Source organism: Acinetobacter sp. YH12069 (assembly GCF_013419675.1).
In the GTDB taxonomy this organism is placed as follows: Bacteria; Pseudomonadota; Gammaproteobacteria; order Pseudomonadales; family Moraxellaceae; genus Acinetobacter; species Acinetobacter amyesii.
Window position 1 is genome coordinate 115,343 of the sequence record NZ_VOZS01000008.1, and the last position, 54,763, is coordinate 170,105.

A 54,763-nucleotide genomic window follows, 5' to 3' on the forward strand; every position below is an offset into this window, starting at 1 on the left:
AACTGACCTGAACTTTGCTTGCTTGACTGTGCTTTAAAATATTGGTCAGGGTTTCTTCTGCGACACGAGTCAAATTGAGACATTGGGTCGCAGAGGGTGAGTGAATCCATTCGGCAGCAAATTTCCAGCTCGAGCTCATGTCTAATTCTTCAAAGAGCTGTACAAAGCGATGGCGAATCGGCGCCGCCCATTCGATCGGGGTGTCTGGAACTTTCGTCCCTATACTTGAACCCGAATCGATAACTTGTCTTAAATCATTTCGGAACAGTTTAAGCATCGACATGATTTGTGGTTTTTCAATTTTGTCATTTTGTTCTAACAGTAAAATTGAACGGACAATTGATCCGCCTAAACCATCATGTAAGTCATGAGATAAATGAATTCGTTCTTGAAGTCGTGCATTTTCAAGCGCGAGTTGATGTTGTTGACCGAGTGAAGTAGCGAGTTTCAGTTCAGCTCGTTGAACATTTTCAGTTAAGGTCTTATTAAAACGCTCAATTTGACGCGTGTGTCGAGCTAAACGTAGAGCCAGTACGCCGCCAAAGATGAGGGTTGTCACTGGCCCGGTATAGGGCGAGAGCGCATGACCTTCCATGGTCATCATAAAGTGCGCATCATGTACTGCAATCGGTAAATAAATCAGATACAGCGTTGCAAGCAAATAGGTTTCGGCCATTTTGGCTTTATACGCCAAGTACGGGTAGCTAATACATTTGGCCACAAAGACTAAAACAAAGAAGCTAAAACAAATTTGGATGACGGTCTTTAAATAAGCCTCTGGTGCAAAACCAATACAGATCGCTGCGATAGTGGCAAGGCTTAATAACAGCTTTTGAATTTTTGGGAAGGGGTGGTTTGCAAAATACCACGCACCAATACAGCCAAAAACCGTATAAAAACAGAAAATAATATTTTGTAGACGATCGACCTGTACGGTGGTTAGTAATGCAATTGGCCCATTAAAAATAATACACAGGCTATAAAATACCCAAGCCATGCCTGTAATGGTTAACCATAAGTAAGCTCTTTCATTACGATTGGCGAGCCATGCTAAAAAAAAGAACACGGCCACGACGAAATTAATCATCGTATTCAGTTCGACTAATTGTCGTTGTTCGAGTAACCAAATTTTAAAGGTGTCATAGACTTGCTGGTAATCCCCAATTTGAACTGAACTGAGTCCTGATTTTTGGGTCACCGAACCATACACTTGCACCCAAATGGTATTTACACCTTGCTTTAAACTTGAGCTAGGCAAGTTCAATAGTCTAGGTTGATGTTGGCTTCGCGAAAAATGTTCTGCTGAAATGTAATCTTGCCAAAGTAGGGCATCGTTAATGTAAACCCGACCACTTTGGGTGATGCCTTGTATAGCGATAGCAATGGGCTGATTTAACTGATGGAGGTCACAGTTCAATTTAAATTGGATTTTGTACCAAGCGATACCATGATAATCCGGCCAACGTTTATTCCAAGTGTCTGGAAGCTTTTGCAGATTTTGCCAACCTGTACGTGGGCGCTCTTGCTCGACAGCGCTTTTAGCTGTGGCAATATGGGTAATTTCAACAGGACAATGACTGCTTGAGATCTGTGGGGTGGCATTGGCAAAACTGGGTATAGCGATACAACATAGCAGGCAAAATAGACTCGCTAAGACCAGCAGCCGATTTGCTTGAATGCAGTGTCGTGACCAAAACCAAACCATCAAAATTCCCCCAATTTTGTGTATCCACAATTTAAAAAAATATATAGAAAGTCACATCAAATCTTTGTTTTATTTTTAATAGTTATAATTTTATGAGATGAATTATACAGTTAAATCGAATGAATGGTGAATTTTTCTCTTTTTTATAGGCTTAGTATTATATGTAATGTCATTACACATCAGAGCTTCGATCTTTGAAACCCTTTGCTATATACATCCTGCATAGGGTTTCAATAGGTCACACTTTATTGAAAATTGATTTGATTCAAAGTGAATATTCAAAAATCCATTAGTCACTGACACGGTCAAGTAAAGTGCTACTTGCTTCATTTAAGCCAAAAACCTCTACTTGAATCTGTCTTGATTCAAATTTTTGCACGACATTCTTCAAAATATTAACAGAAGTAATATCCCAAATATGTGCATGACTTAGATCAATTCGCACATGACTAACCCTCTCCTGAAAATCAAAAAATTGATAAAAACTCTCAGAGCTACTAAAGAAAATTTGTCCATAGACTGTGTAGCTACGAATATTGTCTTTAAGTTCAGATGTGACTTTTACCGAACTTTCTAATTGATTGATAATAAACAACGCAGAGAGGAGCACACCAACCAATACGCCAAGCGCCAAGTTATGTGTTGCAAGAACCACGATCACCACAGCTATCATCACGACATTAAAAGACATCGGATGCTTTGAAAATTGCTTGACTGAATTCCATTGGAAAGTGGTAAACGACACCATGACCATAATCGCGACTAAGGCCGCCATTGGGACATAGGCCAACCAGTCTTTTAAGAACACCACTAAGCACAACAAAAATACACCTGCAACCAAAGTGGAGAGGCGAGTTCGCGCGCCAGAGCTGACATTAATAATCGACTGACCAATCATGGCACAGCCAGCCATGCCCCCCATAAAACCACTGACAATATTAGCAATCCCTTGACCACAACATTCCTGATGACGATCTCCTTCAGTTCCAGTGACTTCATTGATCACTGTCGTGGTCATCATGGTTTCTAATAGGCCAACTGTTGCTAGGGTGATGGAATAAGGGAAAATAATCGTGAAGGTTTCAAGATTGAAAGGAATTTCAGGAATCAAGAAAATAGGTAAAGTCTCTGGAAACTTACCCAAATCACTCACAGTACGCAGGTCTGCACCTAAAAATAATGCCAAGCCACTGAGGACAATAATGCAAATCAGCGGTGATGGAATAGCTTTGCCAATTTTTGGTAGATATGGAAACAGATAAATAATCGTAAGCCCTAAAAGCATAAACACATAGCCCAAACTATCCATCTTTGACATTTCAGGTAGCTGTGCGACAAAAATTAAAATCGCGAGAGCATTTAAAAAACCATACACCACTGACTGCGAGACGAAGCGCATAAGTTTTGCGACTTTAAAATAGCCAGCAATAATTTGAATCACACCCGTCAAAACCGTGGCAGCCAAAAGGTATTGCAAACCATGATCTTTGACCAATGTGATCATAAGTAAGGCCATAGCACCCGTAGCAGCAGAAATCATTGCTGTACGACCACCAAAAAAGGCAATGGTGACGGCAATACAAAACGAAGCGTACAAACCAACCTGAGGGTCAACCCCAGCAATAGCTGAAAAGGCGATCGATTCTGGAATTAGCGCCAGTCCAACCACCAAGCCTGCGAGCACATCGGTACGAATATTGGAAAACCATTGTTTTTTTTTAAGTTGTAACACGGTAACTTTTCATCAAATCTTAAACGCGGCTATGTTAAAACAACTGAGTATAAAAATGCATAACAGATTGACTTGAAATCTTCTTGATAATGGACAATAGTCAATGAGTATATGTGTTTCAGCATTTACGCTTTTTTGCAATTTACAGGTTTGATCACTTGAAAGTTTGACAGAAGAGATTTAAAACATTGAATAGTACATAACAAGGATCAGATATGAAGCTTTATTATTCTCCAGGTGCATGTTCATTAGCATCACATATAATTTTAAATGAAATTAATGTCGATTTTGATTTGGTCCGTGTTGACCTAAAAAACCATAAAACAGAAAAAGGGGTGGATTATTACGAGATCAACCCAAAAGGTTATGTACCTGCATTAGAAATTAACCCAGGTTTGATCCTGACCGAGAACGTGGCCATTTTACCGTTCCTTGCACAGCATGATCCAAAACAAGACTTAATTCCGCCATCAGGTTTAGGTCGTGCCAAAGTTTTAGAATGGCTTGGCTATTTGAACTCAGAATTACATGATGCTTATGCCGTATTCTTTGGTGCTCCACTAGATGCAGACGCTAAAGAAAAAGCCTATGCAGAAATTGATCGTTTATTGACATATATCGATAAAGCGATTGGTGAATCGGATAACGATTATTTAGTCGATGATAACTTCGGCCCAGCGGATGCCTATCTCTTTGTACTGACAAATTGGTCAAATGGCATCGGACATGATTTAACGCCATATAAAAATATCATTGCATTACGAAACAAAGTTGCAGAGCGCCAATCAGTTCAAATTGCGATGCGTGATGAAGGATTGATTCCTTAAGTTGTGTATTCAAATTGAATTAAAAAAACCGCCGAAATTGGCGGTTTTTTATTGCTCAGGTTTAGCTTAATACTCGAACTGTGTATAGAAATCATCAAAGTTAATATTTTTAAGCGTCAGTTGCTGTGGTGCTTTGAAGGTTGACCATTTGGTCTGAGTTTTGGCATCTTCAAACATATTGCCGCCTACAATTTCCTTACGTTTTAAGGTCGAAAAATTATAGCTTTTCGATGTTTCTTCACCAGAAGCTCGGTGAAAGCTATTGTAGTCAAAACCAATCAGGTCAAAGCGTTGATTTTGCCAACGGAAGGTATAACTATGTCGGGGCCATTCCCAGCCACCACAAGCCATAAAATAACTAAAATGAACGAGTAAATTGCCTTTACTGATTTGGATGTCTTCTGCTTCAGCAAGTGGATCAAGTAAGCATGAATTGGGCTGCTGAGCGACTGGGATACTGTTGTTTTCAACGATACGTTGATATCCCTTTGCGGTTTTAAAAAATACGATGAGTTGTCGTGGATGGTTATGAACGACTTTGCCATCGTCATCATAGGTCACCACATCGACTTTTTGTTTTTCCACGATCATCGCAATATCTGGCATTTGATCTTTGTTTAGGTCGCCAGTCGTAGCCATCAAAATCTCCCAACCTTGAGGCGCGAGTGATTTGGCTGTGCTGGGCACTTGGGCAGACAGCCAACTAGATGCGACACAAAGACTCAAAGTACAAAATATATGGGATATTTTCATTGTTATCAGGTTTTCAAAATCAAAAAAAGGACTCAATAGAGTCCTCTTTTATACCGTGAATGAGTTCTTATTTAAAGAAGTATCCAGTTTCAGGTGAACTGGCATTTGCCATGCGTTTACGCGGCATACGTCCTGCTAGGAATGCTTCACGACCTGCTTCAACTGCTTTTTTCATCGCTGAAGCCATCAGAACAGGGTTTTGTGCAGCTGCAATTGCTGTATTCATTAATACGCCATCACAGCCCAATTCCATCGCTATCGCTGCATCACTTGCTGTACCTACACCCGCATCGACCAAGACAGGCACTTTGGCATTGTCTTTAATGATCGAAATAGTATGTGGGTTGAGAATGCCTAAACCTGAGCCAATGAGACTACCTAAAGGCATAATCGCTACACAGCCCATGCTTTCCAGTTCTTGTGCCACAATTGGGTCGTCTGAGGTATAAACCATGATTTCAAAGCCATCGTCAATCAATGTACGTGCAGCTTTTAAAGTCTCGGTAATATTTGGATATAAGGTTTTCTCATCGCCTAAAACCTCAAGTTTAACCAAATTGTGACCATCTAATAGTTCACGCGCCAACATGCAAGTACGGACCGCACTGTTCGCATCGAAACAACCTGCTGTATTTGGCAAAATCGTATATTTTTCAGGTGGAATTACAGAAAGCAAGTTCGGCTGGTCTGGATGCTGACCAATATTCACACGGCGAATGGCAACGGTCACAATTTCAGCACCACTGGCTTGAATGGCCTGGTCAGTTTCCGTTAAGTCCTTGTACTTACCTGTACCAACTAAAAGTCGTGAATTAAATGTACGTGAACCAATGATAAGGGGTGTATCTTCCATGGGAGCTCCATTTTAGCCGCCACCTACGGCATGAATAATTTCAATATGATCTTGCTCTGCAATTGGGGTTTGTTCCAATTTACTTTTCGAGATGATCATTTCATTTTTTTCAACAGCGAAGCGTTTGCCTTCCAGTTGTAATTGTTGAACCAATTGCAAGAGGTTGACACATTCGGTTTGTGTAGCTTCGCCGTTTAAATAGATTTGCATTTGTGGATTCCGTTCTTGCTGCCTTACCTATTGAATAAGGCCAAAATCTGTTGTTAATTATTTTGCGTATTTAAATGCATTCCAGGCCAATATGAGCCATCCAGCAATCATCAACGCTCCACCAATTGGGGTAATGGCACCGAGACCGCGTGGTAAGCCTAGAGCCATCACATATAAAGAACCACAGAAGAAGAAAATACCAACTTGTATAAGGAGGAAACTAGCTTTTATTGGAAGTTGGGGAATGACTTTGGATAAGATCGCGAGGGCAAGTAAGCCTAGTGCATGGTAAAAGAAATAGTCCGTTGCAGTTTGCCACCAAGCCAATTGGGCTTCAGTCGCGCGCGCTTTTAATCCGTGTGCACCAAAGGCACCAAGCATCACAGCAAAAGCTAAGTTAAGTGCGGAAATGGCAATCCACATGTGCATTCACCTTAACAAAATTTGCGCATAACCATAGCATATTTAGCGCGCAGGGTTAAAGCAAAAATGCCCAAAGTTTTTGTGTTGTAGTTTGTCATTCAATACTATTCAGACATAAAAAAGAGCATCGAAATGCTCTTTTTTAGAATGACTGGGAAAAGTCTTCAACTTAGTTTGAAGACATTGCGACTTTAATTTTTTCCATCGCATTTTTTTCCAACTGACGAATACGTTCAGCAGATACATTATATTCCGCCGCTAATTCATGCAGTGTCGACTTTTCGTCATCTAACCAGCGACGTTGTAAGATGTTACGTGAACGATCATCCAGCTGATCCATGGCTTCATGTAAAGCTGAAGTACTTTGTTCTTCGTAGTCTTCATCTTCCGCTAAACGCGCAGGGTCGTAACGGTTATCTTCGAGATAAAGGGCAGGAGCAACATGAGTCGAACCTTCATCGTCATCATCACCTTGAGCTTCAAACGCAGCATCATAAGCGGTTAAACGGCCTTCCATTTCCAAGACTTGTTCGGGTGTCACATTTAAGTCATTGGCAATTGACTGTGCTTCAGCCAAAGTTAATTTTTTAGACGACTTTTTTAAGCTACGTAAATTAAAGAATAATTTACGCTGTGCTTTAGTGGTCGCAATTTTGACAATACGCCAGTTACGAATCACATATTCATGAATTTCTGCTTTAATCCAATGCACAGCAAAAGATACGAGACGTACGCCCATATTTGGGTCAAAACGTTTTACCGCTTTCATTAAGCCCAAGTTACCTTCTTGAATCAGGTCACCTTGTGGCAAGCCGTAGCCTGCATAGCTACGTGCGATATGCACAACAAAACGAAGATGCGACATCACCAGCATTTTAGCTGCGTCTAAATCTTGGTCATAATAATAACGTTCGGCCAGCTCTTTTTCTTGTTCGGCCGATAAAATTGGAATCTGATTAACAGTACTAATATAAGCACCAAGATTCACCCCAGGTGCCGATAATGACAGGGGCATCAATTGATTGCTGCTGTCACTCATGTTTTCTCCTTGAGAACTAAAAATGGGTAAGCCCAATAACTAAGATTCATCTTAATCCAATATTTCCGTAAATTATGGAAAATTGGGTATAGAAATGTAAACTTTTATTCAATTATGAAGCAATTTAGTTTAACTGAATCTTTTTAAGATTCAATTAAGTAATGAAACTCAGAATCGGAAATTTTGCGCATTTCACAGTTTAACTGATGTATTTGACAGTATCGTGATACATCTTGTTGGCTGTGCGGATCGGATGACTTTAACAATAAAGATTGGTCTGGACTTTTCTTTAAAGCTTTTTTGAGCATCAATAGTGGCATCGGGCAGGGTTTACCCATTGCATCTACAGTTAAAAGCGAATTTTGGCTGTCACTCACGAAGCAGATCCAACATGTTTACATTTCAATGGAAATATTAGCAAATACAGTGCCAAATCCCAACCTAAAATAGGTAAAAATCCTTTGTAATTTATAACTCAAACGATGTGAAAAAATAAGAATATTCAAAAGGAAAATAGATCAAAAAAATCTATTAATTGCGGTAAACCCGTGTTAAGCTCGTTGCGTTGTTAAGATTTTTGTTGGCTGTGAAGCCTCTTAACTCTTGATATATTTGGATGTAACCGGGATTTTGTTGATAGTTTTACAGAATGATTACAAGCTTAGAAATAAAAATATTTTTTAACCTTGTTTGGTCTGCTGTTTGCAACACCGGGTGGTCCTTCTTTTTTAAATACGATAAGGATTAACTTATGACAGCTCGTGAACAAGGCGTTGTTAAATGGTTCAACGACACTAAAGGCTTTGGCTTTATTCAACGTAACGGCGGCGACGACGTATTCGTTCATTTTCGCGCAATTATGGGCGAAGGCCACCGTTCACTTCGTGACGGCCAACGAGTAGAATTCAGCGTTGTTAAAGGTCAAAAAGGCTTCCAAGCTGAAGAAGTACAACCTTTAGACTAATCGTCTAAATGTACTCAGAAACGCTCCAATGTAAATTGGGGCGTTTTTTGTTTATAATGCTTCGATAATTTTGTGATTATTCATTTAGGGCACATCTATATGTCATCAGGTTTTGAAACCTTAAATTTACATCCGAACCTTAAAAAAGCCATTGATGCTTTGGGTTTTAAGGATATGACGCCTATTCAGCAAAAGGTTTTAAAATTTACATTGGCTGGACATGACGCTATTGGCCGTGCTCAAACTGGTACAGGGAAGACAGCTGCTTTCTTGGTCAGCGTGATAAATGATCTGTTGAATAATCCAATTAAAGAACAACGCTTCCGCGGTGAGCCGCGTGCATTGATTCTTGCACCAACCCGTGAGCTTGCATTGCAAATTGAAAGTGATGCCAAAGAATTAGTGAAATACACTGATCTCAATGTCATGACTTTATTGGGTGGAGTAGATTTCGATAAACAAAAAAATCTATTAAACCGTAATTTTGTCGACATTATGGTTGCAACTCCAGGTCGCTTAATTGACTTTGTGGAACAAAAAGAAGTTTGGCTCGATCAAATTGAATTTTTAGTGATTGATGAAGCTGACCGTCTTTTAGATATGGGCTTTATTCCTTCAGTTAAACGTATTGTGCGTTTCTCACCACGTAAAGAACAACGCCAAACACTAATGTTCTCTGCGACGTTTAGTTATGACGTGCTCAATCTTGCACAGCAGTGGTTGTTTGAACCCGTTACAGTTGAAATTGAGCCTGAAAAGAAAACCAATGCAGACGTTGAGCAACGTGTCTACATGGTGGCGAAGTCTGATAAATATAAATTATTGGAAGACATCTTACGAGATGAACCAATTGAAAAGGTCATGATCTTTGCCAACCGTCGTGATCAAGTGCGTAAACTTTATGATCATCTCAAAAAAGACGGTTATAAAGTGGTGATGTTGTCAGGTGAAATCGCTCAAGATAAGCGTTTGAAAATGCTTGATCAGTTTAAAAATGGTCAACATAACATCATGATTGCAACAGACGTTGCAGGTCGTGGTATCCATGTCGATGGCGTTTCTCATGTCGTGAACTTTACACTTCCTGAACAGTCTGATGATTATGTACACCGTATCGGTCGTACAGGTCGTGCAGGAACACGTGGTGTCAGTATTAGTTTCTTGTCTGAAGATGATGCTTTTTCACTACCTGAAATTGAAAAAGCCATTGGTCAAAAATTACCTTTAACCCGTTTAGACGGTTATTGCTAATTTTTGCTTCAAAAAAAGCCTGCAGATTTGCAGGCTTTTTTTATTTCATCTCGACTATTTCATAACAATTATTTCATGACGATAATTTCATTTTGAGTTAATGACAAAACGACATCACAGACTAACGTTTTAGTTGGCACGGCAACTAAAGGTCAGTACAGTTTGGTAATCATCATCTTTGCTGATACTGCCGCTATTTCCTGTAATGGTGCCAAGTACGCCAGCCGCAGCCTGAATCATTTGACCTGTCTTTTCATCGACCACGCCTTTTAAAACACCGTTGTATTCTTGCTTTTCATCCACGACAACAGGGGTCGCATTTTTACCACAGGTACTATTTGCTGCTGCAATTGCATTATTTTTTGCCGCTAAACTGGTTTTACCTACGGCAGTCACTTCATATTGATTATTCGGTTTTTGAATCGCTAAAGATTTTGTTGGCGTAGATGTACATGCAGCTAAAAGCACAGTTGCGCTTAGCGTGCTAACAATGGCAACAGTTTTGTTGAATTTTTTCATGCGGTGCCCCGAGTTAGAAACAATTTGATTTATTTGAACATAAAATTTCTTATAGAACAGGGAACTGCTGTACAAGTTATGCGGTTTTTTTATAGTAAATCTGTGAATAAAGCTGACTTAACAAATAAGCACCGAGTCTGATGTAAACATTCTAGAGTAAGTTATTGAGAATATGCTAATCTTGAGCAAACGTTTTAAAGTACAGTGTATAGATGTCAATTCTAAAATCAGCAGTTGATACAGTTCATCAAAATATTCATCAGCGTCAGTCGATTGGTCATTTAATTGAACCTGCGCCGAATGCTGAGCAATTGGAAAATGCGTTTCAAGCCGCTTTAACGGCGCCAGATCATCATCGTCTTAAGCCTACGCGTTTCGTGATTATTCCTGAAACTGAACGTGAAGCATTTGGTGAATTACTTTCACATGCCTTAGCTGATACTGGACAAACAGAAGAAGCGCAGTTGGAACGTGTGAAACACCATCCATTTCGTGCGCCACTATTGGTTTTGGCTTTAACTCAATTACAAGATCATCCCAAAGTTCCGCATTTCGAACAAATTTTAAGTTCAGGCGCAGCAGTACAAAACTTTTTGCTCTCTTTACAAGCACAGGGCTTTTCAACCATGTGGCGTAGTGGGGCGGTGGTTGAATCTAAATTGTTTAAACAAGCCTTGGGTTTAACGGAAAATGATTTGATTTCAGGCATTATTTATATCGGTACAGCTGTGAAAGCAATTCCACCTCGTGCTGAAATACAGTCTGCTGACTTTGTAAGCCATTGGCATAAAGCAAACCAATAAAAGTGAAAAATAGATCGATTGATGAAGTTCGATCAGTAAAGAAATTAGGATAAAAGAACAATGTCAGAACTTGATTTTGCAAGTCTTGTTAGCCCTGTGTCAGTTGACCAAAAAACTGCACTACGTGTTACGGTGTTGGGTGGTGGGAGTTTTGGTACTGCGATGGCCAATACCGCAGTACGTAATGGCTGTGACACCATGATATGGATTCGTGATGAGGCGGTAGCTGCGGACATTAATGCAACACATATTAATAAACGTTACTTGCCAGATTTTCAATTAGAAGCTGGGTTGCTCGCTGTTTCAGATTTAGAAAAAGCAGTATGTAATCGTGACATTATTTTAGTGGCTATTCCGAGCCATTCTTTCCGTAGTGTTTTACAGCAGATCAAACCTTTTATCACGTCACAAGCAGTGGTGTCTTTGACCAAAGGTATTGAAGCCAATACCTTTAGTTTTATGAGCGATATTATTCGTGAAGAACTTCCTGAAGTCCCTTATGGTGTGCTTTCAGGGCCAAACTTGGCGAAGGAAATTGTTGCGGGACAACCTGCGGGGACTGTGATTGCAAGCCAATCTGAACTGGTTCGTTATGCAGTTCAACAAGCGCTACACAGTGCTTTGTTCCGTGTGTTTGCCAGTGATGATGTGCATGGTGTGGAATTGGGCGGTGCTCTGAAAAATATCTATGCAGTCGCGATGGGTCTAGCTGCGGCTTATGGTGTCGGTGAAAATACCAAGAGTATGATTTTGACACGTGCTTTGGCAGAAATGAGCCGTTTTGCAGTGAAATTAGGCGCAAACCCATTAACATTCCTAGGTTTATCTGGTGTCGGTGACTTATTTGCAACTTGTAGTAGTCCACTCAGCCGCAATTACCAAGTCGGCTTTGCACTCGGTAGTGGTAAAAGCTTAGAACAAGCTACCAAAGAACTCGGACAAACTGCGGAAGGGATTAATACGATTGTGCAAGTACGCGCACGCTCTGAAGAGCTCGGTGTGTATATGCCAATTACCAGTGCCTTGTACGAAGTGATTTTTGAAGGTGCGCCGGCACTGAATATTGCATTGTCACTGATGAAAAATGGCCATCGCAGTGATGTTGAATTTGTCTTGCCACATCAGCAAGTTTAAGTTTGCTGATTAATATGCAATACACATAGCTTTGTCATACTGGCTGTATATAATGTGCGGAATAGAATAAGGAAATTTTATGCAACTGACATTGGTTAGGCATGGCGAAGCTGCTCCGCCAGTAATGGGGAATGATGAAAAGCGTCCTTTAACAGCGCGCGGACAAACTCAAGCGGCAGAAACTGCAGCATATTTGAAAGATATAATTCAACCAGACGTTTTTGTGGTGAGTCCGCTACTGCGTGCGCAGCAAACACTTTCATCTTTGCAAAAACATTTTCCACATGTGCCTGTGGTTATTTGTAATGCCATCAAACCGGAAGATGATGCCAAAGTTGCAGTGGAATGGTTGTCACATTTACCGTATGAGTCTATTGTGGTGGTGTGCCATATGAACGTTGTGGCACATATGGCCAGTGTTTTGGTCTCAGAATATTTTAATCCCTATGCTTTGGCAGAAGCGCGCATTTATGAACAAGCGGTCATTGCTCCAGGGTTATCAACACAAATTAAAACGTTTATACCATCAACATAAAAACCAATTAAAACGGCAGAAAAATTAATGTTGTATTTATGGATGCCCGAAGCCAATGGGGTTTGGCAATGGTCAGAAGGGGATTTCTGGAAGCAGTCATCGACACTTGAACAGTTGATTCAGGAAATTCAGCCACATGCGGGAAAGGAAGCGGTTGTTTTCTTTCCGAGTCGTGATGTACAAATCATTCAGCAAAATTTTCCAAAAAACCAATATAAAAAACTTGGCCCAGACGGCGTAAAATATTTACTTGAGGAATATGTCATTTTGCCTTTGGATGCAATGAAAGTATTGCATCATTTTCAAAGTCCAGATGAATTAACGGTCATGGGGATTGCACATAGTGCAGTCGAAACGATGCAGCATGCTTTGACGCTAATTCCTGTAAAAGTCATTTCGTTATTACCTGACTTTTTGGTCTTACCAAGTCCAGAATCAGGGCAACATGTTTTGGCAAATGTCAGCGGTCATTTATTGGTCCGAAATGGTGAATATGTCGGGCAATCCGTTGATGATTTGGCTTTGTACTTAGATTATCAAATTGGTCAGCCGAACTATAAGATTTCAAATCTAAGTTCAGATCAGACGCATAGTCTTGAAGCCGCTGTAACGCATGATCACATTGAATCTTTTCATTATGAATTACCCAATATAAAAAAACCGAAACAACACCCACTCAATGTTTTGCCGAAAGCCAAAGCCAATACGGGTGTGAGTGGCTATTGGAAAGCATGTGCAGCTGTTTTGGTTGCGGCTCTAATTACTCAGTTTAGTTATGATGCAGTTCGCTGGTATCAATACAAAAAAGTGGCCAATATCACTGCGGCACAAGCGATTGATCAGTTTAAATATTGGTTTGGTCAAAGCTATCCTGTCACTGAACAAACGCTGAAAAGCCAGTTCGAATCACAATTGCGTCAGAGTCAAACGGGCAATGCACAGGCTTTGTCTTTACTGAGCCGTGTTGGTCCTGTTCTAATGCAAAACCAAATTTCTGCAAATCGTGTGAGCTATGAAGCCTCGATGCTGAATATGGAGTTAAAAGCTAATTCGGCAGAAGTACTACAAACCCTAACTGATCAATTAAAACAACAAGGTTTTAAAGTCGAATTAGGGAATATTCAACCAAGTGCCAACGGCGCGATTGGATTGGTGAAAATACAATAATGATAAAAATGGAAAACCTACAGCAACGTATAGATGGGCAAATTGAGCGCATCACTGATTATTTAGACCAACTTTCTACTCGTGAACGAGTCATGGTGATCTTTACCACAATTTTTGTTGTAGTGGCAGCGATTGGTTCGGCACTGTTTTATATGAACAAAGCTGCAAATTTTCAACAAAAGCGCGTGAATGAACTCAAAGATACTGTTGTTTGGATGCAAAGTAATGCCGTCACGATGAAACCAGCAGGTGATACACAACTGAGCGCGTTGGAAAAAGTTCAGCGTGTATCGCAACAACAGGGCTTGTCAGTAGCATCTCAACAAGTCGGCGAGCAAATACAGATTGCTGTGATGCATGAAAATTATGCAATTCTGGCCAATTTTTTGACGCAATTGGTTCAAATGGGTTTAAGTATTGAAAAGATGGAATTAAGTTCTGAAGCGGGACAGATCAAATTAACAGCGAGTGTACAATAATCGGTAAAAATAAAGATCTGCTAAGCATGGTGTTTTATTTGTGCTGTGCCTATAATATGCCGACTTAAAAAGCAGTAGACTTTTATAGATATGTTGTATTCTCTAGCCCGCCCTTTGTTGTTTACTTTAGCACCAGAGCGTGCACATGAGCTGACATTATCGCTGTTGAAATCTTCTCACAAGATGGGAATGATGCGTCAAAACGTGGCGTCTAAACCAGTAACATGTATGGGAATCGAATTTCCGAATCCTGTTGGTTTAGCAGCCGGTCTTGATAAAAACGGTGCTTATATCGATGCGCTGGCGAGCCAGGGCTTCGGCTTTATTGAAATTGGTACAATTACACCACTTCCACAATCAGGGAACCCTGAACCTCGTTTATTTCGTTTACCGAAAGCAAAAGCCATTATTAACCGTATGGGTTTTAACAACGATGGCGTGGATCAGCTGATCGAAAATGTCAAAGCTGCAAAATTTAAGGGTGTACTTGGGATCAATATCGGTAAAAATGCAGTCACACCTGTTGAAAAAGCAGTTGACGATTATCTGATTTGTCTAGAAAAAGTTTATAACTACGCTTCTTATATTACCGTTAATATTTCATCTCCTAACACAAAAAATCTTCGCAGCTTACAAAGCGGTGATGCTTTGACTGAACTGTTAGAGACGCTCAAGAAACGTCAACTCGAGTTGGCGGATGAAAATCAACATTATGTACCCTTAGTACTTAAAGTTGCACCAGATCTAGAACCTGAAGACATTAATTTTATTGCACAACAATTGTTAAAATTTAAAATTGATGGTCTGATTGTCACCAATACGACTTTGTCACGTGAAGGTGTTGAAGGACTTCCGTTTGGTGATGAAGCTGGTGGTCTATCCGGTGCGCCAGTCTTTGAAAAAAGTACGGCATGTTTGGCGGCTTTTGCTAAAGTATTAAACGGTCAAATTCCATTGATCGGTGTAGGTGGTATTTTGTCGGGCGCAGATGCTGTTGCGAAACAAAAAGCAGGAGCAAGCCTTGTACAAGTGTATAGTGGCCTCATATATACAGGTCCGACACTTGTAAAAGACTGCGTAGACGCATTGTAAATATCATGAATGCCATTGATATCTTTATACTGATTATTTTGCTCATTGGAGGGCTTAACGGTTTGCGTCAAGGATTTGTAAAAGCCTTTGCGAACTTCATTGGATGGATTCTTGCACTTGTCATTGCGGCAAAGTATGCAACCGTCCTTGCACCTTCGATGACATCTTTAAGTACAGATCCAGTGGTACAGAAGATTGCCGCGTTCGCATTTATTGTATTGTTGATTGTAGTCATGACTTGGGTCGCTACATGGTTATTGAACAGTATTTTGAAAACATTAAAACTCGGTCCGTTAAATCGACTGGCAGGTGGTGTTTTTGGAAGCTTAAAAGGATTGTTGGTGGTGCTGATCACTATGCAGGGGCTAGGTCCTTGGGTAGAAAGTTCACCACATTGGAAACAATCGAAAATGGTTCAGTCATTATTGCCATATGCGCCTTGGGCAACCGAATTGTCCAAAGATGCTGCAAATCAAGCACTTCATCATATTCAGTCTGAAGATGCTCAGAAATCTTCAGACCTACCATCTGAGTCGCAGAACAAGCACGGACGTTCTGGATCGGGTGAGTCAACAAATAATCCTTTTTATTAACCCTAGCTTGTCTGCGAGGTTGCTATGTGTGGAGTAGTTGGTATAGCTGGTAAATCACCTGTTAACCAAATGTTGTTTGATGCGTTAACGATGTTACAACATCGTGGACAGGATGCAGCCGGGATCGTAACTTGTCAGGATGGTCGTTTATTCCTGCGTAAAGATACGGGTATGGTGCGTGATGTGTTCCACACACGTCATATGCGTGCATTACAGGGTAATTATGGTATTGGCCATGTTCGTTACCCAACTGCTGGTTCTTCAAGCAGTGCTGAAGCTCAGCCATTCTATGTAAACTCACCTTATGGCATCACGCTTGCACATAATGGTAACTTAACTAATGCTGCTGAAATTCATGATGACTTGTTCAAGACTGACTTACGTCATATGAACACCGATTCAGACTCAGAAGTATTATTAAACGTATTTGCTCACGAATTGCAAAAACGCGCAAAACTTACACCAAGCGCTGAAGATGTATTCCACGTGGTTTCACGTGTGCATGAACGTTGCAAAGGTGGTTATGCGGTTGTTGCTATGATCACCGGTCAGGGCCTTGTGGGTTTTCGTGATCCAAATGGTATTCGTCCATTGATCTACGGTTCGCGTGAGACTGAAAATGGTATGGAATATATCATTGCGTCTGAATCTGTCGCAATTACAGCGCTCGGCTTTAAGGTTGAACGTGATATTGCACCGGGTGAAGCAATTTATATTACTGCTGATGGTGTGATGTCGACTAAGCAGTGTGCAGTAGCCCCTGAATATCGTCCTTGTATCTTTGAATACGTATATTTTGCGCGTCCAGATGCGACTATTGATGGTATTTCAGTTTACAAAGCACGTTTGAAAATGGGCGAAAAACTTGCTCAGAAAATTCTACGTGAATGGGGCGATGAGCACGATATCGATGTCGTGATCCCAATTCCTGATACTTCACGTACTTCGGCGCTAGAGCTTGCAAATACTTTAGGTGTGAAATTCCGTGAAGGCTTCATGAAGAACCGTTATATCGGTCGTACCTTCATTATGCCGGGTCAGCAACTTCGTAAGAAATCTGTGCGTCAAAAGCTTAACCCTGTAGAGCTAGAGTTCCAAGGCAAAAACGTACTATTGGTTGATGACTCGATTGTTCGTGGTACAACTTGTAACGAAATCATTCAAATGGCGCGTGATGCGGGTGCGAAAAAAGTATTCTTTGCGTCTGCTGCACCGATGGTGAAATATCCAAACGTGTACGGGATTGATATGCCAGCCAAATCTGAACTGATTGCGTCTGAACGTAGCGTTGAAGAAATTCGTGAAATTATTGGTGCTGATCGCCTAATTTTCCAAGACTTGGAAGATCTAAAATCTGCTGTTCGCACCAAGAAAGTCCCTGAGTTACAAGACTTTGATTGCTCGGTATTTGATGGTAAATATGTGGCAGGTGGTATTGATGCTGAATATTTGGCAGCATTAGAGCGTAAGCGTAATGACTCTGCAAAAAATGAAAAGCCAGCTTATATCGATGTCAACATTGATGCGGCTTCTGTGGATTTAACAGGTGTTCGCGAAGAATAATCTGCTGAAAACACACTGAAAAAGCGGGAATTTCCCGCTTTTTTCATTTATGATGAGCAAACAAAAGACAATGTAGCTTAAGGGTATTACATTGAGACGTGTGGGTTATGATTTTATAAAAAACAAAAATATGTTTTGGCCTGTCACCATGTGTATGGCGGCAGTGTTTTTGACCGTCGCAATTATTAATGTAATTGTCGGTTTAATTGTGGATTATTATGATTCCACTCAGTCTATCTATTGGCATGTCCTTAGCCCATTTTTAGTGGCGGCTGTGCTGCTGATTATGTTGGTTTCAGTTCTCTATGATTTTTACACCTTTCGCTTAGGTGGTTATTCACTTGCCAAACAGTTAGGTGCGCGTCGTCTGAGTCTGATAGAAAGTATTCCAGAAGAAAGTGTTGCACTGCGTATGACTGAGCAGCTGGCAGATACCTTTCTAATCGATACTCCCGCACTTTATGTCCTACCTGATGAAGTGGGCGTGAATGCGCTCACCGCTGGTTTTAGCCCTCGAGATACATCGATCATTTTAACTTGGGGTGCCTTACAAACCTTAGATGAGATGGAAATGTATGGTTTGCTGAGCCATGAATTTAATAAAATCTTGTCGGGCGAAGCTGCAGAAAATACCCGTTTGAAAATCTTATATAGCGGGTTGACGACCTTTAGTCAGTGGGGCAGTAAAATTGCAAAACGTGGCTTCTATAAAAATGGACAAGCACGGGACAATAAGTTTGAAACCCTCTTTGTAGCGATTGGCGCGGTCATTTGGTTGATCGGAAGCTTGGGTGTTTTGATTTCCCGCTTTATTAAATATATCTCTTTGGGTTCTCGAACCTATCGCAATGATCAGAAAACCAAACGTCTGATTCAAAATGATGCCAATATTCAAACCTTATTAAGGATTTATGTGCATCATTCAGGTTCGCAAATTCATAGTGAATATGCGGAATCGATTTCTCATATGTGTTTTGCAAACTCACTCAGTCCGCAAAACTGGATGAATATTCATCCGAGTATTGAACAGCGCATTTTTGAATTAAATCCAGCGCTCATTCATGATTTACAACTAGAAAATTTAAAAAAACTGCGAAACCAACCGCTATTTTATTTATTCCGTTCACTAGAAGAAGCTAATCCAGATGTTGCAACACCATGGAATTCGCCACAACCATTGCCTTTACTGCGCTTATCACCGATTAGTTTTGCGATAAGAGATGCAATTAAACCGTTGAACCCCGAGATTCGTGAAAATTGGCAAAGACCTGAATTAATCCAACGTGCCTTACAAACAGCAACGGGTTCGCGTGAGGTCATGGTTGCGATTTTAATGATTCGTCAGTACCGAGAGTTTATTCCGACTGAAGCTGAGGTGAGTCGTGCGATTGTAGATGCCTTATTGAATCTTGATGGTCGTGTGCATATCTCAATTTTTCATGAAGCATGTAAAAATATTGGCACCATGCCTGCGACGATTTCTCGGCAGTTCTTAACCAAGCTTGCTAAGATTATTCAAGAAGATGGTGAAATTGGTCTACTCGATGCCTTGCTACTTGAAACAGTGAAATATGAGTTAAATCTTTTGCCTGCACATACACCTACATCATTAGAAGATGTAAAACCGAGTATTGTGCGTTTGATTGATGCCTTGTTGCATGTGCAACAAATTAACAGTGATAACCAGCTCGAAGTACGTGAAAAAATCCTCAATCGAATCTTAACGAAAGAAGAACTAGAGTTTTATCGTGATATTTCTGATGAGCCAATAGACTTGGCTGAAATCCTAAATGATATTTCAGGATTGTTGCTGCGTGAGCGTTTAAGCATCCTTGGGGTTGCAGAAGTATGTCTATGGAATGATCGAATTATCACGCAAGATGAGTTGGATGTTTTGCAGTTGCTATATTGGCGTATTGGATTTGAATCGGCTGAAATGGTTGAATTAATGCAAAAGAAGAATAGTTTAATGATCGTATAATTGTTTATAGCTGCTTGATTTATGAATAGATTGTGGGGGGAATCAAAAGTAGCTTGAGCGATTCTACTAAATCATTAAAGAAATAGAGTGGTCTAATTGCTTTATAAAAGTTCAGCAAAAAAGTGTGAATCCCGTTAGAATATCAAGCCTTGAATAGGTGAAAATGAAAGCATGATTGGGCATCAGCGAAGCATAATGGCGGCAATGGGAATTGATGTATGGATTCCTCAGGCGGCACCGTGTCAGCAATTTAGCTCAAATATTTGGCGAGATCAGGCGGCTCCTGAAATAGTCTCTGAAATTCTACTCAAAAATGCGCCTCAGCCAACGCCTGTTCCATCACAGACTGAGCTTAAAAAGAACGTTGATGTTGTTATAAATCAACCTGTAGAAGCACCTAAAGATGAACCTAAGGGTGTTGAGCCTGTTGAAGTTCGTCCGATTGTTCAAATCCCTTCGTTTAACTTAGAAGCCATCTGTTTAATGCACTGTGTCATTGTCATTGATGCCACAGAATTAACGGCAGAGCAGCAAGTTTTGTGGAGCAATATTCAGCGCGCAGTCAGTGCCGATTTCTTTGCTTTACAGTGGCCATTTGGTTGGGTGAATTTGCAAGATGGTCGTGGTGCAGCATCTTATGTACAAGGTTTTATCGATGCGATGAGCTTGGATAAAAATGTCATTTGCCTAGGCGATATTCCGCATTTAGAGCATGCGAAGGTGTATCCATTGGCATCTTTGCAGCAAATGATTGAACAGCCTTTATTGAAAAAACGCCTATGGCAATTTATGCAAAAAAAAAGTAGTGGTTTTTAGTCAAATAGATCAAGAAATAATTCAACGTTTAGAACAGCAATTTAAAGTTTTCCAAATTAGCCCTAAATTGGGCGATGTGAATCAGCAAATTCTTGAGCATTCAAAAGATGCTGACGCCATGATTGGTGCGGGACGTTTGTTGAATGCTTCAAATTTAGCCCATGCATCACAATTAAAAGTCATCTCAAGTGTAAGTGTAGGTTATGACAACTATGATCTAGCATTTTTAAATCAAAAAAATATCTGGTTGAGTCATACACCACATGTGTTGACAGAAACTACAGCAGATTTAGCATTTACCTTATTGATGAGTGCGGCACGTAAAGTGCCTGTATTGGATCAATGGACCAAACAAGGGCAGTGGAAGCGTACAGTGGGCCCTGAGCAATTTGGCATGGATGTCTTTGCAAAACTATTGGTATTATTGGCTTAGGACATATTGGCGCAGCCATTGGGCGTCGTGCTCGCTACGGCTTTAATATGAATGTACTCTATCATAATTGCCGAGAAAAAATTGAATTGGCTGAATCGTTATCAGCGCAATATTGCCATTTGGATGATTTGTTGCAACGTGCTGACTTTGTGGTCGTTGCAGTGGATTTAAATGCAGAATCGAAAGCTTTAATTGGTGAACGTGAGTTGGCCTTGATGCAATCGTATGCGGTATTGGTCAATATTTCACGCGGTTCAGTGATTGATGAAGCCGCATTAATCGATGCATTAAGTCGTGGTCAAATTTTTGCAGCAGGCTTAGATGTTTATGAGCAAGAGCCGCTTCAAGAATCGCCATTATTTACATTAGCCAATGTCGTGACATTACCCCATGTGGGTTCAGCAACAGCGGCAACCCGTAAACGTATGGCAGAGTTGGCTTATCAAAATCTAGTGGATGTTTTGGTACATGAGCGCGCGCCACGCTATGTGGTCAATCCAAAATTTGAATAAACAATCACAACAGTTTTCTCCATAATTCACCAAAATTCAATGCTATATTCGATGAAGTACGAATATGAAATTTAGAGAATAGACTTTGAAAAAGATTTTACTGGCATGTGGTCTCGGGCTTTGTTCGACATTGGCGCAGACGCAGTCCGTAGATTTTAGTTCATCCCCACAATTTTCTGTGCCTGAAATAGGTAGTGGCGTCGGCTTGTTGGATCAACAAAAAGAACGTGTCATTGGTGAGAAAGTGTATCGTGAGGTGCATCGTCAACTTCCTGTGACTGAAAATCCGTGGATGGAAGATCGTCTTTTATCTGTCTTTACGCATATTTTGAGCCAAACCCAACTCAACCAACCGGTCGGTTTGTTATTAATTAATGATCCACAAATTAACGCTTTTGCTGTGCCGGGAGGTTTATTTGCATTAAATGCTGGATTAATTAATTCAGCTCGCAACATGGATGAAGTGGCAGGGGTGATGGCGCATGAAATTGCACATGTCTCACAACGTCATTACAGTCGTTCACAAGAAGCTTTTAAAGGGCAAGGTTTATTGTCACTAGCCGGTATTTTGGTCGGAGCCTTGGTGGCCTCACAGGCAGATGGTGATGTAGGTGCGGCTGTAATGATGGGTTCACAAGCCGCTTTGATGGATAAACAGCTAACCTATAGCCGCAATCAAGAACGTGAAGCAGACCGCATCGGGATGCAGTATATGTACCGTGCAGGATACAATCCGCAAAGCATGGCTGACTTTTTTGAAGTGATGCATCGCTCTACGAGTCGAGTGAGCTTTCTGCCTGATTTTTGGTTGACACATCCTTTAACCACGGAACGTATGAGCGAGGCGCGCTTACGTGCCAATCAGTTGCCTCAAGTTAAAACTAGTTTGGTTGATCAAGATTTTGAAATTCTGCGCTGGTATAGTCGAGTATTGTCAGGTCAGGCGACTGAATTGCAATTAAATGCGATGGTGGCGCAAAAGAATTATGCAGCTGAGTTGGCTTTGGTGAGCTTGCATATTAAACAAGGCGACTTTAGTGCTGCTCAAAAGTTATTGAATGAAGCGGCAAAACAAAATGCATCGCATGCACTTTTTACTATTTTGCAGACCGATGTGCTGTTGGGACAAAACAAAGCGGCTGAAGCCGTGAACGCTGTGAAAAGTTCGGCAATCATCATGCCTGAAAATCGTGCATTAAATTATAAATATGCAGAGGCTTTGATTCGAAACAAAGAATATGCACAAGCACAACTGATTCTACAGCGATTTTTACAAGCAAATCCGCGTGACTTGAGTGGTTGGCGACTGATGTTGCAAATGGCTGATGCAGACAAAGATGCAAGCTTCCGTTCGGTCAATGTGCTGCGCTATCGAGCTGAAGTAGAGTATTGGGGTGGGGATGAAGAACGCGCGATTAAATCTTTGCTACAGGCGCAGCGCATCGCCAAAGACTCGAAAAGTCTTTCTGCGAAAATCAAGCAACGTGTAGACGAAATGCAAAATGAACGGAAATTAAAAATATAAAGATTTCAAATGTGATGCACTTATCTATGTCGATTATAAAGTGCAAATTGTAGTTTTAGTGGCTTGGATTAATCAGTGTAAACTAGCTGGATGTAAAATGTTTATGATTAAGAACTTACAAATGAAAAATATGATTTTGGCGGCCTGTCTGTTGGGCTTAGCAACGAATATTGCAGCAGCGAGCGCAGAGCAATATGTGATCGCTGTGAATGATATTAACGAAAAATATAAAACCGATGTACGACAATTTTTTAGTCAGTTAGACCCACAGCAACAGGGATTTAAAGCAGACCAGCAAGTGAAATACTGCGGTATTGTTCAGACTTATGTAAATGATCTATATCGTGCTGCAGACGAAAATCGTGCATTTTTAGATCGTGAGTACCGTAATATGAATAAGCAGGATGTGATTCAGCAGGTGATCGCATCAAAAGAGATGCAATTATTAAAAAAATATAATGTGCAATGTACCCTAAATTAAAAATAAATTTATAAGCATTTTAAATCATCACGAGAAACTGAATAAAAATGAAACTCAATGATTTTGATATGCGTCATGGCAGAATTACGCTTCAGTTGATTCAGCGTCACGATGCAAAAGCACTTTATGAGGCGATCTGTCAAAGTATAGAAACCTTACGAATGTTTCCTGCAAGTTTGGCTTGGTCTTTACAAGAACCTAATTTAGATGCTTCATTGGCATTTTGTGATTCGAGAGTGTTGGCTGCGTTAAATCAGGAAAATTTTGTTTATGTGATTCGTGAGCAACAGTCGCATAACTTTTTAGGTGTCATGGATATTCATCAAATCAATTGGTTGGAAAACCAAGCTGCTGTTGGATTTTGGGGAAATGTTGAATTTAAAGGGCAGGGTTTGATGACTGAAGCCTTGCAGTTATTTGTGGATCAATTATTGAATGATCTGGGATTTCAGCAATTAAATGCTTTTGTAGATGCAGAAAACAAGCAAGCACGACGTCTATGTGAACGAGCAAATTTTAGATTGATTGAAATCGAACAAGCTGCAATTCAAAATCCAGTAGATGGAAGTTGGCGAGATATTTGTAAGTATGAAATCGTTAGATGATAAAGAAAAATAAATGATGTATGGATTTGAATTTTTTTTGAATTTGGATAATTTGGCTATTTAAGTCATCAGCGTACTTAAATAGACCAAATCAAACAATATAGATGAAAGATTAAGAGAGTTTCGCTTTAATTTTAGCTGAAACTTGTGCAGGATCGGCACGTCCGGCTATGAGCGGACGTAGAGAGTTCATCACCTTACCCATATCTTTCATGCTAGTAGCTTCTTGCGCAGTAATCGTTTGCGCAATGATGGAATCAAGTTCTTCCTCAGTCATAGCTTCTGGTAGAAATTGAGATAACACCTCAATCTCGGCTTGTTCCTTACTAGCTAAATCATCTCGGTTTGCACCTAAAAAGGCTTTAACCGATTCTTTGCGTTGTTTGATTTGCTTTTCAATGACCGCAAGAACTTGCTTATCGTCAAGCTCTATGCGCTCATCGACTTCGATTTGCTTGATTGCTGCCTGTAGACTACGTATTACCGTTAACTTATCCATTTCTTTAGCACGCATAGCGGCTTTTAAAACTTCAGTTATTTGGTTTTTTAAAGTAGTCATTTATCTTGTCCAGGTTAGTCAATCAATCACAAATTAATCTTAGTAAAGGCGAGTAGTACGTACTGATTCGCGAGCCAATTTCTTTTGGTAGCGTTTAACAGCAGCAGCTTTTTTACGTTTACGTTCTTGAGTTGGTTTTTCGTAGAATTCACGTTTACGAACGTCAGCAAGAACACCTGCTTTTTCGCATGAACGTTTGAAACGACGGATAGCTACGTCTACTGGTTCGCCTTCTTTCAATTTAACTTGTGGCATGAAGAATCCTCATTAAGTTATGGATAAGATCTCGGGTCGAATTACCCTTGATCACAAGTGAAGGTCAGTATTTTACTCATTTACATCTCATATCACAAGTCTATAATAGGTTTCGCAATATTTTGAAATGGGCAAAAGGCAGTTTAATGATCGTTTTAGGCTTGGAAACTTCGTGTGATGAAACAGGACTCGCACTCTACGATAGTGAGCAAGGATTACGCGGACAAGTATTGTATAGCCAAATCAAACTGCATGCAGAATATGGTGGTGTGGTACCTGAATTAGCTTCACGTGACCATGTGCGTAAGTTAATTCCGTTATTAAAACAATTGCTTGAAGAAAGTCAGATGGATAAATCTGAAATTGATGCCATTGCATATACTCGCGGGCCGGGCTTGATGGGTGCATTAATGACAGGCGCATTGTTTGGTCGTACATTGGCATTTGCACTGAATAAACCTGCAATTGGTGTACATCATATGGAAGGTCATATGTTGGCGCCGCTGTTGTCTAAAACTCCACCAGAATTTCCATTTGTGGCACTTTTAGTCTCTGGCGGACATACTCAATTGATGGCTGCTTATGGAATTGGTCAATATGAATTATTGGGTGAGTCGATTGATGATGCAGCAGGTGAGGCATTCGATAAAGTCGCTAAAATGATGGGTCTACCATACCCAGGTGGTCCAAATATTTCGAAATTGGCGATCAATGGCGACATCAATGCCTTTGAATTTCCACGTCCAATGCTACACCAAGGCTTAGATTTTTCATTTAGTGGTTTAAAAACTGCCGTTTCAGTTCAATTGAAAAAAGTTGAAGGCGAAGGTCGTGAGGCGGATATCGCTGCATCTTTCCAAGAAGCGTTGGTTGATACATTGGTGAAAAAATCAGTCAAAGCCTTAAAACAAACTGGTTTAAAACGTTTAGTTATTGCCGGCGGTGTAAGTGCAAACAAGCGTTTACGTGAGCGCTTAGAAGCTGACGTGGCAAAAATCCGTGCAAATGTGTTTTATGCAGAACCTGCACTGTGTACAGATAATGGCGCAATGATTGCGTTTGCAGGTTATCAGCGTCTTAAAGCGGGTCAGTATGATGGTTTGTCTGTTACAACTACACCGCGTTGGCCGATGACGGAATTAAGTAATCCAAACGAAGCGTAAAAATCGTTAAAAAAAGAACCGCATTTGCGGTTCTTTTTTTAATCTAAATTTGAAAATAACTGCGCGCTGCTGATTTTTCGCATAAATCCTGCACGTTTTAATGCCAATGTCACCATGTTGGTATTGCAAGATTGAATGCCTTCAAAATTACCAAGATCTTCTGTAATGAGTTTCCATAAATCACTTGAATCATTACATAGGACATGCCAGAAAAATTGTGAATCTCCACTAATGCCAAATAGGCAGCGTGTGTTTTTAAGTTCAGACAAGGTCTTGGCAATTTGATTTGCTGCATCTGGACGAGCTTTAATCAAAATAATCGCTTCGGACTTATAGCCCATCAAACTGGGTTCTACATCGACACGAATGTTGAAAATGCCTTCTTCCAATAAATCATTCAATAATTTCTGAGTTTTATGTTCACTGAGTTCGATTTGCTCTGCCAAACTTTTAATAGATGAACGCCCATCAATAGACAGAGCATGAATCAGTTTTAACTCTATTTCAGTCAAACTTCTAAAATTGACGTTTTTATCGCTTGTACCTTCTAAAGCTTTGGGTTTGCTGGCCCAAGTAAATGGTTTTAATACGGCTTGGGTTTCTACGGTTTTAATATCCGGAATATGCGTAACAAAATCATGCATCCAAACAGAGAGATCGGCGGCCTTTTCTAATCCAATTTCAAGGAAAATATCGGCAAGTCCTGTGGTTAGAAAAACAATGCGTACTTCTGGACGGTTTGCAAAAAATTGCGCAACTTCTTTTTCCTTCCCAAATTTCACACTGATCCAGACATGAACGGTGTAACCCTTATTAACAACCACAGGATTTAATTCAATTGCAGTTCGTATAACTTGGTCATCTAGCAACTTACCTAGACGTCGAGACAACTTTTTTTCAGGGACATCACTAATCTGGCTCAGTTCTCGCCATGATCCTCTCGGATTGGAGATAAGAGCTTTGATGCATGCAGTATCGATTTCGTCGAAACTAAAAGATTCACTCATGATGATTGACTTGTCTAAAAACTAATTATAATCTAAATTTAAGTCTAGAAAATAAAATAAAACCTGTATTTATGTCTAAATATTAAATGAGACGCTTATGGATGAGTCAAAAATGCAAAACTCAATTTCCACACAAGGAAATGTATCACAAAAGAAAGTTATTCTTGCAGGAACTGTAGGAAATGCTATTGAATGGTTCGATTGGACGATTTATGCAACTTTTGCAGTATTTTTCGCGAAACAATTTTTCCCTTCAGATGATCCAACTGCATCCTTGCTTGCGACCTTCGCAATTTTTGCTGTAGGTTTCTTCATGCGCCCATTAGGTGGAATCGTATTGGGTATCTTTTCTGACCGCTATGGTCGAAAAGCAGCTTTGGCCGCAACCATCATAATGATGGCAGGTGGTTCTTTGATGATAGGTCTTTCACCAACCTATGAATCAATTGGTATTTTTGCGCCGATTATTTTGGTATTAGCGCGATTACTTCAGGGTTTATCTTTGGGTGGTGAGTTCGCTTCAGCGGCAACTTATCTTTCAGAGATGGCACCGAAAAATAAACGCGGATTCTATTCAAGCTTTATGTTTTTCAGTTCAGCGATTGGTATTTTGATGGCCTCAGGTCTTGCTTGGGCTTTAACAAGTACTTTAACTGAAACGCAAATGAGCGAATATGGATGGCGTATTCCGTTTATTTTGGGTGCGATTGGCGGCTTGGTGGGTATGTGGATTCGTAAATCAGTACCTGATAGCGAAATAACCCATAAAAAAGAATCAGTAAAAAATCCTTTGGTTGTACTGGTTAAACGTCATCCGAAAGAAACGCTTCGTATTGTGGGTATTTCTATCTTAACAACATTTGCATTCTATATTTTTGTGGTCTATGTCCCGACCTATGCCATTAAAGTTTTAGGCGCAGAGCCACAAACAGCCTTTGCTGCAAATACTGTTGGCTTAATTATCTTTATGTTGTGTCAGCCTGTGTTTGGCTGGCTATCAGACAAAATTGGGCGTAAACCACAGTTGATCGTATTTGCCGTGGGATATTTAGTGTTCTTTTATCCAATCATTAAATGGATGGATGGTACTTTTGTATCTATTTTATTGGTCGAGCTTTTTGGCTTGGTTTTATATGCTTTATATACAGCCATTGGCCCAGCAGTCATGTCTGAACAGTTTCCGACAGAAGTTCGTGCAGTTGGCATTGGCGCACCCTACAACTTGATGGTGGCTTTACTCGGCGGCACAACACCGTATGTGCTAACTTGGCTACAAAGTATTGGTAAACAAGATTATTTCTACTTTATGGTATTGGTTGGCGCATTATTAACATTAATCACATTTATGAAAATGCCTGAAACGGCAGGAAAAGGTTTGGAAGATATAAAATGAATATTGTGAATTTATCTGCACTTGAGCTTGGTCGCCAGATTGCCTGCAAAAAGATAACTTCAGTAGAGACAGTTCAATTTTATATTGATCGAAACCAAACATTTAAACATCTAGATTGTATTTCGGAATTATTCGAAATCGAGGCTTTGCAACAGGCACAACATTTAGATGAGTTGCTTCAGCAAGGCACACGATTGAGTCCATTTCATGGTGTGCCAATTTTACTAAAGGATAATCTGGATGTAGCGGGTCATATCACCTATGCAGGTACGATTTATTTAGATCAAAAAGCGCAAGCGAACTGTAAACTGGTTGATCAATTGCAAGATTTAGGTTTTGTGATTTTAGGTAAAACTAAAATGACCGAGTTGGCTTTTGGTTTGTCTGGTCAAAATCCAATGCAAGGCACACCTAAAAACCCGTGGGCAGAGCAGCAATTTGCACCGGGTGGATCATCTTCAGGTTCAGCGGTTGCTGTGGCTAGTGGTCTTAGTCCTATGGCCTTTGGTGGTGATACAGGTGGTTCGATTCGTACACCAGCAGCATTAAATGGCATATTTGGTTTTAAACCTTCAGCCCATAAAATTGCCGACACGGGTGCAGTACCTTTATCCAAAACTTTAGATACTCTAGGGCCTTTTGCACGATTTGCAGATGATATTAGCGCTTTAGTCAATGTATTGATGGATGTAGATGTTGGAGCGGCATCAAGTCAAAATGTAATTTATGCTTTAGATGAATCTGCATTTCCATATCCGCTTGAGCCTGAGGTATTAACCCTTTGGCGCGAAGGGCTAAAACGCATTGAATCATTGGGAATCGAAATTAAAAACTGGCAACCACCTGCACATTTCGATTTTCATGATTTATCGGACCGGACGTCTGACATTATTGCTTATGAAAGTTATTTATATCATGGCGATACAGCTGAAAATGCTGAAACACAGATGTGGGAATTAGTTCGTCAGCGTGTGCTGCGCGGTAAGAGTGTTACACAGGAAAAATACGAGTCATTGATTGCACAGCGAACTGAGTTTCAGCAAACATTTAAAGCTTCTTTAAATGGTCAATGTTTGCTGTTTCCAGTGAGCCCATTCCTTGCAGCTGTGTCTAGCTCAATGGATATCGAGTTTAGTCATGTGGGTGAATACACGCGTCCATTTAACTATTTAGATGCACCAAGTTATGCTTTTCCAATGGCTCAAAGTGAAAGCGGACTGCCGATGGGTATTCAGTTGGTTTCATATCAAGCTAATGATATTAATGTGGTAAACACAGTGCAGAAAATTGTCAATGGTTTAGGTATTCGTTCTGTGCTTCCACCTATTTGTCAGAATTAAAGAATCATTTGTCATATTCAATTATAAAGAACCGCTATTGCGGTTCTTTTTTTATTTAGTTTTTTGGCTCTAGGCTTGTTTAAGTTGTTCTGACCCAATCCAATGCTTTGAAAACTGATAAGCAGCACGCCCCGAACGTTGCCCACGACCTTGACACCAACGTAGTGCCTCAGCACGCGCTTCATCTGTCCATGGCATTGCAGCTTTAGCCAAATAATGTTCAACAATTTCTAAATATAAATTTTGATCCATTGGGTAAAACGACAGCCACATCCCAAAGCGGTCAGAAAGAGATATTTTTTCTTCAATCGCTTCCTGTGGGTGGAGCTCGGTATATTGAGGAACATCTACCTTAGTTACAGGTGTATTTTCATGCATGAATTCAGGCAATAAATGACGACGGTTACTGGTAGCATAAATAATAAAATTACTTGAACCTGATTGTAATGAACCGTCCAAAACACTTTTTAAACTGCGATAGTTTTCATCTTCAGCATTGAATGCCAAATCATCACAATACACGATAAATTTTTCAGGGCGCTTTTCAATTAACTTTTGGATTTCTGGCAAATCAGATAAATCATCACGCTCAATTTCAATTAAACGTAAACCTTGATCTGCATAATGGGTCAGTAGGGCACGGACGATGGATGATTTACCTGTACCACGAGAGCCAGTGAGTAAAACATCATTGGCAGGTAAGCCTTTTATAAACTGTAAAGTGTTTTGAATCACTTTTTCTTTTTGACGCTCAATTCCTTTTAAGTCTTCTAAATACATGACTTTGGGCTGTTGAATGGCTTTAAGCTGTTTATCTTGCCATTTGAACGCGATACTCGAAAAATCGGGTGCTTGTTTAAGCTCAGGCAAACTGTGCTGTAGTTGTAACAGTACAGTAGATAGCGATTGAAGGATGTTGTCAGGTAAATCAATTGTAGCCATGATAAGTCAGCTTGTCGTGTCTTGTTGTTGGTTAGTATATGACAGCAGTGTACATCAATAATGCAGTTATAATCGCCTAAATATGTCAAAGTTTAATGATTGTTCTGGGAGATCAGCGCTATTCGAACAACCAAAAAGTTGTTATAAATCTAGCTGAGTGAACAGTTTAAAGTGTGCTGAGGGATAGTCATGTTGTTTACAGGGTTTTCAAAAAGTATTAATCCACATCAGGCATATCGGATAAAAAAATTAAAGCGTCAGCTCGACCGTGCTGAATGTTATGAAGAATGGAAAGATATCGCACTTAAAATAGACGAAGAATCGGGTGCGCAAGAATGGAAATTCGATAATAGTTCACCGTATTTTGATGCAGAAATTATTACTCATCGTTTAGGGTTGCTGAGACGATATCGAGCTCAGAAACGTACTCGAGATTTGATGTATATTTTAAGTGAAGGTTTAACTTATGATGTGGGCAATATTGCCCATCCCTTGCTGTTTACAGTAGCCTACGTCGGCACCAAAAAAATTATTGAAGACTATGTTGATGAGGTGAGTCAAAGTTTGGCTTTTATCGCATCCGAAGAATGCGTTTGTCTCAATGCCGCACAAAAAATTGAATTTTTTGAACAAAGCCAAAAAGCGTATGGTCAACCTGTTTTGATGTTTTCAGGCGGTTCAACTTTAGGTTTGTTTCATACCGGTGTGTGTAAAGCACTGATGGAACAAGATTTAATGCCAAAAGTTCTGTCTGGTTCCAGTGCTGGCGCCATTATGACCGGGATGTTGGGTGTATCTAAACCGTCAGAATTTACCAATTTATTAAACGGACAAAACTTCTTTAGTGAGGCATTTCACTTCCGTAAATTGACTGAATTAGTGCAGGGTAATGGCGGTTTGGCAGATGTAAAATATCTGAAAAAGTTTTTGGTTGAAAACTTAGGTGACTTAACTTTTGCCGAAGCATATAAGCAATCAGGTTTACATATCAATGTGGCAGTTGCACCTTATGATGCATCACAAGATGCAAGAATTATGAATGCCTATACATCACCAGATTTGTTGGTATGGAGTGCGGTGCTGGCATCATGTGCAGTGCCTATTCTATTTCCACCGGTACGACTGACCAGTAAGCGTTATGACGGGCAATTTACGCCATATATGTCGGCAACGCGTTGGGTAGATGGGAGTGTGCGCAGTGATTTCCCACAGGAGAAAATGGCGCGTTTATATAATATTAATTACAGTATCGCCAGTCAGGTCAATCCGCATATTGTGCCGTTTATGCAGGATGATGTTTCACGCTTTCGTAAAAGTATGTTGAGTTGGCCTGAGCGGATCGTTCGTCGTCAAGGTAAGGTGATTAGTAAAGGGGTGATGGATTTTGCCCGTGAGCGTGCAGGAAGTATTCCACCTGTTAGACGTTTGCTTGATCACGGTTATGGCGTGGTGGATCAGCGTTACTATGGCGATGTCAATATTGTTGGTAAATATGGCTTAAGACACTATAGTTATATGTTGCAAAATCCTCGACCTTATCTGTTTAAGGTCTTGCAGCGTGAAGGTGAAAGAGCGACATGGCCGAAGATTTCATTAATCGAAACGCAAGCTCGCATCGGTAAGACCATTCAGCATTGTTTGGAATTATTAAATTATCAAAATGAACCCAGTCAACGACATGCAGAGTTTATTGCAGTTTAAATCCACGGATTTAACGCAAATCATTTATGAGCCAAAAACCAAATCCAAAAGTTTGGTTTTTGGCCGTCGTCTATATCAATTTCAATTCAATCAACAACTTTATTGGCTCAAGGCGCAAGTCAGTGACAGCAGCCTTGAACATGTAGCTAGTTTTGGTCATGAAATTGAGCTGTACCAGCTATTCAATCAAGCGTCTACACAAAACAGTATCACGCTACCTTTTCAAGTGATAAAACAGTCGTATCTCAGTATTCAGCAAGAGCCTATTGATCGCTTATTAATACTGCCGAATGCTGAGCCTTGGTTCTTACAGCCTGCATCGAGTTTGAGCATCGAACAGGTGAGGCAGGTGCTATGGCAAGCTCTCGATGTGGTTGAACGATTAAGCTTGCACGGTTGGATACATGCAGATTTAAAACAAGAGCATTTTGTGGATTGGCAAGGGCGGTGCAGACTCATCGACTTTGAGCAAGCGCTACCATTAGATTTTGATCAGCAAAATGCCTTAACTGCGACACCACGTTATATGGCTCCAGAACTTTTCCATGGACAAGCGAAATCTTTGCACAGTGATATCTATGCGCTGGGGATTATTTTCTTGGAATGGCTGACATCACAGCGTTTAGAGGCGAAAAACTATCAAGATTGGGCCTATTTACATTGCCAACGCTTAAAGCTTGATCTGCCAATGCAATATCAAGGGTTTAGTCAGCTATTGCAACACATGTTGATGAAGCAAAAAAATGACAGATTGGTGGATTTTTATCGCTTAAAAAGCGACTTAGTTGCTGAATTTGCTTAAGAAAAATACAAAAAAAGCACTATTGTTTTTTATTTAAACAAACAAGATGCTTTTTTATAAAAAAGGCTTGTCATGTAGGGGTGATCTCTATAATATACACAGCCATCGGGGACGTGGCGAAATTGGTAGACGCACTGGATTTAGGTTCCAGCGCCGCGAGGTGTGAGAGTTCGAGTCTCTCCGTCCCCACCACTGAATTACTAAACATGAGTTTGGTAATGAAGGTTACAGAGGATTGGTGTAATGGTAGCATGACGGTCTCCAAAACCGTTCGTCAAGGTTCGAATCCTTGATCCTCTGCCAAGTTTTAAAAAGTCTGACATTGTCAGCAACCCTGTTGGGGACGTGGCGAAATTGGTAGACGCACTGGATTTAGGTTCCAGCGCCGCGAGGTGTGAGAGTTCGAGTCTCTCCGTCCCCACCACTTAATTTATTAAGTTGCCAAATAAACAGGTTTTTAAAACAAATTAAAGTCTGACATTGTCAGCAATCCTGTTGGGGACGTGGCGAAATTGGTAGACGCACTGGATTTAGGTTCCAGCGCCGCGAGGTGTGAGAGTTCGAGTCTCTCCGTCCCCACCATTAGATTAAGCAAGGTTTTATACCTTGCTTTTTTGTTTTTGAAATTCGAAAAAAATCAGTGTCTCAAACGTGGTTTTTTTGAAGACATAATCTAATGAAATAAATCTAATGAAAGATGATGAACCAGGAGATACAGCAAGATGTCTAATCTTGCTTTTTTATTGTCTGAAATTTAAATCAATAAAAATGTGTCAGCAACATCAAAGGTAAAAAAAAGCCCGCATATACGGGCAAGTTTTTTAAATGCGGATTCGAATCAATCGAATTAAATCATTTATTTCAAATCGTTCGAATAAATTATAGAGAAGATTATGCCTTTAAATGATCTTCAAACTCTTCACCGAGCTGCATGGCCAAAGCATTACCAGACAAATCTACAGTCACTAAACCATATTCTTTTTTAAAACTGAATGTAAATCCACGATTATCTGCCAGTGTACGAACAGAATATCCTAACTTTTCTAACCAAAGACGGAAGGCAACTAAATTTTTTGCTTTAACCACTTTTTTCACGAGCGAACTCCTTATCAATCATTAAAATATTAAATAGGGGTGTCAAAATATTTTTTAAAGGGGAAATGGAAAACTTTTTTTAAAATATGAAATTTTGATGGATAAATAAACAGATTATCGGCTTGTAAACTGTATAAATTCATTTAACTCGCTGTTTTATAACAAGCTAAACTTAATGTAAGTAAATATAACGTATTTTAGAAATTTGGGTTTTAACTGCTGGCTTAAAATCTATCCTATGCGTATAGAGAAGCTGTGTGCAAAATAAGCGATGACTTAACTTAGAAAGTATAGTGGATTAGGTGTGCAGTATTGATTGCAAATAAAGACTTGTTCACAGCCAAATTAACTGGATAGGTGAGCATGCAAAGCTATTTCTCATCAAGATTTGTCGAAATGCTTTTATACTATGTCCCATTGATATAAATAGATTGAATGCATGCAAAACATTGAGCACGATGTCAAAGCAAAAATTGAACAGATGCAACAAGCGGGGCAGACGCCTATTGCGGTGATGCTTGGACATGAAGATTGGTTGGTCTTTTCGGAGCAATCCAAAGTGGCATATACGCCTTTTGGCAGTGCGCGACTTTATCAGCCTGCATTAGGTGGCTTATTGATGGTGCGTATCGATGAAATGCAAGCGGTTCGAGTTGTGACTCAAGCTGAATTGGACGAATTTGCTGCAAGCAATCAAATTTTATAAATATAAAATGATAAATCGACCCGAAACATTCATCACAAATAAAACAGTATATTTGTGATGAAATTTAAAATGCTTATACCTCTCAATCCAATTAAAAATTGTCTTTAAGTTCTCTTAAGCGCTGAAACGCTTCAACACTTTCTGCACGTAAAAATGGATTGGTTTCTAGTTCTAATTCAATGCTGCTTGGCAAAGTACATTTCCCGAGCATGCGTAGGGATTCAACCTCATCAAACCGCTGTTGTATGGCAAGGTTGTCAGGTTCAACATGCCGCGCAAACTGCGCATTCGATAGGGTGTATTCGTGAGTACAATACACTTGAGTTTCAGCAGGGAATGCGGCTATACGGTTCAAGGAATCGTACATTTGTTGAAAGGTGCCTTCAAATACACGTCCACAGCCCATAGCAAATAATACATCGCCACAGAAAAGTGTATGAATGTCATCGATAAAATATACGATATGACCGAGGGTGTGGCCGGGCGTTGCTGTTATTTCAACTTCAAGACCATGAAATTCAAAACGGTCATTATGATCGAGAGGAAAATTCACCCATGGAATACGGCTTAATTCTGCACGGGGGCCGTAAACGGCAATGTTTTTATTTTGAATAAGTTCAGGTACACCACCGACGTGATCTTTATGCCAATGCGTTAGCCAAATTTGCGTAAGATTGAGCTGATATACCTGACAATAGCGCTCGACCAAAGCGGCTTCAGTAGGATCTACTGCAATGACATCATGGCTTTCGGTGTGCTCAAGCAGCCAAATATAATTTTGCAGTGAATTTTTGACATCCAATGTATGTATTTTAAACGTCATATCCATTCATTCAATATTTTAAATTAAGTTAAAGTTAGCATGAAAATGCTCAAAAGGTATGATTATCGATTTTCAACCCTAAATAAACGACAGAGTTCATAGCGCTATTTTAGTCTGGTGTCTCGTCTACAGATACAGGATTACCAATGGTATAAAAGTGCCCGCCAGCAATATGGTGTAGGCTTTTCCATTCATCTGCTACTTCATGATAATACCAATGTCCGTTACGGAAGACGCGGTCGTCTGCATAGGCAGCAATGACTTCGCCAATAAACAGATCGTGCGCTCGTTGATTGTGCGGCTCAGGAATAAGTTTGCACAGTAGCCAAGCAGCATAACCTTCAACCACAGGAATATCTGAGGCATTAAATTGAAATAATTCCACGCCACATTGGCGTAATTTTTCTGGCGCATCACGTTGGCTCATCATGCCAAGTGCATAGACCAGTTTGAGTTGTTTCAGTGTTGGTACTTGTAAGGCGAAATAACCTGAATTTTCAATAATCTCACGTGTTTTAGTTGATTTATCCAGTACTACCGTCACTTTTGCAGGATTGAACTCTAAGGCGCATGCCCATGCCGCAGTCATCACACCGGTATGGGTTTGATCCTGAGCAGAGACGAGCACAGTCGGCCCATGATTTAAAAGTCGGTATGATTTTTCTAAAGGAACGGGGTGAATATGCGTTTTCAAAATTGTGCCTATATTTAAGTTCATCTAAAACTTAGATGTTTTATTAAAAAGTGTTGCTACATAGCATATAACGCATGAAATATTTTCAAAAGCCTTTAATATAAATCACTAAATCAGGAGTTCTATCAATGAAAATGTATCAAGTAGACGCATTTACCCAAGTGTTATTTAATGGCAACCCAGCGGCGGTTTTGGTGTTAGATGAATGGTTAGATGAACACTTGATGCAACAGATTGCTTTGGAAAATAATCTGTCTGAAACTGCATTTGTGAAAAAAATCGACAGCAGCAATTTTGAAATTCGTTGGTTTACACCGACCACTGAAGTGGATTTTTGTGGACATGCGACATTGGCCAGTAGTTATGTGCTTTTTGAGTTTTATACGGCTGAAAAAAATATCCAATTTCATGTCAAAAATCTCGGTATTTTTAGCGTAAATAAAGCTGAAGATGGAAAAATTCTGATGAATTTCCCTGTGCGTCGGGCACAGGTCGTGAGCGAATATCCTGAAGAGCTACGTCTAGGGTTGAGTCAACCTTTTAAGCAGGTTTATCTGAATGCGCAGGCGTATATCGTGGAATACGAAACGGCTCAACAGGTTTTGGATGAACAACCGAATTTTGAAATTTTAAAACGACTCGGCAAAATCCGCACCGCAATTACAGCGCCGGGTACGATTACTGATGTTGCAATCACTGCGGCAGCCCAGCAATATGACTGCATTTCACGCTATTTTGCACCGGGTAATGGCATCAATGAAGATCCTGTTACAGGTTCTATTCATACTGGAATCGTGCCTATTTGGGCAGAACGTCTAGAAAAACGTCAGATCTTAGCGTATCAAGCATCGAGTCGTGGTGGTGAGTTACACTGTCAAATGCTCGAAAATGACCGTATAGAAATCTCAGGCTATGCGTGTTTGTATATGCAGTCTGACATTTATATCTGAACATAAATCAAATACATGCTGTCTCATTCTGCAGCATGTATTTAATAAAAAGTAACTATTAATCCAGAAAAGCTCAGCATAAAATCAAAACCAATCTGATCGACAGCACTGCGCTGATCGATGCTAAATATAGAGGACACTTGAATTACATGCGTATTAAACATTTAACGCTTTCACTTTTTTTTGCAGGTTTAAGTACAAGCCTCTTTGCTCAACCTGTATTGGTTAAAACTGAACAAGCCATTGAAGAATATAAATTAGACAACGGTTTTCGTGTGGTTTTGGCGCAAAACGATAAAGAAAGCAAAGTGTTTATGAATACGGTGTATTTCACGGGTTCATTAAATGACCCTGAGGGCAAAGGTGGTTTAGCGCATTTGCTTGAACATTTGGCCTTTAAAGGCACTGAAAATGTCAAAGGTGATGAATTTCAGCGTCGCCTAGACCAATTCACGCTGATGACCAATGCCAGTACGGATTATTATTCAACGAAATACACCAATGTGATTCGTCCTGAACAAAGTTCAATCGATCAAGTTTTGCATTTAGAAGCAGAACGGATGGACAAATTGGTACTTCAGGAAAAATTTGTACCGACAGAAATTGATATCGTTAAGCGTGAACGTGAAATTCGTTTAGATCAGCCATTTTCAGTGTTAATCGACCAAGTTTTAAAAGAAGCCTATGGCAATCAATCTTTAGGCCGCTTACCGATAGGTGATTTGAAAGAACTTCAATCCATCAATATGAACGAATTAAACCAGTTCTATCGCCGTTGGTATGCGCCAAATAATGCAGTGATGGTGATTTCTGGTAAGTTTGATAAAGCTGCTGTATTAAAACAAATTGATCAACAATTTAGCCCAATTGCCGCACGCCAAATTCCTGAACAGGCCAAAGTCCCTAAATTAGATGGAACGAAATTAAAGCAACGCGAATTTACAGTTCATAAGGGCAGTGACTTTGGTAAATTTAATATTTATTTAAATGGTGCAGTCGAACCGATTAAAACCGCTTTGGCGGTATCTCCAACTTTGTATACCTTACAGCCAAGTGGGCATTTGTATCAAAGCATGGTGGAAACAGGGACAGCAACCGCAGTTCAATCCACCACATGGTTAGATAAAGATTTTAATTTGGTGTTTATGGGGGCGATATATGGCCCAAGTCATGATGCTAACAAAGTGGCAACCAGTCTGGCACAAGGTGTAGAGCAGAATAAAGCCTTTAATGACGTCGAGCTAAACCGTGTTAAAAGCTTGACTCGAAATATGGCTGACAATGTTAAGAATAGCGCTACGGCTCTTGGCGAACGTCTCAGTTCTTATACTGTGGCTTATAACGGGGACTGGTCTCAATATTTCCGAGACTTAGATAAAGTACAAAAGCTGAATGTAAGCGACGTGAATCAGGTGTATAAGGACTTTCTAAAGCCCGAATACCGTGTCACAGGAAATATTCTGCCTACACCTGAAGATCAAAAGAAAGCACAGCAACAGGCTGCGTCAAAACCTGCTGAAACTTTAGATCAGCAAGCGCCTGCAGAAGAGCCATTGAAAGATGCGAGTGTTTATCGTGCTGAAGTGAAGCAATATGTTGCAGAGTCTAAGCAATATTTAAATCAGAAAGAAAAACAGATTCTACGAGCTAAATTTAAAAACGGCATTCAGTATGCATTGTTTCCAACTAAAACACGTGACGACAAGACCTATGCTACGATTGCATTGGATTTTGGTACAGCGAAAAGCTTAATGAATAAAGGTGAGTTGCTAGATTTGACAGCTTATCTCATGTTCCGTGCATCTAAAGATCAAAGTTTGCAGCAAATTGCCGATAAAATTATTGATGTCGGTGGTGGTGCAACGGTTAGTGCAAATGATAATGGTCTCATGATTCAGGTGGTTGCACGTAAAGAAAAATTTGCTGATTTTTTGCAATATGTTATTGATGTTATTAAAAATCCAGCATTTGAACAGTCACAATTTGATTTAATTAAAGCGCAAAGTTTATCGAGTTTGGATCGACCTTATACAGAGCCGGATACCGTTGCTGCAATGACACTGTCGCGTATTGTCGAGATCTATCAGCCGGGGGATATTCGTTATCACTTCGAACCTGAACTTGCGAAAAAACAAATTGAGTCGGCTACACGTGATCAAGTGCAGCAGTTACATCAAAAATTCTTTAAAACACAGCATGCACAAATTGCGGTAACAGGTGATTTTGATACCAAGCAAATAGAAAAAATTCTGAAAAAAGAATTTGCAGATTGGAAAACCAGCGAGCCATATCAACGCTTAGAGTCTACATTTACAGCGTATCCTGCACAGAAAGTGCATGCATTGTCTGAACAGCGTGAGTTTGGTAGTTACCAAGCCATTATGACTCTACCTGTAGGTGTAGAGCATACCGATTCTCCTGCGTTACAAGTATTACGCCACATACTTGGTGATTCACAGTTGTCTTCACGTTTAGCTCAAGAGTTACGTGAAAAGAATGCACTGGTTTATGGTTTTAGTGCAGACATTAATTTTGATGAATGGGTGAATTCAGGTGTACTGAGTATTGATGCAAACTACACTGCGGGTAAATCAGCACAAGTTTCTCAGTCTGTTCATAAAGTTTTGCAAAACTTATTGAAAAATGGCGTGACGGAACAGGAAGTAGAAGCAGCCAAAGCCAGTATTTTGAAAAAGCGTTTAACTGCACTTGAAGATGACCGTCGCATTCATAGTATGTTGATTCCACAGTTAGAAAAAGGTCGTGATTTAAACTATCGTGAAAAGCGTGATCAACGCATTGCTAGTTTGACCAAAGCGGATGTTAATGCTGTCATCAAAAAATATATTCAACCTGAGCGTTTGGTTGAGGTGATGGCTGACCAATATGGTCAAGCTGTAAAATCTACTCAAAAATAAACTTAATAAAAAAATCCTCCATCTGGAGGATTTTTTTTGAGCTGCAATGGATAACTTGATAGCAAGATTTTCTTAACGAACTTATAGGCGGTAGAACTGACGGGCATTTTGTTGGAAGACTAAAGTCAGCGCATCATGATCATAACTCGCGACCGCATCTGAAAAGGCGTCAATAATATTCACCAAGGATGCACTCACACTATCCATCGGGAAGTTAGAGCCAAACATCACACGGTATTTCCCAAAGCATTGTAGAGCATGAGAAATAAGCGGAAAGGCGCAATCGAAAATCTCTTGTTTGGATGCAAGGCGTTGTTCTTTATGAAACTGATGACCCAGTACAGGCATGAATAATCCAGACATTTTGGTATAAACATTTGGGCAACTTGCCAGTTCAGCTAAATCATCTTTCCAACGAAACAAGATATTGTCACGTGAAGTTTGGGTTAAGCCTGTATGTGAGCCGACAGGTCCAAAGGCACCGACAGGTGTCCCAAAATGATCCAGAACGATAGATGTTTCAGGGAAAGCACGTGCTAAAGCGGTTAAATCACGAATCTGGTCTGAATAAACCCATGCATCAAAACTTAAATTCATTTGAGCAAGAGCTTCAAAACCTTTCATAAATTTTTTATTGGTATAGAGATGGGGCTCATTGGTCCATGCATGAACTTTTGGGTCTTCATGTACAGCTGCCATTTTTCGTATGCCACGAAAATGTGGGGAGGCTTGTTTATGCATTTTAAGAATTTTCTTAAAACTACTGTCACATGGGTCTGCAGTGCCGACTATGGCGCCAAGTTTAATTTTTTGAGCGTTAAAGTCTAAAGATTCAATAAACTTGGTTTCACCAACCACCCCTTTGCCTTTATGGTCATGCCAGCTCGCTTCTACATGTACGATTTGATCAACCAAATAATGTCCTGCATCTTGCTTATAATTTTCAGGCAAATACGGTGTCGTCACATGTTTGGTCAAACCAACTGTGTCAATTAACTCTTGCGGCTTAACTAAGCGCATCATTTTGTCGAGCAAGTAGGGATGTTTACCCAATAATTTCACGGCAAGTGAAGCGGCATGTGGGGTATTGTACGGATCCCATTGATGTATATGTGAATCCACGATGGCAAAATCGAGCGTCTGCATTGCTATCCTTGTCCTTAAAACCATGTCCATTTCTTGCGTATTTCATTGTATTTCCGAATACGCAAGGTACTGAAAATAGTTTGAATGATGAAAATACAACGTTATGACTGAATATTAAATCAAAGCTTTGTGAAAGAGAAGTTGTATAAAAAAAGCCCCGAAGGGCTTTTGATTAATGCTGATGATCGTTGTCGTGATCATGCTTATTTGCATGGAATTCTTCGTTATGACGGAAGCGAAGATAGTTTTCAAACTGTTCGCAATATTCATCATAATTATCTTCAAGCATCATTTGAAATTGTTGAAGAATATAAGACATCACTTGATCTTTGGCATCACGCATTTCTTTGCCATCTTTGAAGCCATTTGCAGCAACCCAAGTATTAAAGCGAGCAGTACCAAATAACATGGCAGCACTCACTTGGCCGCGCATTTCTGCAGGTTTAACTTGAGAACCTTTTTCAACACGACAAAATTCATTGGCTTGTTTAATAAATTCATCCGCACGTTCAAAGAAAGCTGCATTCAACGCTTCTTCTTCGGTTACATCAGTAGCTTCAATCTTTTGAACCATGAATGTGTCCTAGCATAAAAATCTAATGCAGTATTATAGGCAAAGCCTTGCAGAAACTAAACCTTTGACTTAATCTAAAAAATAGCCTAAGTAAAATGGAATGCTTCATGCAAGACGCAATCGCAGTGCAAAGTCTGAAAAGTGATATTGCATTACTTCGACAAAATATTTGGCCGCCCTCAACCTTAGCCAATGTAGAAGGGCTGCCCATTTATTATGGTACACAGTCTGAAGTAGCCGAATATTATGCACAGTGGACAGGCTTAATTGAACGTGCTCAAGACTTATTTCAACCCTTTGTGGAAGATGAAGTCCTTGATGCAATCCATTTGCCGAGTCATTTGAATCTGCCGCTTTTTTATTTTCATGTGGATCGTATTCGAATCAACAAAACACGTGCGAAAGAATCTAAAACCTTTCGTGGTATTGCAAGTTTGGTTGAAAAATGTGGGCAGTTTGAAGCAGATCAAATTCAAGCGATGCGGCTATGGCTAGACAGCGATGATACGGCTGCTTTGGTCGCACACCGTGAATTTATTGACCTCAGAACCTATGTATTTCAACATGGACAAAGTGATTATACCCGTACTCGTTTTTATGTGAATGGCATTGTACTTAGTGTCGAAAACGAGTTTAAATTGGTGGATGCCCGTGACAAACCACGTAAAGCCCGTAGCGATAGCTATAGTGACCCTTTAGCAGATAACAATACGTGGAAAATCTTTGGGAAATATCGTTAATTACTGATGTTACGCAGTAACATCAGAAGCGCCATTTGATTCAAATAAAAGAGCGATACGCGGCAACGTCATCCGCAAGTGTTTGAGACAGAACTACATCTATTTAAAGATGTTTTTGCGATACTTTGAATAAGTAGACGCTAGTGAACGAGTTTTGCGGTGAGGAGCATTGCTCCGCAAGATGGTTTCCTTGCGAAGCTTCGCTTCTCATTTTGCCGAAACAAAAGTACTTCCAGCCGAAGGCTAATCCCTTTATTTAAACCCTAGATGTAAGACTCCGTCGAATAGACTTAAAAATCATTTTAAAAATGCGTAATTACTTTTACGTGCGTAACATCAGTTAATTAAATATGTTGACGATATTACTTAGAACGTGAATTTAGTTCGCTGCACAAGGATGCTTTGGATTATGTAATCCACGCCCTAATGTGAAAATAGCCACTATGGCAAATGCCGAAATTGAAAGTTTGGCCCATGCAGAGCAATTGACTGATTTTTATATGCCATTATTACAAGGGATGACCATGCAAGCACGTGATGGTATGGCCTTGACGCAATTACAACGCATGGTGAGTAATGCGATGAAATCATGGGGGTTATTAGCACAAGGTCCAATCAGTATGGATCATGAATTAAACCCCCAATAGCATCGAGGTCTAAACGCAATTTTCTTAGTTTTTTTGAATGACTGATATGCAAATACTATTTTGAAGTTGATTTGCAGGGATGAATTTTGATGTCGCCTAATTCCATTACACTGATATAACCATCAACCGCAATTAAATTATCGCTTTGACTCGATAGAGTTAGACATTCTCCGGACTTGACGCTAGATAGTAACAGACCTTGTTGCGGATTCAAGTTCATGCTGTAAATACTCAGTGTGCCAGCATCGGTTTTGATTTGGTAAGACTCATCACCATAGTCCTCATTATTATTGCGCAGGACTTTAAAGGTTCGTCGTGTCTGATCAAAGTTTTGAGTTGGAGAAAGCGGCTTTTCGACTTGTAAGGATGCCGTGCGCCTTAATTCGGTGCTTTGCACAGGCTTATGTTGTTCACTACAAGCACTTAGTAATGGGAAAATGATAAAAATAAGTGAAAATGAAAATAGGGGATGAATTACAGGTATGTGACTTTTCAACATAAAACCACCCTGAATCTAAGTTTTCAGATAGCTTATTTTAAAAGTTTTTATCCAGAAAATAAAAATAATAGCTTCTCAAAATATTTCAATGTAACTGAGTCAAACTAAAAAAATGATGAATTGAAATTAGCCGACTTTGAATCTGAATGTTTAACAAATGAATATCTCTATGACAATGTAGGATAGAAATAAAAAGGGAGACACATTGAATCTCCCTTTTTGATTTTACTTAATGAGTTTTCGACTGACAAGGAATTGCTCGGTCGCTTCTAATAGCTTATCTGCATAAACCTCTTGTTTTGCAGTCAACCAGCCGAGAACAAACCAATCACTAGCTTCCAGCTCTGTTTGCTGAATATATTGTGCAGAAGAGGAAAGGACTTGATATTCCTGAGCCGCGACTTGTGCATCATTGAGCGCTTTACTATATTTCTGCAAGTTTTTTACATCATAAATAGACGTCAAAATTGGGAAGCTAAATTTAAGCTCTTGTATGCGCTGAGAAAGCACATCTAAGCTTTCAAAATTGTTAATGTCGGCATCATTTAAAGCCTCTTGCAGGGCTTTATATTGGTTTTGAAGGGTAGTTTGAGCATACCATTTAAAATCATGTTGTTGCGGTGCTTCATCGACTTTCAAACTAAACATTAAAAGCTCAAGATAATGATGCACATTTTGAGTCGATTTAACCAAATTGCCTAACTTCTCTTTGGCATACAAAATATCTTTGGTTAAATTTTCTGAGGTCGTTGGGTTTTGTAAAAAGCCACCCAAGGTATTTTGCATGTGCTCAAAATGGTGTAATTGTTCAAACTGCTGTTTAAATGCGCCCAATTGCACAGCCCATTTTTCAACGATATCGCTGTTCCAATCTTTAAACAGCGAAATGGTTAATTGTAAATGATGGAGTGCTTTTTGAGCTTGTGTAATGTGCTCGGCCTGAGCAACACCTGCAGAAATTGCGGCAATATTAGGCAGAAGGTGCTGCATTTCCTGTGCAATTAAAAGTCGTAAGTTTTTTGCGGCAGTGTCTTTTTTACTGAGTTGAAATTCTTTAGCCTCAACTGCTGGACTCACAGTTTGATTCAATGCCAGCAAATTTCCAATTTCAGCTTTACTACGAACATCTAACCACAAATGGTACTTTTTAACCCATTCAAAACTAAAGGCAAGGAGTGATTGAATAGAGCCACTTTTAAGTTCAAATTCAACTTCGTGAACCTCTGTTTCTGTATTGTTGCTACGGATACAGCCGATATCTAAGCTAACTTCGATCTTGGCATCTTCAAACTCTATGACGCGATAAGTTCTCAGAATCTCAGTTTCAAATTGAAGTTGTAGCGAATCTTGCTGATCACCTAAAGTGGTTTTTAAAACCGACTGAACTTCAGCTTCATTGCTATAAACAGATAAATCTAGGGCAGGGGCTTGTTCAAGTTCACCCAAATCTAAATTATGTTCAAACCGTTCAATGTGACTTTTACCAGCAGCTTTCAAGGTTTGAATCCAGCGCGTTCCTTCTAAACGTTGACGCAAGGCTGCATGCTGCTGGGCCATTTGTCGATCTGGGGTATCAAAATATTTAGCTTTAAGTTGAATTTGTTCCGATTTTTTTGGATCGAGTGCTTTTAATAATGCAGTTCGACGTGCTTCTGGAATCTGGAACTTTAATTCAACTTCAACCATGGTTTTCTGTCCTGATGTCACAACTTCATGATCTGGCATGAAGCGATCTTTAAATTTTTATAAAAATGAAAAACTAAAATGTGCGTAAATTTTCTATGAGTTAAACGCGTATCGATTGTAGCGAAAAACAGTTGAGAAGTAAGACTTGACGGATTTGAAAACTCTGCTTTTGGACTAAGAAAAGTTTTAAAAGATGGATATTCCATCAATTGTATAATTCACAATGGTTCGACTTTCATGGGATCAAAATAAAATTTTACGCCTTTAAAGTGGGCGAGTTTTGAGCTATGTTGGTTAAAATAAGTTCAGGATGAGCACAAAATGAATTCACAAGTACAACCCGAGTTTAATCGAGATTTAAAGCCCGAATTTCAGTTGCCTATTCGTGACTACTCGCAATTTTATCGATTTTATTTGACTGAACATCGAAATATCATGAGCCGACGTTTACATGCCACAGGCAGCAGTATAGGACTCTATTTCTTCACGAAAGCAATTTTAAAAAAACAACCAAAGTATTTTGCTTATGGTCTGGTTTCAGGCTATGCCTGTGCATGGGTCGGACATTTTTTCTTTGAAAAAAATAAGCCAGCAAGTTTCAAGCAACCTTTGTACAGTTTTATTTCCGATTGGCGTATGCTGTCTGATATTGTGAAGGGAAACTTAAGCTTAAAAGACCGTAATTTAGATAAGATTGATAGTTAATTATTTATTAATCAAACGTTTAATTTTTATGGATCTAGGCGTGATTTTTTTGAGTAAATGACTTGCAAAATTAGAGTGATTAGTCTAATAATGTTCATATTGTTTATTTACTACTTATCTATAAGATGAAAAGTCGATAAACCCCAGTTTTCCGAGCCTAGAGTGACCTTCTCTAGGCTTTTTTTATGGCCTTAGAAAAGGTCTATTGTTTGAAAGATATAACAATAAAAATTTTCATAAAATAGGCTAGACTTTTTGATGCTCTGAACGCTCCCCAAAACGTTTCTTACCAAGCACCAAAAAGTCTAATAGGTTACACATTTTTATTTTTATAAAGTGTTGTGTTTTTATGCGCTGCGTTTTGTGTTCTTCTGTTTCAGTATTAAATAATTTGTATCAGTTTTGTTCTATACCTGAAAATAGGTATTTTTTGCCATTTTCTACAGAAAATTCAATTAAACATTTATATAAGCAGTCCTGTGAAAAGGAATATAACTTTCTCAGCGGCAAAGCATTAAAATTTTATGCCCCAAGCAACATTTCATAGACCTAATCGTTATAATATTCAAAAGTTTTAAGTTGTGATTGAATTATGCGTGGTTTATACCTCATTACCAATGATGATCCTATCGAATTGCTTTTAGCCAAACTCGAAGGCGCGATGGCAACTTATGAAGTTGCTGTTTTGCAATATCGCCGTAAAAAAGTGGCAAAGGAAGATCAGGCTTATGAAATTGAATACATGAAAAATATGTGTAATCAGTACAAAGTGCCTTTTGTTATTAATGACGATCTAGAAACTGCAGTTCAATATGGTGTGGGTGTCCATTTAGGGCAAGATGACGGTTCAATTGCTGAAGCTGTAGCACGCTTACCTAAAAATGTTTTGATCGGTCGAAGCTGTAATAACTCTTTAGAACTGGCTGAGCAGGCGATTGCAGACGGCGCAAACTACGTGGCTTTTGGCGCAATTTTTGCGACTGAAACCAAGCCTGAAGCAGGCAATATTGGCTTAGAAACGCTAAAACAAGCCAAAGCGAAACTAAATGTACCTATTTGTGCAATTGGTGGATTAACTGTAGAAAATTCTGCTGAAGTGATTGAAGCGGGTGCTGATCTTTGTGCTGTGATTAGTGATGTATTAGGTCGTTCAATGTCTGCTGTAAGCAGTCGTGTTTATGAATGGTCTGAGCTTTTTGCTGAACAAGCTTAATTTTATTTTTTAGATTGAATAAGTAGAGAATTTTTATGAGCTTATCTGCTAAGCAAGAACAATTATTTAAACAAGCCAGCAAGCATATTCCTGGTGGCGTAAACTCTCCTGTACGCGCATTTAATGGTGTAGGCGGTACACCGGTATTTATCGAAAAAGCGCAAGGCGCATATCTCTATGACGTAGACGGAAAACGCTATGTCGACTATGTCGGCTCTTGGGGCCCAATGATTTTAGGTCATGCGCAGCCCGACATTATTAAAGCGGTTCAAGAAGCGGCCGTTGATGGTTTGAGTTTTGGTGCGCCAACGGTTCATGAAACGACTTTGGCGGATATTATTTGCGAAATTATGCCGTCTATTGAATTGGTTCGTATGACCAACTCAGGGACTGAAGCAACCATGACCGCCATTCGTCTTGCTCGTGGCTACACCGGCCGTGACAAGATTGTAAAATTCGAAGGCTGCTACCATGGTCACTCAGACTCGCTTTTAGTAAAAGCAGGTTCTGGCTTATTGACCAAGGGTGAAGGTGAAGCGACTTCTGCAGGTGTTCCGGCTGATTTCGCTAAACACACCTTAACACTGCCGTACAATGACATTGCCATGCTGAAAGAATGCTTTGCAAAATTCGGTTCAGAAATTGCAGGTGTAATTGTCGAGCCAGTTGCAGGCAACATGAACTTGGTTAAACCGATAGATGGTTTCTTGCAAGCAATTCGCGATGTGTGTGATGAGCATGGTTCAGTCTTTATCATTGATGAAGTAATGACAGGTTTCCGTGTAGGTCTTGGCGGTGCGCAAGCGCATTATGGTGTAACGCCTGATTTGACCACTTTAGGCAAAATCATTGGTGCAGGCTTACCCGTGGGTGCTTTTGGTGGTAAACGTGAAGTGATGGAGTGCATCGCGCCACTGGGTAAGGTGTATCAAGCGGGTACATTGTCTGGTAACCCATTGGCTATGCGTGCTGGTATTGAGATGTTTAAACATTTGCGTAAACCAGGCTTTTATGAAACCTTAACTGAAAAATTGGCAGGCTTACTTGCTGGTTTACAAGCTGCTGCAGACGAGGCGGGCATTCCGTTCTTTACCCAGCAAGTGGGCGGTATGTTTGGTATTTACTTTACAGATCAAACTGAAATCACTGGTTTTGATTCAATTTTGAAATGTGATGTAGATGCGTTCCGCACTTTCTTCCATGGCATGCTGAAACGTGGTGTTAACCTTGCACCGTCTGCATTTGAAGCAGGGTTCTTCTCAAGTGCGCATAGCGATGAAGATATTACATTTACCATTGAAATGGCGAAAGAAGTTTTTGCTGAAATGAAGTAATTTTCATTTAAATCGGTAAATTCTGCTTTAGAATAAAGCCCGCAGCCTGCTGTGGGCTTTTTTGTTGTTATAAGTTCAGTTTTTTAAGAAAAGGATTTTTAAATGAAAACCAAGCATTATTTAACTTTAGCAGATGCAGAATTTTTACTAAACACAGCACATACTTATGCAGTAGAAAATGGTTTTAATGTCAGCATTGCGGTAATGGATGATACAGGCAATTTATTGGCGATGAAACGTATGGATGGTGCATCGCCAATGACAGCAAATCTATGCTTAGAAAAAGCCAAATGTTCAGCCATTAGCCGTCGTCCTTCAAAGTTATTTGAAGACATCATCAAAAGTGGTCAGATGGGTTTTCTGACCATGGATACCTTTTCAGGCATGCTGGAAGGCGGTGAGCCGATTATGTACGAAGGGCAATTGGTGGGTGCAATGGGCGTGTCTGGGGTAAAGTCATTTCAGGATGCAGAAATTGCACAGCAGGCGATTGAGAAGTTTTTGGCACAGGTATAAAACTTCCTTAGAGATTTTTAAGTTTAGCTATATTTAAAAATTCATAGTTTCATAGCCAATGATGCGTCGAACGTGAATAATCACAAAAAAGCTGTTTCATTGTGCTGGACTCTGAAATGGATGATTTTAATAAGATATTGATGCTTATAGGTAAATTTCAAGAATTTCGTAAAAGGTTTATTATGTTAATTGTAAAAATAATTAAAAGTTTAGGAATACTAGTAGAATGCAGCTAATAGAAATAGAACCTTATTTTTGGGAATTATATGAGGATAGCGAAAATATATATCTCAATGTTTTTATAAATATAAGTGGAATTTCTTGGGAGAAAACTATCTGCCTAGATGAACAAGCGATTCAGCAGTATCAGACTCAAGGAAAAAGTTTTATTGATGGCTTAGCGAAAAGAATTGAAAGTAGCCAATTTGGAACAGATTATGAAAGATTTTACTCATATGTAGATGCCTCTAAAGAACAGAAAAAGGAAATGCTTCAAGCATTTAAAGAATATAAGGCTTAGCAAAATTAAATCCATTTAATATAATGAAGATTGTACGAAATGTTTATGTTTACATAGGTAAATAGCAAAGAACTTATTACTTTTGTGTATCTACGCTAGCATAAGTTTAATTTATGAATAATTAGTTGACTCATCTCCCATGCTTTACCCAATGCCTAAAAAAATCCAATTTTCACCATCTCAAGCAAAATGGCAGCTGTCATCAACACAGTCAGTATTGGTATTAGTAGGACTGCAAAACTTACGCATGCAGCAGGGTATACAAGATACGCAGTTGATGGAAAATATTATCCAGTTGACCAATAAAGCCAAAGCCTTAGAGATTCCTATTGTAGATTTATATGGTGATGATTTACTTCAAGGCATGCAGCAGCTCGGTGAATATGCAACAACACACCCGCAGCTCATCTTTGCAGGGCAAATCACACCTATGCTGAAACAGATCTTGCCGCATCTATACAGCGTGACAGAGCAAATCTGTATTGTTGATGACGCAATTGTGCTGAATAATCAGGAACAGCATATTCTGTGGGTGGACTCCATATCAGGCCAAGGTATCCATCATATGAGTAGTTATAATTTGATGCGGCTTTGGAATCTGTCAGCGCCAACGGAATTCGTCTTGTCGGCCAAAGGCATATTATTGGCTATCGCAGAACAGTTAGATATGGACGCATTGGAAATAGATCCCTTAATCGATTTACGCAGTTATGGGCTCGATTCCATTGCCATGGTCAGCTTAATTGGGTTGTGGCGTGCCAATGGTGCAAACATCCGTTATGAAGACTTTTTAGATGGTGCAAGTTTAAAAGCATTGCTAGAAAAATTGCTCAATACAGATTAAACAAAGCCAATTGGAATTATTTTTGTTCTAAATCGGAAAATACGTCGGGAAATATAGCTTTGTGCATTGTAATTGTTGGCTAAGCTTTTTATTATTGCCGCCTTGTTTTTCGAGATCAGAACTGGATTGAACTTTGAGTAATTTTCTAACCGAACACCTGATACATCGTGACACTGACTTTATGGTGATCCATAAACCAGCAGGTTTACTCACAGTTCCGGGAAAAACAGCAGATTTACAAGACTGTGTTATCAATCGATTATTAAAAATTGAACCGAATACCTTGCTCATCCATCGTTTGGATCGTGATACCTCAGGTATTTTGGTTTTTGCATTAACCCGTCAAGGGCAAAATCGAATTTCACGCCAGTTCCAAGAACGTCAAACTTCAAAAACATATCAGGCATTGGTTGCGGGTACGCTCGAAGGTGAAGGTACTGTTGATGTACCCGTCGTGTATGACCCAGAACATCCGCCACTGCATATTGCCGATCCTGCACATAATAAGCCTGCACTTACGCATTGGAAAGCCACTGAACATTTTGAGATTCAGGGTCAAGCCGTAACACGTGTAGTGTTAACTCCTATTACCGGTCGATCCCATCAGCTTCGTGTTCATATGCAATATTTAGGTCATCCTATTGTTGGTGATACTTTGTATGCAACACCTGAGCAACAGCAGCTGATGCCACGCTTATGTTTACATGCTGAGCGCTTGAGTTTTAACCATCCTGAAACAGAGCAAACAGTGGAATTTCACTGTCCTGTACCATTTTAGGAAAATCATTTAAATCCCTAAGAATTCTGCTCACTATTTAGTGGGCTTTATGTCAAAATATATTGCTTTATGGTCTAGATTTTTGCTCAAATAACGTTCACAGTTTGAGCATAATATTTTCAGACCGAACTTGAGAAAAAGGTGGAAAAATTGCAGCAGTTTGCTATTGGTCAACGTTGGTTATCAGATACAGAAACGGAACTGGGTTTAGGTGTTCTTATTGATGTTGATGAGCGATCGGTCAGCATTTTATTCCCGAAAAGTGATGAAACTCGTGTCTATGCCCGTCACAATGCACCTTTATCTCGTATTGTTTTCAATGTAAATGACGAAGTCCAAGACCAAGAAGGTCAAATTTGGACTGTTGAATCTCTTGAAGACCGTGGTGGTGTGGTTCGTTATAACGCGGTACGTAAACTTGCCGATGGCACAGAAGAGCGTAAAGCACTGAATGAAACACGTATTGGTGCAAGTATTCAGTTAGCAAAACCATTAGATCGTTTGCTTGCAAGCCAAGTGGACTATAAAGAATGGTATGACCTGCGTATCGAAGCACTGCTTCTTCAAGCCAATATGAAGTCTAGCCCTCTACGTGGCTTGGTAGGTTCACGTGTGGGTCTCATTCCACACCAACTGTATATTGCGCATGAAGTGGGTAAACGTTTTGCTCCACGTGTATTACTTGCTGACGAAGTTGGTCTGGGTAAAACCATCGAAGCTGGTCTGATTATTCATCAGCAACTCAAAACGGGTCGTTCAGAACGTATCTTGGTCTTAGTACCTGATTCATTGCAATATCAATGGATGATTGAAATGCGTCGTCGTTTCAATCTTGAGTTCTCATTATTTGACTTGACGCGTACAGCTTCGATTAAAGAACACGATCCAGACCTCAACCCATTCTTAACTGAACAATGCATTATTGCTAGTGTTGATTTGATGATCGACCATGATGACTTGCGTGAACAAGCGCTTGAAGCTGGTTTTGATTTGCTCGTGGTCGATGAAGCCCATCATTTAATGTGGTCAGAAGAAGAAGGCGGCAATGACCGTTATGACCTTGTTGAAGAACTTGCTGAAAAAACGCCGGGTGTCTTGTTACTAACCGCAACGCCTGAACAATTAGGTGTGGAAAGTCACTTTGCACGTTTACGTTTACTTGATCCACAACGTTTTAGTTCACTTGATCGTTTCTTGGATGAAGAGGAGCAGTATCACCAAACAGCTAAAATTGCTGAAGTGCTGATGTCTGATCTGCCACTCGAAGAAGGGCATTTGGCAGCGATTGAAAGTCTATTAGGTCATCGAATTACTGACGAGCCAGAACAACGATTCCGTGCTATTCATGAGTTATTAGACCGTCATGGTACAGGTCGTATTTTATTCCGTAATACCCGTGAAGCGATTCAAGGCTTCCCAGGTCGTGACTGTCAGCCTGCGCCATTACCTGCACCAGAAAACTGGTCTAAAGATGGCAAGCTACGTGAACAAATGTGGCCTGAAGAAGCGCAGCTTGATGGCTCGTGGATGGAAACTGACCCACGTGTGATGTGGTTGATGGAACGTCTGCGTACAGACCTGAAACACAAAAAAGTGTTATTGATTGCACGCAGTGGTCCAGTGGTTGAGTCTTTAGAAAATGTACTTCGTTTGCATGCAGGTATTCGCACAGCGATGTTCCATGAAGGCATGAGCCTATTAGAGCGTGACCAAGCAGCGGCTTACTTTGCGGAAGAGTCATACGGTGCGCAAATTTTACTATGTTCAGAAATTGGTTCTGAAGGTCGTAACTTCCAATTTGCATCGGACCTTGTGTTATTTGACTTACCTGCTAACCCAGACGTACTTGAACAACGTATTGGTCGTTTAGACCGTATTGGTCAAGAAAATCGTATTCAAATTCATGTGCCTTATTTGGTTGGTACTGCTCAAGAGCGTATGTTCCGTTGGTATAACGAAGCATTAAATATTTTCTGTAATATCTCGCCGACTGCGCAAACCTTACAAGAAAACTTCATCGTCAATCTGAAAGATTGTTTGTTGGCAGATAAAGGCCAAGAGTTTGAAGATCTGCTCGAAGCCGTAAGTGTGCAACGTGAAGCGCTTGAAGCTGAACTTCAAGAAGGTCGTGACCGTTTACTTGAATACAACTCTTGCCGTCCAATCGTGGCACAAGAAATTGTGACTGCACTTGAAGATTATGATGACAACACGACTTTGCCAATGTTTATGAAACGCTTTATGGCGTCTACAAACATTGATTTTGATGAGCAAAGTAATGGTACCGTGATCATCAAGCCAACGGATCAAATGCAAGTTCAAGGTCTGACTTTGGACGAAGAAGGTATGACGGCGACGTTCTATCGTGACCAAGCACAGATCCGTGAAGATGCTCAATATTTAACACTTGAGCATCCATTCACTGAAAGTGTGATGGAAATGATTAATACGCAAGGCTTTGGTAGTACCAACGTTGCTGTATTGAAATCGGCCGCTTTACCGCAAGGTTCTGTGTTAATGGAAGTGTGGTTTAAAGTCGATGTCGTTGCACCGAAAGCATTGAATTTGCCGTCAAGTTTGCCACAACAGTTGGTTCGTGTATTACTGAGCGAAAAAGGTCAGGATTTATCGCAAAAAATTGCACCTGAAATTTTACGTCCTTATTTACATCATCTTGATGGCAACAGTTGCCGCCAAGTGGTTAAGGCGCGTCGTGATGTCATTGAACAGCGTTATACGCAAGCGCTTGAAATTGCTCGTGGTGCATTACCGGGCTTTAAACAACAAGCCAAAGAAATCTACGGTAGCAAATGGCAATATGAAATTGACCGTTTAACTTATTTGAAGCAGTTCAACCCAAGTATTCGTGAAGACGAAATTGCACGTTTACAAAAACTGCAAAAAGAAGGTTTAACACTGCTTGATGGTCTAGCGGTTACACCAGAAGCGATTCAAATTATGGTAGTGGTTAAGCCATAAGTTAAGAATCTTAAAAAAGCACCTTAGGGTGCTTTTTTTTATGGCTAAAATTATAACTGTAAAATTAATCACGACAGATTTACGCTAAATCAAAGTTTTGTATTGTTTATTTTTAGGATCTGTTGACATTTGTTGATTAAAAAAATAGCGAGATAGTAAAATTAAATCGCCAAACCCAATTTTACACTCGCTATGCCTCGAACAATGCTAAATGATCAACACTGGTCCAAGTTACTTGC

54 protein-coding genes, 4 tRNA genes and 1 pseudogene (1 of these 59 only partly in view) are annotated in these 54,763 nt (G+C 39.9%); 39 read left to right on the plus strand and 20 right to left on the minus strand.

What is annotated here, in order from left to right; translation table 11 throughout:
• Both FTU16_RS07705 and FTU16_RS07710 read right to left on the minus strand, forming a co-directional pair.
• Window positions 1-1,705 carry the 5' portion of a sensor histidine kinase gene (locus tag FTU16_RS07705; protein WP_180163026.1) on the minus strand. Its footprint begins 236 nt before the window's first position, so only the first 1,705 of its 1,941 coding nucleotides appear in the window; the start codon lies at window positions 1,703-1,705; the stop codon falls past the left edge of the window.
• 289 nt (window positions 1,706-1,994) lie between these two features.
• Window positions 1,995-3,437: a SulP family inorganic anion transporter gene (locus FTU16_RS07710; RefSeq protein ID WP_180163027.1), complete on the minus strand. Its 1,443-nt coding sequence runs from the start codon at window positions 3,435-3,437 to the stop codon at window positions 1,995-1,997.
• Between the two features lie 215 nt (window positions 3,438-3,652).
• On the opposite strand from FTU16_RS07710, the gene FTU16_RS07715 reads away from it, so the two are divergent.
• Window positions 3,653-4,264: a glutathione binding-like protein gene (locus FTU16_RS07715; protein ID WP_078188886.1), complete on the plus strand. Its 612-nt coding sequence runs from the start codon at window positions 3,653-3,655 to the stop codon at window positions 4,262-4,264.
• A gap of 66 nt (window positions 4,265-4,330) precedes the next feature.
• Here the strand turns inward: FTU16_RS07715 and FTU16_RS07720 are convergent, their stop codons facing one another.
• From FTU16_RS07720 to FTU16_RS07745, 6 genes are all read right to left on the minus strand, one after another.
• The gene (locus tag FTU16_RS07720) at window positions 4,331-4,903 is read right to left on the minus strand and encodes a hypothetical protein (RefSeq protein ID WP_180041314.1); all 573 of its coding nucleotides are present in this window, start codon (window positions 4,901-4,903) and stop codon (window positions 4,331-4,333) included.
• 181 nt (window positions 4,904-5,084) lie between these two features.
• The gene (locus FTU16_RS07725) at window positions 5,085-5,870 is read right to left on the minus strand and encodes a thiazole synthase (RefSeq protein ID WP_180041316.1); all 786 of its coding nucleotides are present in this window, start codon (window positions 5,868-5,870) and stop codon (window positions 5,085-5,087) included.
• Between the two features lie 12 nt (window positions 5,871-5,882).
• Complete coding sequence (thiS, locus tag FTU16_RS07730) at window positions 5,883-6,080, minus strand: sulfur carrier protein ThiS (protein WP_111885686.1); 198 nt, start codon at window positions 6,078-6,080, stop codon at window positions 5,883-5,885.
• Window positions 6,081-6,137: 57 nt separating this feature from the next.
• A complete protein-coding gene (locus FTU16_RS07735; protein WP_180010328.1) occupies window positions 6,138-6,503 on the minus strand; it encodes a DUF423 domain-containing protein in 366 nt (121 codons plus the stop codon).
• Window positions 6,504-6,672: 169 nt separating this feature from the next.
• Window positions 6,673-7,542 carry an RNA polymerase sigma factor RpoH gene (gene rpoH, locus FTU16_RS07740; RefSeq protein ID WP_078188879.1) on the minus strand — a complete coding sequence of 290 codons (870 nt, stop codon included), beginning with the start codon at window positions 7,540-7,542 and terminating at the stop codon, window positions 6,673-6,675.
• Window positions 7,543-7,685: 143 nt separating this feature from the next.
• Window positions 7,686-7,880, minus strand: coding sequence for a sulfurtransferase TusA family protein (locus tag FTU16_RS07745; protein WP_078189214.1), 195 nt, complete (start codon window positions 7,878-7,880; stop codon window positions 7,686-7,688).
• Between the two features lie 413 nt (window positions 7,881-8,293).
• Here FTU16_RS07745 and FTU16_RS07750 point away from each other — a divergent pair, with 413 nt between their 5' ends.
• Complete coding sequence (locus FTU16_RS07750) at window positions 8,294-8,506, plus strand: cold-shock protein (RefSeq protein ID WP_005014923.1); 213 nt, start codon at window positions 8,294-8,296, stop codon at window positions 8,504-8,506.
• A 99-nt stretch (window positions 8,507-8,605) separates the two neighbouring features.
• Complete coding sequence (gene rhlB / locus FTU16_RS07755; RefSeq protein ID WP_078188878.1) at window positions 8,606-9,757, plus strand: ATP-dependent RNA helicase RhlB; 1,152 nt, start codon at window positions 8,606-8,608, stop codon at window positions 9,755-9,757.
• 129 nt (window positions 9,758-9,886) lie between these two features.
• Here the strand turns inward: rhlB and FTU16_RS07760 are convergent, their stop codons facing one another.
• Complete coding sequence (locus tag FTU16_RS07760) at window positions 9,887-10,276, minus strand: hypothetical protein (RefSeq protein ID WP_078188876.1); 390 nt, start codon at window positions 10,274-10,276, stop codon at window positions 9,887-9,889.
• Window positions 10,277-10,488: 212 nt separating this feature from the next.
• On the opposite strand from FTU16_RS07760, the gene FTU16_RS07765 reads away from it, so the two are divergent.
• The 14 genes and pseudogenes from FTU16_RS07765 to FTU16_RS07830 all read left to right on the plus strand — a co-directional run bounded on the left by FTU16_RS07765 (window position 10,489) and on the right by FTU16_RS07830 (window position 23,995).
• Window positions 10,489-11,079: a nitroreductase family protein gene (locus FTU16_RS07765; protein ID WP_171525909.1), complete on the plus strand. Its 591-nt coding sequence runs from the start codon at window positions 10,489-10,491 to the stop codon at window positions 11,077-11,079.
• Window positions 11,080-11,139: 60 nt separating this feature from the next.
• Entirely contained in the window at window positions 11,140-12,213 is a 1,074-nt protein-coding gene (locus tag FTU16_RS07770; RefSeq protein WP_078188874.1) for an NAD(P)H-dependent glycerol-3-phosphate dehydrogenase, read from the plus strand.
• A gap of 79 nt (window positions 12,214-12,292) precedes the next feature.
• A complete protein-coding gene (locus tag FTU16_RS07775) occupies window positions 12,293-12,748 on the plus strand; it encodes a histidine phosphatase family protein (RefSeq protein ID WP_078193626.1) in 456 nt (151 codons plus the stop codon).
• A gap of 27 nt (window positions 12,749-12,775) precedes the next feature.
• Entirely contained in the window at window positions 12,776-13,915 is a 1,140-nt protein-coding gene (gene gspL, locus FTU16_RS07780; RefSeq protein ID WP_180041320.1) for a type II secretion system protein GspL, read from the plus strand.
• Window positions 13,915-14,394, plus strand: a complete 480-nt coding sequence (gspM, locus tag FTU16_RS07785; protein ID WP_180041322.1) for a type II secretion system protein GspM — start codon at window positions 13,915-13,917, stop codon at window positions 14,392-14,394. The genes gspL and gspM overlap by 1 nt, the downstream gene beginning before the upstream one ends.
• Before the next feature lie 90 nt (window positions 14,395-14,484).
• Entirely contained in the window at window positions 14,485-15,486 is a 1,002-nt protein-coding gene (locus FTU16_RS07790; protein ID WP_078188867.1) for a quinone-dependent dihydroorotate dehydrogenase, read from the plus strand.
• 5 nt (window positions 15,487-15,491) lie between these two features.
• A complete protein-coding gene (locus FTU16_RS07795) occupies window positions 15,492-16,079 on the plus strand; it encodes a CvpA family protein (protein ID WP_180163028.1) in 588 nt (195 codons plus the stop codon).
• Window positions 16,080-16,103: 24 nt separating this feature from the next.
• Window positions 16,104-17,642 carry an amidophosphoribosyltransferase gene (gene purF / locus FTU16_RS07800; RefSeq protein ID WP_078193623.1) on the plus strand — a complete coding sequence of 513 codons (1,539 nt, stop codon included), beginning with the start codon at window positions 16,104-16,106 and terminating at the stop codon, window positions 17,640-17,642.
• 91 nt (window positions 17,643-17,733) lie between these two features.
• On the plus strand, window positions 17,734-19,623 hold the full coding sequence (locus FTU16_RS07805) for a M48 family metalloprotease (protein WP_180059046.1): 1,890 nt from the start codon (window positions 17,734-17,736) through the stop codon (window positions 19,621-19,623).
• A gap of 171 nt (window positions 19,624-19,794) precedes the next feature.
• The gene (locus FTU16_RS07810; RefSeq protein WP_180163029.1) at window positions 19,795-20,439 is read left to right on the plus strand and encodes a hypothetical protein; all 645 of its coding nucleotides are present in this window, start codon (window positions 19,795-19,797) and stop codon (window positions 20,437-20,439) included.
• Window positions 20,429-21,384 (plus strand): annotated as a pseudogene (locus tag FTU16_RS07815) (2-hydroxyacid dehydrogenase). Before FTU16_RS07810 ends, FTU16_RS07815 begins: the two are co-directional and overlap by 11 nt.
• Window positions 21,385-21,469: 85 nt before the next feature.
• Entirely contained in the window at window positions 21,470-22,909 is a 1,440-nt protein-coding gene (locus tag FTU16_RS07820; protein ID WP_180163030.1) for a M48 family metalloprotease, read from the plus strand.
• Between the two features lie 121 nt (window positions 22,910-23,030).
• Complete coding sequence (locus tag FTU16_RS07825; RefSeq protein ID WP_180026849.1) at window positions 23,031-23,390, plus strand: hypothetical protein; 360 nt, start codon at window positions 23,031-23,033, stop codon at window positions 23,388-23,390.
• Between the two features lie 47 nt (window positions 23,391-23,437).
• A complete protein-coding gene (locus FTU16_RS07830) occupies window positions 23,438-23,995 on the plus strand; it encodes a GNAT family N-acetyltransferase (protein WP_180163031.1) in 558 nt (185 codons plus the stop codon).
• A 112-nt stretch (window positions 23,996-24,107) separates the two neighbouring features.
• On the opposite strand, the gene FTU16_RS07835 is transcribed toward FTU16_RS07830, so the two are convergent.
• Both FTU16_RS07835 and rpsU read right to left on the minus strand, forming a co-directional pair.
• Window positions 24,108-24,554, minus strand: coding sequence for a GatB/YqeY domain-containing protein (locus FTU16_RS07835; protein ID WP_078193617.1), 447 nt, complete (start codon window positions 24,552-24,554; stop codon window positions 24,108-24,110).
• A gap of 39 nt (window positions 24,555-24,593) precedes the next feature.
• On the minus strand, window positions 24,594-24,809 hold the full coding sequence (rpsU, locus tag FTU16_RS07840) for a 30S ribosomal protein S21 (RefSeq protein ID WP_001136722.1): 216 nt from the start codon (window positions 24,807-24,809) through the stop codon (window positions 24,594-24,596).
• Between the two features lie 146 nt (window positions 24,810-24,955).
• On the opposite strand from rpsU, the gene tsaD reads away from it, so the two are divergent.
• On the plus strand, window positions 24,956-25,972 hold the full coding sequence (gene tsaD / locus FTU16_RS07845; protein WP_180163032.1) for a tRNA (adenosine(37)-N6)-threonylcarbamoyltransferase complex transferase subunit TsaD: 1,017 nt from the start codon (window positions 24,956-24,958) through the stop codon (window positions 25,970-25,972).
• A 38-nt stretch (window positions 25,973-26,010) separates the two neighbouring features.
• On the opposite strand, the gene FTU16_RS07850 is transcribed toward tsaD, so the two are convergent.
• The gene (locus FTU16_RS07850; protein WP_180163033.1) at window positions 26,011-26,979 is read right to left on the minus strand and encodes an Lrp/AsnC family transcriptional regulator; all 969 of its coding nucleotides are present in this window, start codon (window positions 26,977-26,979) and stop codon (window positions 26,011-26,013) included.
• A 112-nt stretch (window positions 26,980-27,091) separates the two neighbouring features.
• Between FTU16_RS07850 and FTU16_RS07855 the strand changes: the two genes are divergently transcribed.
• Both FTU16_RS07855 and FTU16_RS07860 read left to right on the plus strand, forming a co-directional pair.
• Entirely contained in the window at window positions 27,092-28,372 is a 1,281-nt protein-coding gene (locus FTU16_RS07855; protein WP_257227104.1) for an MFS transporter, read from the plus strand.
• Window positions 28,369-29,712 (plus strand): amidase, encoded by a 1,344-nt coding sequence (locus FTU16_RS07860; protein WP_180163035.1) that lies wholly within the window; start codon window positions 28,369-28,371, stop codon window positions 29,710-29,712. The genes FTU16_RS07855 and FTU16_RS07860 overlap by 4 nt, the downstream gene beginning before the upstream one ends.
• A gap of 69 nt (window positions 29,713-29,781) precedes the next feature.
• On the opposite strand, the gene FTU16_RS07865 is transcribed toward FTU16_RS07860, so the two are convergent.
• On the minus strand, window positions 29,782-30,654 hold the full coding sequence (locus tag FTU16_RS07865; protein ID WP_180163036.1) for an ATP-binding protein: 873 nt from the start codon (window positions 30,652-30,654) through the stop codon (window positions 29,782-29,784).
• 189 nt (window positions 30,655-30,843) lie between these two features.
• Between FTU16_RS07865 and FTU16_RS07870 the strand changes: the two genes are divergently transcribed.
• The 6 genes from FTU16_RS07870 (at window position 30,844) to FTU16_RS07895 (ending at window position 33,739) form a co-directional block, all read left to right on the plus strand.
• Window positions 30,844-32,355, plus strand: coding sequence for a DUF3336 domain-containing protein (locus FTU16_RS07870; RefSeq protein ID WP_180163037.1), 1,512 nt, complete (start codon window positions 30,844-30,846; stop codon window positions 32,353-32,355).
• Window positions 32,333-33,157 (plus strand): protein kinase, encoded by an 825-nt coding sequence (locus FTU16_RS07875; protein ID WP_180163038.1) that lies wholly within the window; start codon window positions 32,333-32,335, stop codon window positions 33,155-33,157. The genes FTU16_RS07870 and FTU16_RS07875 overlap by 23 nt, the downstream gene beginning before the upstream one ends.
• Window positions 33,158-33,264: 107 nt before the next feature.
• A tRNA-Leu gene (locus tag FTU16_RS07880) sits at window positions 33,265-33,349 on the plus strand.
• 37 nt (window positions 33,350-33,386) lie between these two features.
• Window positions 33,387-33,460 (plus strand) — tRNA-Trp (locus FTU16_RS07885).
• Window positions 33,461-33,496: 36 nt separating this feature from the next.
• Window positions 33,497-33,581: transfer RNA gene (locus FTU16_RS07890), tRNA-Leu, on the plus strand.
• 73 nt (window positions 33,582-33,654) lie between these two features.
• A tRNA-Leu gene (locus FTU16_RS07895) sits at window positions 33,655-33,739 on the plus strand.
• 309 nt (window positions 33,740-34,048) lie between these two features.
• On the opposite strand, the gene FTU16_RS07900 is transcribed toward FTU16_RS07895, so the two are convergent.
• A complete protein-coding gene (locus FTU16_RS07900) occupies window positions 34,049-34,252 on the minus strand; it encodes a hypothetical protein (RefSeq protein WP_078188846.1) in 204 nt (67 codons plus the stop codon).
• A gap of 481 nt (window positions 34,253-34,733) precedes the next feature.
• Between FTU16_RS07900 and FTU16_RS07905 the strand changes: the two genes are divergently transcribed.
• A complete protein-coding gene (locus FTU16_RS07905; protein ID WP_180163050.1) occupies window positions 34,734-34,958 on the plus strand; it encodes a hypothetical protein in 225 nt (74 codons plus the stop codon).
• Window positions 34,959-35,049: 91 nt separating this feature from the next.
• Here the strand turns inward: FTU16_RS07905 and gloB are convergent, their stop codons facing one another.
• Both gloB and FTU16_RS07915 read right to left on the minus strand, forming a co-directional pair.
• Entirely contained in the window at window positions 35,050-35,781 is a 732-nt protein-coding gene (gene gloB, locus FTU16_RS07910) for a hydroxyacylglutathione hydrolase (RefSeq protein ID WP_180026842.1), read from the minus strand.
• Window positions 35,782-35,890: 109 nt separating this feature from the next.
• Window positions 35,891-36,499, minus strand: coding sequence for a flavin reductase family protein (locus tag FTU16_RS07915; RefSeq protein ID WP_180163039.1), 609 nt, complete (start codon window positions 36,497-36,499; stop codon window positions 35,891-35,893).
• Window positions 36,500-36,603: 104 nt separating this feature from the next.
• Between FTU16_RS07915 and FTU16_RS07920 the strand changes: the two genes are divergently transcribed.
• Both FTU16_RS07920 and FTU16_RS07925 read left to right on the plus strand, forming a co-directional pair.
• Window positions 36,604-37,425 carry a PhzF family phenazine biosynthesis protein gene (locus FTU16_RS07920; RefSeq protein ID WP_180163040.1) on the plus strand — a complete coding sequence of 274 codons (822 nt, stop codon included), beginning with the start codon at window positions 36,604-36,606 and terminating at the stop codon, window positions 37,423-37,425.
• Window positions 37,426-37,574: 149 nt separating this feature from the next.
• Window positions 37,575-40,343: a pitrilysin family protein gene (locus FTU16_RS07925; protein ID WP_180163041.1), complete on the plus strand. Its 2,769-nt coding sequence runs from the start codon at window positions 37,575-37,577 to the stop codon at window positions 40,341-40,343.
• An 81-nt stretch (window positions 40,344-40,424) separates the two neighbouring features.
• Here the strand turns inward: FTU16_RS07925 and FTU16_RS07930 are convergent, their stop codons facing one another.
• Both FTU16_RS07930 and FTU16_RS07935 read right to left on the minus strand, forming a co-directional pair.
• Window positions 40,425-41,489, minus strand: a complete 1,065-nt coding sequence (locus FTU16_RS07930; protein WP_180054500.1) for an amidohydrolase — start codon at window positions 41,487-41,489, stop codon at window positions 40,425-40,427.
• Between the two features lie 172 nt (window positions 41,490-41,661).
• Window positions 41,662-42,063, minus strand: a complete 402-nt coding sequence (locus FTU16_RS07935) for a DUF3144 domain-containing protein (RefSeq protein ID WP_180088625.1) — start codon at window positions 42,061-42,063, stop codon at window positions 41,662-41,664.
• Window positions 42,064-42,170: 107 nt separating this feature from the next.
• On the opposite strand from FTU16_RS07935, the gene FTU16_RS07940 reads away from it, so the two are divergent.
• Window positions 42,171-42,803 carry a hypothetical protein gene (locus FTU16_RS07940; protein ID WP_168378943.1) on the plus strand — a complete coding sequence of 211 codons (633 nt, stop codon included), beginning with the start codon at window positions 42,171-42,173 and terminating at the stop codon, window positions 42,801-42,803.
• Window positions 42,804-43,246: 443 nt separating this feature from the next.
• Window positions 43,247-43,450 carry a hypothetical protein gene (locus FTU16_RS07945; protein ID WP_180163042.1) on the plus strand — a complete coding sequence of 68 codons (204 nt, stop codon included), beginning with the start codon at window positions 43,247-43,249 and terminating at the stop codon, window positions 43,448-43,450.
• A gap of 55 nt (window positions 43,451-43,505) precedes the next feature.
• On the opposite strand, the gene FTU16_RS07950 is transcribed toward FTU16_RS07945, so the two are convergent.
• On the minus strand, window positions 43,506-43,949 hold the full coding sequence (locus tag FTU16_RS07950; RefSeq protein WP_180163043.1) for a hypothetical protein: 444 nt from the start codon (window positions 43,947-43,949) through the stop codon (window positions 43,506-43,508).
• Between the two features lie 225 nt (window positions 43,950-44,174).
• Window positions 44,175-45,635 carry an inorganic triphosphatase gene (locus tag FTU16_RS07955; protein ID WP_180003176.1) on the minus strand — a complete coding sequence of 487 codons (1,461 nt, stop codon included), beginning with the start codon at window positions 45,633-45,635 and terminating at the stop codon, window positions 44,175-44,177.
• Between the two features lie 321 nt (window positions 45,636-45,956).
• Between FTU16_RS07955 and FTU16_RS07960 the strand changes: the two genes are divergently transcribed.
• The 8 genes from FTU16_RS07960 to rapA all read left to right on the plus strand — a co-directional run bounded on the left by FTU16_RS07960 (window position 45,957) and on the right by rapA (window position 54,524).
• Entirely contained in the window at window positions 45,957-46,340 is a 384-nt protein-coding gene (locus FTU16_RS07960) for a DUF962 domain-containing protein (RefSeq protein ID WP_180002975.1), read from the plus strand.
• Between the two features lie 592 nt (window positions 46,341-46,932).
• Window positions 46,933-47,553, plus strand: coding sequence for a thiamine phosphate synthase (gene thiE, locus FTU16_RS07965; protein ID WP_078188828.1), 621 nt, complete (start codon window positions 46,933-46,935; stop codon window positions 47,551-47,553).
• 35 nt (window positions 47,554-47,588) lie between these two features.
• Entirely contained in the window at window positions 47,589-48,887 is a 1,299-nt protein-coding gene (hemL, locus tag FTU16_RS07970) for a glutamate-1-semialdehyde 2,1-aminomutase (RefSeq protein ID WP_180163044.1), read from the plus strand.
• Between the two features lie 102 nt (window positions 48,888-48,989).
• Window positions 48,990-49,403 carry a heme-binding protein gene (locus tag FTU16_RS07975; RefSeq protein WP_180163045.1) on the plus strand — a complete coding sequence of 138 codons (414 nt, stop codon included), beginning with the start codon at window positions 48,990-48,992 and terminating at the stop codon, window positions 49,401-49,403.
• Window positions 49,404-49,629: 226 nt separating this feature from the next.
• The gene (locus FTU16_RS07980; RefSeq protein ID WP_180163046.1) at window positions 49,630-49,923 is read left to right on the plus strand and encodes a hypothetical protein; all 294 of its coding nucleotides are present in this window, start codon (window positions 49,630-49,632) and stop codon (window positions 49,921-49,923) included.
• Window positions 49,924-50,062: 139 nt separating this feature from the next.
• Window positions 50,063-50,767, plus strand: coding sequence for a phosphopantetheine-binding protein (locus tag FTU16_RS07985; RefSeq protein WP_180163047.1), 705 nt, complete (start codon window positions 50,063-50,065; stop codon window positions 50,765-50,767).
• A 133-nt stretch (window positions 50,768-50,900) separates the two neighbouring features.
• Window positions 50,901-51,545 carry an RluA family pseudouridine synthase gene (locus FTU16_RS07990; RefSeq protein WP_078188821.1) on the plus strand — a complete coding sequence of 215 codons (645 nt, stop codon included), beginning with the start codon at window positions 50,901-50,903 and terminating at the stop codon, window positions 51,543-51,545.
• 141 nt (window positions 51,546-51,686) lie between these two features.
• Window positions 51,687-54,524, plus strand: coding sequence for an RNA polymerase-associated protein RapA (gene rapA, locus FTU16_RS07995; protein WP_180003802.1), 2,838 nt, complete (start codon window positions 51,687-51,689; stop codon window positions 54,522-54,524).
• Window positions 54,525-54,763: the final 239 nt, after the last annotated feature.

What these genes read in the sequence shown, in the direction of transcription:
- FTU16_RS07760 (WP_078188876.1), bottom strand. Translation starts at nt 10,276, where the DNA reads ATGAAAAAATTCAACAAAACTGTTGCCATTGTTAGCACGCTAAGCGCA.
- thiE (WP_078188828.1), top strand. Translation starts at nt 46,933, where the DNA reads ATGCGTGGTTTATACCTCATTACCAATGATGATCCTATCGAATTGCTT.
- FTU16_RS07980 (WP_180163046.1), top strand. Translation starts at nt 49,630, where the DNA reads ATGCAGCTAATAGAAATAGAACCTTATTTTTGGGAATTATATGAGGAT.
- rhlB (WP_078188878.1), top strand. Translation starts at nt 8,606, where the DNA reads ATGTCATCAGGTTTTGAAACCTTAAATTTACATCCGAACCTTAAAAAA.
- FTU16_RS07715 (WP_078188886.1), top strand. Translation starts at nt 3,653, where the DNA reads ATGAAGCTTTATTATTCTCCAGGTGCATGTTCATTAGCATCACATATA.
- FTU16_RS07925 (WP_180163041.1), top strand. Translation starts at nt 37,575, where the DNA reads ATGCGTATTAAACATTTAACGCTTTCACTTTTTTTTGCAGGTTTAAGT.
- FTU16_RS07810 (WP_180163029.1), top strand. Translation starts at nt 19,795, where the DNA reads ATGATTGGGCATCAGCGAAGCATAATGGCGGCAATGGGAATTGATGTA.
- FTU16_RS07945 (WP_180163042.1), top strand. Translation starts at nt 43,247, where the DNA reads ATGGCAAATGCCGAAATTGAAAGTTTGGCCCATGCAGAGCAATTGACT.
- FTU16_RS07775 (WP_078193626.1), top strand. Translation starts at nt 12,293, where the DNA reads ATGCAACTGACATTGGTTAGGCATGGCGAAGCTGCTCCGCCAGTAATG.
- FTU16_RS07935 (WP_180088625.1), bottom strand. Translation starts at nt 42,063, where the DNA reads ATGGTTCAAAAGATTGAAGCTACTGATGTAACCGAAGAAGAAGCGTTG.
- FTU16_RS07795 (WP_180163028.1), top strand. Translation starts at nt 15,492, where the DNA reads ATGAATGCCATTGATATCTTTATACTGATTATTTTGCTCATTGGAGGG.
- tsaD (WP_180163032.1), top strand. Translation starts at nt 24,956, where the DNA reads ATGATCGTTTTAGGCTTGGAAACTTCGTGTGATGAAACAGGACTCGCA.
- FTU16_RS07855 (WP_257227104.1), top strand. Translation starts at nt 27,092, where the DNA reads ATGCAAAACTCAATTTCCACACAAGGAAATGTATCACAAAAGAAAGTT.
- purF (WP_078193623.1), top strand. Translation starts at nt 16,104, where the DNA reads ATGTGTGGAGTAGTTGGTATAGCTGGTAAATCACCTGTTAACCAAATG.
- FTU16_RS07905 (WP_180163050.1), top strand. Translation starts at nt 34,734, where the DNA reads ATGCAACAAGCGGGGCAGACGCCTATTGCGGTGATGCTTGGACATGAA.
- thiS (WP_111885686.1), bottom strand. Translation starts at nt 6,080, where the DNA reads ATGCAAATCTATTTAAACGGCGAAGCTACACAAACCGAATGTGTCAAC.
- FTU16_RS07850 (WP_180163033.1), bottom strand. Translation starts at nt 26,979, where the DNA reads ATGAGTGAATCTTTTAGTTTCGACGAAATCGATACTGCATGCATCAAA.
- FTU16_RS07985 (WP_180163047.1), top strand. Translation starts at nt 50,063, where the DNA reads ATGCTTTACCCAATGCCTAAAAAAATCCAATTTTCACCATCTCAAGCA.
- FTU16_RS07720 (WP_180041314.1), bottom strand. Translation starts at nt 4,903, where the DNA reads ATGGCTACGACTGGCGACCTAAACAAAGATCAAATGCCAGATATTGCG.
- FTU16_RS07750 (WP_005014923.1), top strand. Translation starts at nt 8,294, where the DNA reads ATGACAGCTCGTGAACAAGGCGTTGTTAAATGGTTCAACGACACTAAA.
- FTU16_RS07960 (WP_180002975.1), top strand. Translation starts at nt 45,957, where the DNA reads ATGAATTCACAAGTACAACCCGAGTTTAATCGAGATTTAAAGCCCGAA.
- gloB (WP_180026842.1), bottom strand. Translation starts at nt 35,781, where the DNA reads ATGACGTTTAAAATACATACATTGGATGTCAAAAATTCACTGCAAAAT.
- FTU16_RS07950 (WP_180163043.1), bottom strand. Translation starts at nt 43,949, where the DNA reads ATGTTGAAAAGTCACATACCTGTAATTCATCCCCTATTTTCATTTTCA.
- FTU16_RS07765 (WP_171525909.1), top strand. Translation starts at nt 10,489, where the DNA reads ATGTCAATTCTAAAATCAGCAGTTGATACAGTTCATCAAAATATTCAT.
- FTU16_RS07825 (WP_180026849.1), top strand. Translation starts at nt 23,031, where the DNA reads ATGAAAAATATGATTTTGGCGGCCTGTCTGTTGGGCTTAGCAACGAAT.
- FTU16_RS07865 (WP_180163036.1), bottom strand. Translation starts at nt 30,654, where the DNA reads ATGGCTACAATTGATTTACCTGACAACATCCTTCAATCGCTATCTACT.
- FTU16_RS07940 (WP_168378943.1), top strand. Translation starts at nt 42,171, where the DNA reads ATGCAAGACGCAATCGCAGTGCAAAGTCTGAAAAGTGATATTGCATTA.
- hemL (WP_180163044.1), top strand. Translation starts at nt 47,589, where the DNA reads ATGAGCTTATCTGCTAAGCAAGAACAATTATTTAAACAAGCCAGCAAG.
- FTU16_RS07745 (WP_078189214.1), bottom strand. Translation starts at nt 7,880, where the DNA reads ATGGGTAAACCCTGCCCGATGCCACTATTGATGCTCAAAAAAGCTTTA.
- FTU16_RS07860 (WP_180163035.1), top strand. Translation starts at nt 28,369, where the DNA reads ATGAATATTGTGAATTTATCTGCACTTGAGCTTGGTCGCCAGATTGCC.
- FTU16_RS07875 (WP_180163038.1), top strand. Translation starts at nt 32,333, where the DNA reads ATGCAGAGTTTATTGCAGTTTAAATCCACGGATTTAACGCAAATCATT.
- FTU16_RS07830 (WP_180163031.1), top strand. Translation starts at nt 23,438, where the DNA reads ATGAAACTCAATGATTTTGATATGCGTCATGGCAGAATTACGCTTCAG.
- FTU16_RS07725 (WP_180041316.1), bottom strand. Translation starts at nt 5,870, where the DNA reads ATGGAAGATACACCCCTTATCATTGGTTCACGTACATTTAATTCACGA.
- FTU16_RS07835 (WP_078193617.1), bottom strand. Translation starts at nt 24,554, where the DNA reads ATGACTACTTTAAAAAACCAAATAACTGAAGTTTTAAAAGCCGCTATG.
- FTU16_RS07975 (WP_180163045.1), top strand. Translation starts at nt 48,990, where the DNA reads ATGAAAACCAAGCATTATTTAACTTTAGCAGATGCAGAATTTTTACTA.
- rpoH (WP_078188879.1), bottom strand. Translation starts at nt 7,542, where the DNA reads ATGAGTGACAGCAGCAATCAATTGATGCCCCTGTCATTATCGGCACCT.
- gspM (WP_180041322.1), top strand. Translation starts at nt 13,915, where the DNA reads ATGATAAAAATGGAAAACCTACAGCAACGTATAGATGGGCAAATTGAG.
- FTU16_RS07735 (WP_180010328.1), bottom strand. Translation starts at nt 6,503, where the DNA reads ATGTGGATTGCCATTTCCGCACTTAACTTAGCTTTTGCTGTGATGCTT.
- rpsU (WP_001136722.1), bottom strand. Translation starts at nt 24,809, where the DNA reads ATGCCACAAGTTAAATTGAAAGAAGGCGAACCAGTAGACGTAGCTATC.
- FTU16_RS07930 (WP_180054500.1), bottom strand. Translation starts at nt 41,489, where the DNA reads ATGCAGACGCTCGATTTTGCCATCGTGGATTCACATATACATCAATGG.
- FTU16_RS07770 (WP_078188874.1), top strand. Translation starts at nt 11,140, where the DNA reads ATGTCAGAACTTGATTTTGCAAGTCTTGTTAGCCCTGTGTCAGTTGAC.
- FTU16_RS07955 (WP_180003176.1), bottom strand. Translation starts at nt 45,635, where the DNA reads ATGGTTGAAGTTGAATTAAAGTTCCAGATTCCAGAAGCACGTCGAACT.
- FTU16_RS07870 (WP_180163037.1), top strand. Translation starts at nt 30,844, where the DNA reads ATGTTGTTTACAGGGTTTTCAAAAAGTATTAATCCACATCAGGCATAT.
- gspL (WP_180041320.1), top strand. Translation starts at nt 12,776, where the DNA reads ATGTTGTATTTATGGATGCCCGAAGCCAATGGGGTTTGGCAATGGTCA.
- FTU16_RS07920 (WP_180163040.1), top strand. Translation starts at nt 36,604, where the DNA reads ATGAAAATGTATCAAGTAGACGCATTTACCCAAGTGTTATTTAATGGC.
- FTU16_RS07790 (WP_078188867.1), top strand. Translation starts at nt 14,485, where the DNA reads ATGTTGTATTCTCTAGCCCGCCCTTTGTTGTTTACTTTAGCACCAGAG.
- FTU16_RS07915 (WP_180163039.1), bottom strand. Translation starts at nt 36,499, where the DNA reads ATGAACTTAAATATAGGCACAATTTTGAAAACGCATATTCACCCCGTT.